48 protein-coding genes and 3 pseudogenes (1 of these 51 running past the window's edge) are annotated in these 57,671 nt (G+C 64.9%); 33 read left to right on the top strand and 18 right to left on the bottom strand.

Going from position 1 to position 57,671, the window contains the following annotated elements; translation table 11 throughout:
* From AC07ZH_RS06230 to AC07ZH_RS06195, 8 genes are all read left to right on the top strand, one after another.
* Positions 1–358 carry the 3' portion of an IclR family transcriptional regulator gene (locus tag AC07ZH_RS06230; protein WP_158606123.1) on the top strand. 404 nt of this gene lie to the left of the window's left edge, so the window shows 358 of its 762 coding nt (coding positions 405–762); the start codon falls outside the window, past its left edge; it ends in the stop codon at positions 356–358.
* An 87-nt stretch (positions 359–445) separates the two neighbouring features.
* Positions 446–1,525 (top strand): TRAP transporter substrate-binding protein, encoded by a 1,080-nt coding sequence (locus tag AC07ZH_RS06225; RefSeq protein ID WP_495198996.1) that lies wholly within the window; start codon positions 446–448, stop codon positions 1,523–1,525.
* The gene (locus tag AC07ZH_RS06220) at positions 1,522–2,082 is read left to right on the top strand and encodes a TRAP transporter small permease (RefSeq protein WP_495198995.1); all 561 of its coding nucleotides are present in this window, start codon (positions 1,522–1,524) and stop codon (positions 2,080–2,082) included. The genes AC07ZH_RS06225 and AC07ZH_RS06220 overlap by 4 nt, the downstream gene beginning before the upstream one ends.
* Before the next feature lies 1 nt (position 2,083).
* Positions 2,084–3,373 (top strand): TRAP transporter large permease, encoded by a 1,290-nt coding sequence (locus AC07ZH_RS06215; RefSeq protein WP_495198994.1) that lies wholly within the window; start codon positions 2,084–2,086, stop codon positions 3,371–3,373.
* On the top strand, positions 3,370–4,407 hold the full coding sequence (locus AC07ZH_RS06210; RefSeq protein WP_495198993.1) for an NADPH:quinone oxidoreductase family protein: 1,038 nt from the start codon (positions 3,370–3,372) through the stop codon (positions 4,405–4,407). Before AC07ZH_RS06215 ends, AC07ZH_RS06210 begins: the two co-directional genes overlap by 4 nt.
* The gene (locus AC07ZH_RS06205) at positions 4,404–5,198 is read left to right on the top strand and encodes an enoyl-CoA hydratase/isomerase family protein (protein WP_119107676.1); all 795 of its coding nucleotides are present in this window, start codon (positions 4,404–4,406) and stop codon (positions 5,196–5,198) included. Before AC07ZH_RS06210 ends, AC07ZH_RS06205 begins: the two co-directional genes overlap by 4 nt.
* On the top strand, positions 5,191–6,822 hold the full coding sequence (locus tag AC07ZH_RS06200) for a class I adenylate-forming enzyme family protein (RefSeq protein WP_495198992.1): 1,632 nt from the start codon (positions 5,191–5,193) through the stop codon (positions 6,820–6,822). Before AC07ZH_RS06205 ends, AC07ZH_RS06200 begins: the two co-directional genes overlap by 8 nt.
* Positions 6,823–6,833: 11 nt before the next feature.
* Positions 6,834–7,403 (top strand): DUF2889 domain-containing protein, encoded by a 570-nt coding sequence (locus tag AC07ZH_RS06195; RefSeq protein WP_495198991.1) that lies wholly within the window; start codon positions 6,834–6,836, stop codon positions 7,401–7,403.
* Between the two features lie 155 nt (positions 7,404–7,558).
* Here AC07ZH_RS06195 and AC07ZH_RS06190 read toward each other — a convergent pair whose 3' ends face one another.
* Positions 7,559–7,810, bottom strand: coding sequence for a GlsB/YeaQ/YmgE family stress response membrane protein (locus tag AC07ZH_RS06190; protein WP_495198990.1), 252 nt, complete (start codon positions 7,808–7,810; stop codon positions 7,559–7,561).
* A gap of 70 nt (positions 7,811–7,880) precedes the next feature.
* On the opposite strand from AC07ZH_RS06190, the gene AC07ZH_RS06185 reads away from it, so the two are divergent.
* Positions 7,881–8,840 carry a class I SAM-dependent methyltransferase gene (locus AC07ZH_RS06185; RefSeq protein WP_495198989.1) on the top strand — a complete coding sequence of 320 codons (960 nt, stop codon included), beginning with the start codon at positions 7,881–7,883 and terminating at the stop codon, positions 8,838–8,840.
* 296 nt (positions 8,841–9,136) lie between these two features.
* Here AC07ZH_RS06185 and AC07ZH_RS06180 read toward each other — a convergent pair whose 3' ends face one another.
* From AC07ZH_RS06180 to AC07ZH_RS06165, 4 genes are read right to left on the bottom strand one after another with little or no spacing between them, the layout of a single operon-like run.
* Positions 9,137–10,420: a hypothetical protein gene (locus AC07ZH_RS06180; RefSeq protein ID WP_495198988.1), complete on the bottom strand. Its 1,284-nt coding sequence runs from the start codon at positions 10,418–10,420 to the stop codon at positions 9,137–9,139.
* 6 nt (positions 10,421–10,426) lie between these two features.
* Entirely contained in the window at positions 10,427–11,200 is a 774-nt protein-coding gene (locus AC07ZH_RS06175; protein ID WP_119107670.1) for an outer membrane lipoprotein-sorting protein, read from the bottom strand.
* A 26-nt stretch (positions 11,201–11,226) separates the two neighbouring features.
* Entirely contained in the window at positions 11,227–12,615 is a 1,389-nt protein-coding gene (locus AC07ZH_RS06170; protein WP_119107669.1) for an ABC transporter permease, read from the bottom strand.
* The gene (locus AC07ZH_RS06165) at positions 12,612–13,319 is read right to left on the bottom strand and encodes an ABC transporter ATP-binding protein (RefSeq protein WP_495198987.1); all 708 of its coding nucleotides are present in this window, start codon (positions 13,317–13,319) and stop codon (positions 12,612–12,614) included. The genes AC07ZH_RS06170 and AC07ZH_RS06165 overlap by 4 nt, the downstream gene beginning before the upstream one ends.
* A gap of 410 nt (positions 13,320–13,729) precedes the next feature.
* On the opposite strand from AC07ZH_RS06165, the gene AC07ZH_RS06160 reads away from it, so the two are divergent.
* From AC07ZH_RS06160 to AC07ZH_RS06145, 4 genes are all read left to right on the top strand, one after another.
* On the top strand, positions 13,730–14,326 hold the full coding sequence (locus AC07ZH_RS06160) for a helix-turn-helix domain-containing protein (RefSeq protein WP_495198986.1): 597 nt from the start codon (positions 13,730–13,732) through the stop codon (positions 14,324–14,326).
* Positions 14,327–14,571: 245 nt separating this feature from the next.
* The gene (locus AC07ZH_RS06155) at positions 14,572–15,060 is read left to right on the top strand and encodes a hypothetical protein (protein ID WP_495198985.1); all 489 of its coding nucleotides are present in this window, start codon (positions 14,572–14,574) and stop codon (positions 15,058–15,060) included.
* Positions 15,061–15,070: 10 nt separating this feature from the next.
* Entirely contained in the window at positions 15,071–16,690 is a 1,620-nt protein-coding gene (locus AC07ZH_RS06150; RefSeq protein ID WP_495198984.1) for a GMC family oxidoreductase N-terminal domain-containing protein, read from the top strand.
* A 59-nt stretch (positions 16,691–16,749) separates the two neighbouring features.
* On the top strand, positions 16,750–18,210 hold the full coding sequence (locus AC07ZH_RS06145; RefSeq protein WP_495198983.1) for a phospholipase D-like domain-containing protein: 1,461 nt from the start codon (positions 16,750–16,752) through the stop codon (positions 18,208–18,210).
* Between the two features lie 99 nt (positions 18,211–18,309).
* On the opposite strand, the gene AC07ZH_RS06140 is transcribed toward AC07ZH_RS06145, so the two are convergent.
* The 5 genes from AC07ZH_RS06140 to AC07ZH_RS06120 all read right to left on the bottom strand — a co-directional run bounded on the left by AC07ZH_RS06140 (position 18,310) and on the right by AC07ZH_RS06120 (position 24,524).
* A complete protein-coding gene (locus AC07ZH_RS06140) occupies positions 18,310–19,647 on the bottom strand; it encodes a four-carbon acid sugar kinase family protein (RefSeq protein ID WP_495198982.1) in 1,338 nt (445 codons plus the stop codon).
* 23 nt (positions 19,648–19,670) lie between these two features.
* Complete coding sequence (locus AC07ZH_RS06135) at positions 19,671–20,936, bottom strand: ribulose-bisphosphate carboxylase large subunit family protein (protein WP_495198981.1); 1,266 nt, start codon at positions 20,934–20,936, stop codon at positions 19,671–19,673.
* Positions 20,937–20,949: 13 nt separating this feature from the next.
* Positions 20,950–21,489: a VOC family protein gene (locus AC07ZH_RS06130; RefSeq protein WP_495198980.1), complete on the bottom strand. Its 540-nt coding sequence runs from the start codon at positions 21,487–21,489 to the stop codon at positions 20,950–20,952.
* A gap of 42 nt (positions 21,490–21,531) precedes the next feature.
* Positions 21,532–23,409, bottom strand: a complete 1,878-nt coding sequence (locus tag AC07ZH_RS06125) for a TRAP transporter large permease (RefSeq protein ID WP_119107661.1) — start codon at positions 23,407–23,409, stop codon at positions 21,532–21,534.
* Positions 23,410–23,504: 95 nt separating this feature from the next.
* Positions 23,505–24,524: a TRAP transporter substrate-binding protein gene (locus AC07ZH_RS06120; RefSeq protein ID WP_495198979.1), complete on the bottom strand. Its 1,020-nt coding sequence runs from the start codon at positions 24,522–24,524 to the stop codon at positions 23,505–23,507.
* A 134-nt stretch (positions 24,525–24,658) separates the two neighbouring features.
* On the opposite strand from AC07ZH_RS06120, the gene AC07ZH_RS06115 reads away from it, so the two are divergent.
* The 9 genes and pseudogenes from AC07ZH_RS06115 to AC07ZH_RS06075 all read left to right on the top strand — a co-directional run bounded on the left by AC07ZH_RS06115 (position 24,659) and on the right by AC07ZH_RS06075 (position 35,595).
* Complete coding sequence (locus AC07ZH_RS06115) at positions 24,659–25,717, top strand: LacI family DNA-binding transcriptional regulator (protein ID WP_119107659.1); 1,059 nt, start codon at positions 24,659–24,661, stop codon at positions 25,715–25,717.
* Between the two features lie 129 nt (positions 25,718–25,846).
* Positions 25,847–27,217 (top strand): tryptophanase, encoded by a 1,371-nt coding sequence (locus tag AC07ZH_RS06110; protein WP_495198978.1) that lies wholly within the window; start codon positions 25,847–25,849, stop codon positions 27,215–27,217.
* 133 nt (positions 27,218–27,350) lie between these two features.
* Positions 27,351–28,604 (top strand): NRAMP family divalent metal transporter, encoded by a 1,254-nt coding sequence (locus AC07ZH_RS06105; RefSeq protein WP_495198977.1) that lies wholly within the window; start codon positions 27,351–27,353, stop codon positions 28,602–28,604.
* Between the two features lie 719 nt (positions 28,605–29,323).
* On the top strand, positions 29,324–30,730 hold the full coding sequence (locus AC07ZH_RS06100) for a TolC family protein (RefSeq protein ID WP_495198976.1): 1,407 nt from the start codon (positions 29,324–29,326) through the stop codon (positions 30,728–30,730).
* Complete coding sequence (locus AC07ZH_RS06095) at positions 30,727–31,797, top strand: efflux RND transporter periplasmic adaptor subunit (protein ID WP_495198975.1); 1,071 nt, start codon at positions 30,727–30,729, stop codon at positions 31,795–31,797. The genes AC07ZH_RS06100 and AC07ZH_RS06095 overlap by 4 nt, the downstream gene beginning before the upstream one ends.
* Before the next feature lie 28 nt (positions 31,798–31,825).
* Positions 31,826–34,981, top strand: coding sequence for an efflux RND transporter permease subunit (locus AC07ZH_RS06090; protein WP_495198974.1), 3,156 nt, complete (start codon positions 31,826–31,828; stop codon positions 34,979–34,981).
* Between the two features lie 46 nt (positions 34,982–35,027).
* Positions 35,028–35,162 carry a hypothetical protein gene (locus AC07ZH_RS06085; RefSeq protein ID WP_495198973.1) on the top strand — a complete coding sequence of 45 codons (135 nt, stop codon included), beginning with the start codon at positions 35,028–35,030 and terminating at the stop codon, positions 35,160–35,162.
* Positions 35,162–35,353: pseudogene (locus AC07ZH_RS06080) on the top strand (hypothetical protein); the annotation flags it as partial. The gene AC07ZH_RS06085 and the pseudogene AC07ZH_RS06080, both read left to right, overlap by 1 nt.
* 35 nt (positions 35,354–35,388) lie before the next feature.
* Positions 35,389–35,595 carry a hypothetical protein gene (locus tag AC07ZH_RS06075; protein WP_495198972.1) on the top strand — a complete coding sequence of 69 codons (207 nt, stop codon included), beginning with the start codon at positions 35,389–35,391 and terminating at the stop codon, positions 35,593–35,595.
* A gap of 7 nt (positions 35,596–35,602) precedes the next feature.
* On the opposite strand, the gene AC07ZH_RS06070 is transcribed toward AC07ZH_RS06075, so the two are convergent.
* The 3 genes from AC07ZH_RS06070 to AC07ZH_RS06060 form a co-directional block, all read right to left on the bottom strand.
* Positions 35,603–36,061: a hypothetical protein gene (locus tag AC07ZH_RS06070; protein ID WP_495199059.1), complete on the bottom strand. Its 459-nt coding sequence runs from the start codon at positions 36,059–36,061 to the stop codon at positions 35,603–35,605.
* Positions 36,062–36,150: 89 nt separating this feature from the next.
* The gene (locus AC07ZH_RS06065) at positions 36,151–36,792 is read right to left on the bottom strand and encodes an adenylate/guanylate cyclase domain-containing protein (RefSeq protein ID WP_495198971.1); all 642 of its coding nucleotides are present in this window, start codon (positions 36,790–36,792) and stop codon (positions 36,151–36,153) included.
* 51 nt (positions 36,793–36,843) lie between these two features.
* A complete protein-coding gene (locus AC07ZH_RS06060; protein ID WP_495198970.1) occupies positions 36,844–37,491 on the bottom strand; it encodes a C40 family peptidase in 648 nt (215 codons plus the stop codon).
* A 126-nt stretch (positions 37,492–37,617) separates the two neighbouring features.
* Here AC07ZH_RS06060 and AC07ZH_RS06055 point away from each other — a divergent pair, with 126 nt between their 5' ends.
* The 4 genes from AC07ZH_RS06055 to AC07ZH_RS06040 all read left to right on the top strand — a co-directional run bounded on the left by AC07ZH_RS06055 (position 37,618) and on the right by AC07ZH_RS06040 (position 42,811).
* Positions 37,618–39,210, top strand: coding sequence for a thymidine phosphorylase family protein (locus AC07ZH_RS06055; protein ID WP_495198969.1), 1,593 nt, complete (start codon positions 37,618–37,620; stop codon positions 39,208–39,210).
* 2 nt (positions 39,211–39,212) lie between these two features.
* Complete coding sequence (locus AC07ZH_RS06050; RefSeq protein WP_495198968.1) at positions 39,213–40,139, top strand: ribose-phosphate diphosphokinase; 927 nt, start codon at positions 39,213–39,215, stop codon at positions 40,137–40,139.
* Between the two features lie 61 nt (positions 40,140–40,200).
* A complete protein-coding gene (locus tag AC07ZH_RS06045) occupies positions 40,201–40,803 on the top strand; it encodes an isochorismatase family protein (RefSeq protein WP_495198967.1) in 603 nt (200 codons plus the stop codon).
* A gap of 55 nt (positions 40,804–40,858) precedes the next feature.
* On the top strand, positions 40,859–42,811 hold the full coding sequence (locus AC07ZH_RS06040) for a propionate--CoA ligase (RefSeq protein WP_495198966.1): 1,953 nt from the start codon (positions 40,859–40,861) through the stop codon (positions 42,809–42,811).
* Between the two features lie 81 nt (positions 42,812–42,892).
* Here AC07ZH_RS06040 and AC07ZH_RS06035 read toward each other — a convergent pair whose 3' ends face one another.
* The 4 genes from AC07ZH_RS06035 to AC07ZH_RS06020 form a co-directional block, all read right to left on the bottom strand.
* A complete protein-coding gene (locus tag AC07ZH_RS06035) occupies positions 42,893–45,805 on the bottom strand; it encodes an EAL domain-containing protein (RefSeq protein ID WP_495198965.1) in 2,913 nt (970 codons plus the stop codon).
* Between the two features lie 40 nt (positions 45,806–45,845).
* The gene (locus tag AC07ZH_RS06030; RefSeq protein ID WP_495198964.1) at positions 45,846–46,778 is read right to left on the bottom strand and encodes a DMT family transporter; all 933 of its coding nucleotides are present in this window, start codon (positions 46,776–46,778) and stop codon (positions 45,846–45,848) included.
* The gene (locus AC07ZH_RS06025; protein ID WP_495198963.1) at positions 46,775–47,323 is read right to left on the bottom strand and encodes a methylated-DNA--[protein]-cysteine S-methyltransferase; all 549 of its coding nucleotides are present in this window, start codon (positions 47,321–47,323) and stop codon (positions 46,775–46,777) included. The genes AC07ZH_RS06030 and AC07ZH_RS06025 overlap by 4 nt, the downstream gene beginning before the upstream one ends.
* Before the next feature lie 138 nt (positions 47,324–47,461).
* A complete protein-coding gene (locus tag AC07ZH_RS06020; protein ID WP_495198962.1) occupies positions 47,462–48,976 on the bottom strand; it encodes a DNA-3-methyladenine glycosylase 2 family protein in 1,515 nt (504 codons plus the stop codon).
* Between the two features lie 163 nt (positions 48,977–49,139).
* Between AC07ZH_RS06020 and AC07ZH_RS06015 the strand changes: the two genes are divergently transcribed.
* The 6 genes and pseudogenes from AC07ZH_RS06015 to AC07ZH_RS05990 form a co-directional block, all read left to right on the top strand.
* Positions 49,140–50,528: a phosphomannomutase/phosphoglucomutase gene (locus tag AC07ZH_RS06015; RefSeq protein WP_495198961.1), complete on the top strand. Its 1,389-nt coding sequence runs from the start codon at positions 49,140–49,142 to the stop codon at positions 50,526–50,528.
* 18 nt (positions 50,529–50,546) lie between these two features.
* Positions 50,547–51,914 (top strand): 3-deoxy-D-manno-octulosonic acid transferase, encoded by a 1,368-nt coding sequence (locus AC07ZH_RS06010; RefSeq protein WP_495198960.1) that lies wholly within the window; start codon positions 50,547–50,549, stop codon positions 51,912–51,914.
* 50 nt (positions 51,915–51,964) lie between these two features.
* Positions 51,965–52,270, top strand: a complete 306-nt coding sequence (locus AC07ZH_RS06005) for a hypothetical protein (protein ID WP_495198959.1) — start codon at positions 51,965–51,967, stop codon at positions 52,268–52,270.
* Between the two features lie 46 nt (positions 52,271–52,316).
* Positions 52,317–53,551 (top strand): annotated as a pseudogene (chrA, locus tag AC07ZH_RS06000) (chromate efflux transporter).
* Positions 53,552–53,641: 90 nt separating this feature from the next.
* Positions 53,642–54,808, top strand: coding sequence for a trans-sulfuration enzyme family protein (locus AC07ZH_RS05995; protein WP_495198958.1), 1,167 nt, complete (start codon positions 53,642–53,644; stop codon positions 54,806–54,808).
* A 53-nt stretch (positions 54,809–54,861) separates the two neighbouring features.
* Positions 54,862–55,020, top strand: a pseudogene (locus AC07ZH_RS05990) (phosphoenolpyruvate carboxylase); the annotation flags it as partial.
* Between the two features lie 648 nt (positions 55,021–55,668).
* Here AC07ZH_RS05990 and AC07ZH_RS05985 read toward each other — a convergent pair.
* The gene (locus tag AC07ZH_RS05985; RefSeq protein WP_495198957.1) at positions 55,669–55,959 is read right to left on the bottom strand and encodes a hypothetical protein; all 291 of its coding nucleotides are present in this window, start codon (positions 55,957–55,959) and stop codon (positions 55,669–55,671) included.
* A 657-nt stretch (positions 55,960–56,616) separates the two neighbouring features.
* Here AC07ZH_RS05985 and AC07ZH_RS05980 point away from each other — a divergent pair.
* Positions 56,617–57,671 (top strand): RHS repeat domain-containing protein (locus AC07ZH_RS05980; RefSeq protein ID WP_495198956.1); only part of this gene is annotated, 1,055 nt, incomplete at its 3' end.

Here is a 57,671-nt window from a genome sequence, read left to right as displayed (position 1 = left end):
CACCTGCTCATCGAGCAAGGCCATCCTCGCGTACGCCGACCAGCAATTGGTGGAGAACATGTACGAGGCCGGCAGCCTGCCCTTCGAAGGCAACCAGAGCCTGCGCAGCTTCATGACGACGCTGCGCAAGGTCAGCCATGACGGCTACGCGGTGTGCGACGGCGAAATCGACGAAGGCGCCTACAGCCTGGCCTGTCCAGTGCCCGTGGGCCCCATGCTGGGCTTGTTCAGCATCGGTGTGGTGGGTCCGTCCAGCCGCATGAAATCGGTGGGCGTGGAGCATTTGGCGCAGGTTGTGCAAACCGCCGCCGCCATGGCTTCGGCCCACCTGCTAGAGGATTCGGCCCCCGCCGCCTGACCGCGGCGCGAGGCAGTCTAGGTGCATGGGAGCGTTGGAAACGTCCAGCACACCATGCGAAAAGCTTCCATTTTTCAGGAGACCCACATGCAAACGCCTTACTCCTTGTGCCGCCGTACCGCTTTGAATGCCCCTTTGCACCACACCCTGAGAGCCGGCGCCGCCGCCGCCGTATTGCTGGCCCTGGCGCTGCAGGGCGCGCCGGTGCATGCCCAGGAGGCCGTCAAGCTCAAGTTCGCCGATTGGATGCCCGTGTCGCACTACACGGTGACCAATGCCGCATACCCCTTCATGAAGAAGGCGACCGAGCTGTCCAAAGGGAAGATCGAATTCCAGTACTTTCCCGCGGAGCAGCTGGGCAAGGGGAAGGACTTACTGACGCTGCTGCAGACCGGGGTGGCCGACATCGCGGACATCTCCCCTTCCTACATCAGCGACAAGTTCCCGATGTCCTCGGTCGCCGAACTGCCGGCCATGTTCAACAACGCCTGCCAGGGAACCTATGCCTATGCCTCGCTGGTCAAGGCCGGGGGCGTGCTTGCGGAAAAGGAATTCAAGCCCAATGGGGTGCGCGTCCTGGTGTCCGTGGCCTACGCACCCTACAAGGTGCTGACCACAAAGAACAAGATCGAAAGCATCCAGGACTTCTCCGGGCTCAAGCTGCGCACTGCGGGCGGTGCGATGGATATCACGGCCAACGTGGTCGACGCGGTGCCGGTGCGCATGCCTGGCCCGGACATCCTGCCTTCGCTCAGCCGCGGCACGCTTGATGGCACGCTGGCCCCGCTGCAGAGCGTGAAGGTCTTCGACATGCAGACGCAGCTCAGGCACATGACGACAGACGTCAGCCTGGGCAGCTTCATCACGGTGTACGCGATCAGCGACCGCGCCTGGAAGCGGCTACCGCAAGAGCTGCGTGCAACGCTTGTCGAAGCCGGCGATTTCGCCACCAAGAACCACTGCGAGTACGTCGATGCGCAGGAAGTCAAAGTGGTGCAAGAGCTCGAAAAAGACGGCGTGAAGGGCAACACCATGGCCCCTGGCCAACTGGCTGCGCTGAACACGAAGCTTCAAAACGTCGCCGCCGAATGGGCCACTTCCCTTGACAAGCGCAACAAGCCGGGCACCGCCGTGCTGAGCGACTTCCGCAAGGCTGTCGCCCAATGAAAGCCCTGCTGTTCAGGTCCGACCGCTGGCTCTGGAAGATGGACTTCGCGTTCATCGCCATTGCAGGTCTGGCGGTGCTGGCCATGATGGGCATAACAGCTGCGGACGTGGTGATGCGCTACGCCTTTCAGCACCCGATCCGCTGGGCTTTCGATCTGGTCACGCAGTACCTGCTGATCGGTTCGTTCTTCTTCGCGTTCTCGTACACGCTGCGCACCAACGAAAACGTGGCCGTGGACTACTTCGCGCGCCACATCCCGCTGAACGTCTACCACCCGGTGATGGGGGCGGGGTTTCTTGTGGCGGCGGTCATATTTGCCGGCATCTGCTGGCTCAGCGCGTGGGATGCCTACGAAGCCTGGCACAACAACGATGCGCTCATGGGCGCTCTGATCTGGCCGACCTGGAGTGCCAAGATCATCGTGCCCATCGGTGCCGCGTCGCTGTCGCTGCGCCTGCTGCACCGCGCCCTTGCGCACTGGTGCAGCGTTGCGGACGAGGAATTCCGGGAAGCCATCGGCCTGGAAAACTCCCGCCAAATCCTCGTGAAGGACTGACATGACGCTCGCTCTGGTTGTTGTGTTGCTGATGGCGCTGCTGGCGGTCGGCTTGCCCGTGGCCTTTGCACTGGGCATTGCCGGCTCGATCGGCCTGGTCTTCTTCGGCGGAACCGACTTGCTGACCGGCATCCTCGCGACGGCACCGGCCTCGGCCGTCGGTAGCTACGAGTTCATGACCATCCCGATGTTCCTGCTGATGGCCGAGTTCATGGTTGCCAGCCGGATCTCCGATTCGCTGTTCATGGCGATTGCCGCCTGGGTGGGCCGCCTGCCGGGCGGGCTCGGCGTGGCGACGGCCCTGACCGGCGCGGCCTTCGGTGCGATTTCGGGTTCCAGCACGGCGGCGGCCGCCACACTGTCCAAATCCAGCATTCCGTCGATGATCGCGCAGGGCTACGAGCCGCGTTTCGCCAAGGGCATCGTGGCGATTTCCGGCACGCTGGCCATGCTGATTCCCCCCAGTGTCGCCCTGATCTTCTACGGCCTTCTGAGCGGCACCAGCGTGGCCAAGCTGCTGGTCGCCGGCATCATTCCCGGGGCGCTCGTCACCCTGGTCATCGTCTTCACCATCTGGCTGCTGCTATGGCGCGAACCGTCGCGTGCGGGCGAAAGCCGGGCCTACAGCTGGAAGGAAAAGATCGACTCCATCAAGGTGGCGGGGCCGTTCTGCGGACTCTTCCTGCTGGTGACGGGCCTGATCTACCTGGGTATCGCCACGCCGGTCGAGTCCTCAGCGCTGGGTGCACTTGGCGCTCTGGTCTTCACCGTGACCTCGGGCCGCATGACGCGCAAGGTATTCCTGAGCGCAGTCTCGCGCGCCTGTGCCACCAGCGCCATGATCGGCCTGATCGTCATCTGCGCGCAGATGTTCGGCTACTTCATCACCATGACCGAAGCGACGCAGCGGCTGGTGGATTTCGTCGGCAGCTCGGGCGTGTCGCCCTACACCGTGCTGGCGTTCCTGGTCGTGCTGTACCTGGTGCTCGGCTGCTTCCTGGACCAGCTCTCCATCCTCATCCTCACCATTCCCATCGTTTTGCCGCTGGTCGTCAAGCTCGGCTTCGACCCGGTGTGGTTCGGCATCCTCGTGATTTTGTTGGCCGAAGTGGGCATGGTCACGCCGCCCGTGGGTCTTAACGTGTTCGTCGTCGCCAAGAGCACCGGTACGCCGGTGGGCGAGGTGTTCGCCGGGGTCTGGCCGCATGTGGTGGCCCACGTGCTGCTGATCATCGTGCTGATCCTGTTCCCGCAAATCATTCTTTGGCTGCCTTCTGGCATGAACCAATGACGACGACCAATCCCTCCGGCAACACGATGCGGGCCCTGCTGGTCCGCGAAACCGGCTGGCCCAACGGCATGCAGGTGACCGAAGTGCCGCGCCCGCAAGCGCAGGCGCTGGACGCGGACAGCGTGTTGGTGCAGGTGCGCGCAGCCGGTCTCAACTTCGCCGATACCTTGAGCATTGGCGGCAGCTACCAGGAAAAACAGGCGCTGCCGTTCGTGCCGGGGGCCGAGCTCTGCGGCGAAGTGGTGGCTGTGGGTGCGGGCGTGCAGGGCCTGACAGCCGGCGAGCGGGTCATGGGGCAGGTCGGCGCCGGCGCCTATGCCGAATGGGCCGTGATGCACCAGCACCGGCTCGCACGCGTGCCCACAGCCATGCCCGACGATGAGGCCGCCGGTTTCTACATTCCCTACGGCACCGCGCTCTGCGCCTTGCGCGAACGCGGCCGCCTGGTGCCCGGGGAAACGCTGCTGGTGCTCGGTGCCGCCGGGGCGGTGGGCCTGGCCGCCGTGCAAGTGGGCAAGGCGCTTGGCGCCCGGGTGATCGGGGTCTCGCGCAGCGAATCCAAGCGCGGCGCCGTCATGCAGGCTGGCGCCGACGCGTTCGTGGCGTGGTCGGCGGGCGACTTGAAGCGCGCGCTGCAGCAAGCGGGCGTGGGCGCTGGCGTGGATGTCGTGCTCGACATGGTCGGTGGAGACGCGACCGCCGCCGCCATGCGCTGCCTGCAGTTCGAGGGCCGGCTGGTCGTCGTGGGCTTCACCAGCGGGCAGGCGCCGACGCTGCGCGCCAACCACATCCTCGTCAAGAACATCGACATCGTCGGCTGCTACTGGGGGCCCTACCAGCAACTGCGCCCCGCGCAGACCCGCCAGTCCTTTCAAACGCTGTTCGATTGGTACCGCCAAGGCCGCCTGAATCCGCGGATCGCAGACACCGTACCGCTCGAAGGCGTTGCCCACGCGCTGGAACAACTGGCCTGCGGCGCGTATGCCGGCAAGGTCGTTGCCACCCTTCCCATTCCCTCTGGAGTCACCGAATGACGCACCCCCTTGTAAGTATCGAGAAGCCGGCCACCGGCATTGCCCTTGTCACGCTGCAGCGCCAGGACAAGCGCAATGCCTTGAACGACGCGCTGATCAGCGCCCTCATCGACGCCGCTGAGACGCTGCGTGAGGACGCTTCGGTCAAGGCCATCGTGCTGACCGGTGGGCCGCAGGCGTTTTCCGCAGGCGCCGATATCAGCACCTTCGACGCCATCGAGAAAGAGCCGGACGTCAACCAGGTGCGCCGCATGACGGACAAAGGCGCGCGCATGGCCGAGCTGTGGCAATCCATGCCGGCGGTGACGATTGCCGCGGTCGAAGGCGGCGCGGTGGGCGGCGGCTTCGGGTTGGCACTGGCGTGCGACTGGCGCGTGTTTGCGCGCAATGCCTTTGCCTATGTGCCGGAAGTCCGCCTCGGCCTGAATTACGGCTGGAGCACGTTGCCCCGCCTGGCCGCGCTGGCGGGCCCGGGCCGTGCGAAGTGGATCTCCATCCTCTGCCGGCGCCATGGCGCCGAAGAGCTGGCGGCATGGAACATTGCCGAACACGTGGCTGAGCCCGGCGGCGCGGTGGCCGCTGCCATGGAGCTAGCCCAGGAAGTGGCGGCGCTGCCCGCGCTGGCGGCGCAAATCATCAAGCGCTCGGTCAACGCCTACAGCCTCGCGCTGGCAAAAACCGCCAGCTACAGCGATATGGACGACATGCTGGTCTGCATGACCGACGACGAAGGCCGGCGCGCGCGCGAAAGCTTCACGCAGCAACTGACGGGAAAGGCCGGTCATGCTTGAAACCCCACTCCAATCTCGGCAGAGCGACCCGTCCGCCTACCGGGTACTGGCCGACTGGCTGGACGCGCACGCCGCGCAGCACCCCGAGCGCGATGCCATCCTGTTCGGTGCCATGCGCATCACCTATGCAGAGCTGCGCCGCAAGGTGGACCAGTGCGCGCGGGCCTACCTGGCCCATGGCCTCCAGGGCGGCGACTGCGTCGCCATGCTGTGCCCGCCGCGCCCCGAGGCCTTCATCAGCTTTCTTGCCGCCGCGAAAATCGGCGTGTTGTGGCTGGGTCTCAATCCCCGTTACCAATTGCCCGAACTGAGCTATGTGGTCGGCGATGCGCAGCCCAAGCTGCTGCTGTCCATCGATTCCCTGGAGGGCCGTTCGTACGCGCCCGACATCGAAATCCTGGCGCAGCAGAACCCCGGCATCCGCGCCACCGTCCTCATTGAGCGGCGCGGCCCCGACGGCTCCAGTTTCGACGATTGGGCGGTCTCGTTCGCCGATCCCGCGCTCGACGCACAGCTTGCCAGCGCCCGCGCGGCAGTGCAGGACACTGCGCCCGCGCTGCTGGTCTACACCTCGGGCTCCAGCGGCAAGCCCAAGGGGGTGCTGCTGCGCCACCGCGAGCTGATCCGCCGCAGCCGTACGCAGAACGAACGCTTTGCCACCCGCAGCTACCCCCGCGTCATCAACCCGCTTCCGGTGAACCACATCGGCGGCATGCATTTCCTGGGGCTGTTCACCTTCATTGGCGGCGGCACGCTGCGCTTTACCGAGCGCTTCTCAGCAGCGGAATTCGTTGCCGCCCTCCAGGCAGGGAGCATCAACGCCCTGATCCTGCTGCCCACGATGTTCAAGATGATGGTGGACGAGCCCGGCTTTTCCAAAGAGTTGCTGGCCAAGCTCGACTGGTTCGTATTTTCCGGCGCCGCCATGGCGCCGGAACTGCTGGAGCTGATCCGCAGCACCGGCTGCCCGCTGGGCCTCACGTACGGCATGACGGAAACCTGCGGCTCCGTCACCTATTCCGACCCGGACGCCGACGTGGAAACGCTGGCCAACACCATCGGCCGGGCCACGCCTGTGGGCGAGGTGCGCGTGGCAGACGACGATGGCCAGCCCTGTGCGCCCGGCGTGCCCGGGGAGCTGCAGGTGCGCGCCGAATACTGCATGGGTGGCTATCTGAACCGGCCCCAGGCCACCGCCGAAGCCTTCACCGAAGACGGCTGGCTGCACACCGGCGACACCGCCGTGCTACGCGAGGATGGCAACATCCGCTTCATCGGCCGGCGCAGCGAGATGTACAAGTCCGGCGGCTACAACGTCTACCCGCGCGAGGTCGAACTGGCCATGGAAACCCACGAGGCGGTGGTGCTGAGCGCCGTCGTCTCCGTGCCCGACCCGCTCTACGACGAAGTAGGCTGGGCCTATGTGGTGCCCGCGCCGGGCCGGCAGATCAGCGAGAAGGAAGCTGCCGACTGGTGCAAACGCCAATTGGCCAACTACAAGGTGCCCAAGCGCTTCATCGTCTGCGCCGAACTGCCGTTGCTCCCGGTGGGCAAGGTCGATAAGGTGAAGCTCAAGTCCCAGGCGCAGGCGCAGGCTCTGCAGCGCAGCGCGGCGACCGCCTGAGCCTGGTTGCCGTGCCCTTGTCCGACGCCAGCCCGCGCAAGCCGCTGCACCGGCGCGCCCTTGAGTTCCAGGGCTTCGCACGCGAAGACGGCCTGTGGGACATCGAGGGCCGCTTGACCGACCGCAAGCCCTTCGCCCATCTGAACTATCGCAACGAGCCAATCGGCGAGGGTGATCCGGTGCACGATATGTGGGTACGCCTCACGCTGGACGACGCTATGCAGGTGCTGGCCATTGAAGCCGCCACCGACGCCTCGCCGTTTGGCATCTGCCCCGATGCGATTCCAGCGCTGCAGTCGCTCAAGGGCCTGCGGCTGGGCCCGGGCTGGCGCCAGGCGCTGAAGGCCCGGCTTCCCCCTTCAGCCTCCTGCACGCATCTGAGCGAACTGCTGCAAGCCACCGCCACCGTGGCCTTCCAGACGGTGGGATTTGGACGCACGCCGGAAGGCGGCAACCCTTTGGCGAGCATGGGCCGTGGCGGGGTGGCGCCATTCTTCGTGGACAAATGCCATTCCTGGCGTGCCGATGGCGCGGCCGTTCTGGAGGTCTTTCCGCAGTTCGCGAAAAAACCAGGCCTCTGAGCACGGCATTGCCCGCCCGCCCGCGCCAGACCGGGCCGGAGGCAGCCGGAAATTCTCTCCTGTTTTTATAGCTATCAGCGCTTACCACATAAGCGCTGGAGGCCATTTTTACTACAAATTTTCGTCTCCTTTGCCACGAGGGCTGCCCTCGTGGCTCACGCCTTCTTCTTCACCAGGCCGTAGACCACCAGCAGCACGATCGCGCCGAGGATGGACGCCAGCCACCCTGCGGGTGCGCCCGGCGCATACCAGCCCATGGCTACGCCGACATAGCGCGCCAGGAACGAGCCGGCGATGCCGAGCACGATGGTCATGATCCAGCCCAGCTTGTCGTCGCCGGGTTTTACCGCGCGGGCAATCAGGCCGACGATGAGGCCGACGATGAGGGTTCCGAGAAGGGCAAACATTCGATTCCTTTGACAGACAGCCATTTGGCCTGGGAGCGGCCACTGTAGCCGCAGCACCGACAATCTGCCGATGCAAGCCTTGTTGAACGCCATCGCCACGATGGCCATGCCTACCGACGCCCAACGCATTTTCCATGGCCGGGGTGGGCTGTATGCTGGTTGCGAGCACTGGACGCTCGACGCCTATCCCCCCGTTTTTGTGCTCACCAGCTTCCTGCCTGCGGAGGAGGGCACAGACGCTCAGATTGCCCTCATCGGCGCCGCGTTGGCCAGGCGCTGGGAGGCGCTGGCACCCGGTCAGGCCCTTCACTGGGTATTTCAGTGCCGCAATGAGCCACTGCGCACGCACGGGCGCACCGAAGCCCGCATCTTGGCCGGCAGCGTGCCCGCCCCGCATGTCGTGACCGAGCAGGGCGCGCGGTTTCGTGTGCATATCGAAAAGGGTCAGAACCACGGCCTGTTCCTCGATATGGCCGAGGGCAGGCGCTGGGTGCGCGAATATGCCGAAGCACGCCGATCGGATCGCTACGGCCTGAAGGTGCTCAACCTGTTTGCCTACACCTGTGCCTTCTCGGTGGCGGCACTGCAGGCGGGCGCCCGCCAGGTGGTCAACGTGGACATGAGCCACGGTGCACTCGCCATCGGCCAGCAGAACCACCAGCTCAATGGCATCACCGCGGGGGCGAGCTTTCTGCCGCACGACATCTTCAGCAGCTGGGGCAAGATCACGCGCGGCGGGCCGTACGGGTTGGTGATCGTCGATCCGCCGAGCTACCAGAAGGGCAGCTTCGTCGCGACCAAGGACTACGCTCGGCTCATGCGGCGCCTGCCGGACCTGGTGGCGCCGGGCGGGCACGCGCTGCTGTGCCTGAATGCGCCCGAACTGGGGGTGGCTTTTTTGCAGGACCAGATGCAAGAAGTGGCGCCGGAATTGGTATTCGTCGAGCGGGTGGCCAATCCAGCCGTGTTTGCTGATCTGGACCCCGAACGGGCGCTGAAGGTACTGGTGTACCAGGCGCCCGAGCTGTAGGCCGGCAGGGTCCGGCCGGTGAAACCCGCCTCACCCGCAACGCGGATGGCATGGATACGAAGGAGCCTTGGCGTGCAAGCGGTGTGACTGCCTGCTTGGTGCACGATGCCGCCCCATGAACGAAGGCCAGCTCAAAAAGCTGGAGTTCAGGTGGCCAGAGACCAAGGCGTATGCAGTGAGCTATGGTTGAAATTCGCATTTGACCACCGGATCGCCTTGAATGCCGTGGTGGGACCAGCGCGGAAAACTGGGGGTGTACCGCCAGCGCAAAAACGGGCAGACCACTGTGCCTGAACTCAAAAATACTTGCGCACACTCAACTCCCATGCACGGGGCACCGCGCCGAATTCGCTGCGCGCACTGCCTTTGCTGCCTTGCCATTGCATGGCCAGATCGATTTGGCTCCAGTGGTAGCGCAGCTCCAGCCAGTGCAGTTGGCTGTGGTCAGCGGCATTGGCTCGGACCATGGCGTTCAGCTCCAAATGCGGCACAAGTACATCCGGCCAGTGGGCGTACACGGCATACATGTTGTGCGTCGCCATTTCCTGGGCGGTGATGGTCCAGTTGCGGTACATCGCATAGCCGATGGACGCGCTGTTTTGCAATGCTCGCCATGCCGGGGCGCTAAGGGCGGCGTTGTTGCGGGAGTATTCCAGGGTGAGCGAGAGCTTGCTGGCTGCGGTCCAGGTGGCACCGGCACTCAGCCGCTGGTGAAAGCTGCGGTCTTCGGGGAGGTCCAACGCCTGTGCCAGCTGGGAGCGGCTGCGCCCCCCTGACCATTCGGCGAACGCTACGGTGGAGTCGTTGACGAGTGTCGCCAGGTTGAACCCTGTTTGAGGGGCTTGCCGCTCTTCCCCGTAGAGCAACCACTGCGGATTGAACTGGTCGTTCAGCCGCTGGCTCCATGCCAGCAGCCAGCGGTTGCTGGCGTTGGTTGCGCCCTCGTTAAGCGCAAACGGGGCGCTGCTGGGTTGCGCAGCCAAGCGTGGGGAGAACAAGGCGGTGAGCGCCCCCTGGTCCCAGACCGCCTGGCTGCGCAGCATGAAAGCGCCCTGGCGGTTTTTCTTCAGGCTGCCTGGATCTACCGAAACCACGGAGCGGATGGAACCCGTGCGAAAGTAGTCCGTCGGGCTGTAGCCGGTGGCGACGCCAAACCGTGCATTGATACGGCCCAGATCCACCGCCTGGGTGTCACTTGCTTGCCAGCCCACCCATGCTTCCTTGAGTGTGCTGATGGGGTGTTCTTGTCCGACCTGCGGTGGCCAACTCACGTCCAGCCGATCGGCGAGCACCGCACGCCAACCGGGCGCCAGCGAGTGGTCTATTTGCAGATCCAGCGATACGCGTTGGTTGTCGCGATCACGACCCAAAAGTGTGTGGACCTGGCCTGCAGCAAGCTCGGAAAACAATTGCCAGTCGCGGGCGGCGACCGTGGGCGCGGCAGGGGCATCGGCCAGCAGCAAGGCATCAATATCGCCTGACTGGGCTGCGGCTGGGAACGCAAGGGCGACGGCCAGTGCGCCCAATGCACCCATCGATAGCCTGCGCTGGCGCCAGCGCGTGGGCAGGACAAGTCGCATGGGGCGTTACTCGGGTTTGAAGCGGGGCAGGTAGTCCCGCTGCAGCCAGGCGTCGGGCACCTCGCGCCGAGTCCAGTCGGTAAAGCGCATCACCGTGACCCAAGTCGGGTCGAGCCCGTCGATGATGACGGTCTCGGTAGGACGCTCCTGCCCCAGATGGCGCTGGTAGTGGCGAAAGTAGGCGGTTTTGAGCAACTGGCCACTGTCGGCGTAGTAACGCGCCTTGATGGGCTGGTGGTTGCCGGTGTCGATCCAGATGTCAATGCGGGGGTAGCTGACATCGGGCGTTTGGGCGCTCAAGGCGAGTTTGTAGCAGTGGCGCGTCTTGCGCTCGCCATCCTGTGTGTCTTCTTCTCCTGCCAGCTGTGCACCGTAGTCCTTGGCCAGGTTGACCGTGACCACATCGCCATTCGATGCCTGCCCCAACAGGCGCTGCTGCGGCGACAAACGGATGCTGGCCTTACTGCTTGGGTCAAAAAACCACAGGTCTTTGCCGCTGTAGAGCATGAGCTTGTTGGTATCGCGCGCCGGCGCCACGAAACGCACCAGGCTGCGAAACTGTCCACTGCTGGCGTCGGCCTTGGAATAGATGGCCAGCGTATTCGTATCGGTTTGCTGGCCCTTGCGGTATTCGATCAGGGTATTGGTCAGCCCAAACGAAAAGTCCGGGTTGCGCACGGCATCGCTTGCAGCCAGGATTTCTTGGGCACTGGGTGCGGCCCATGCGGTGCCCATGCAAAAGGCCAGCAACGCGAGCAGGGATTTGCATTGTTTTTTCATCGTCGCCTCTTTCTTCGAACAGACTCTTAGACATGGCGCAGGGCGTCGACGATCAGCAAACGCGCGGCCCGCCGTGCCGGCCACCAGGCCGACAGCCCGGCCACCAGAACCAGCGCTCCGGCACTGCCGGCCAGCGTGGCCCAAGCACCCCAGAGCCGTACCTTGAGCGGGTAGGCATAGACATAGCCGGGCGGCGTCCAGGTCAAGCCGCTGTGGTTGATCAATGCGGCCAGCGCCAGCGCTATCAGCGTGCCCAGTACGGCGCCCGCCACCCCCAGCACCAGGCCTTCGGTCACGAACAGGCGGCGAATACCGCCTTGGCGCAAACCGATGGCGCGCAAGGTGCCAATTTCGGTGGTGCGCTCCACCACGGCCATCCCCATGGTGTTGCCCACGGTGAACAGTACGATGACGCCGATGAGTATGGCGATAAAGCCAAACACCGATTGGAAGAACTCGATGGTCTGGCCGTAAATGGGCGCCAGGGTTTCATAGTCCAACACCTCCAATTCACCCTTTTGAAGCTCGGGCGCCAGCAACTGTGTGAGCCGTGCTCGGGCTTGCGCCATCTGCGCGGTGTGGTGCAGCTGGATTTGAATGGCGGTGACCTGTGGCGCGGCTCCGCCATAGACCAAGCGCTGGGCTTGGGCGAGGTGCATCATGGTGTAGCTGTCGTCAAACTCCTTGAGCCCGAAGTTCTCTGCTTTCACCACGTCGAGCCCCACCACGTTGGGCGCGCCTTGCACCGTGGCGGCCAGCATTTCAATATGGGTGGATTGCTTGGCGGAGGCGCTGGGCGCTTCCTGTGCAGAGAGGGCCGCAATGTCGTCCGGCGTCGGTGCAGCGGACGTGTTTTTCGCAATGCTGGGCGTCGGGCAGGGGTGCACGTTCAGCGCCTGGCACAACTGCAGCTTGCGTGCCACGCCGGTGCCAATGACTACCGCATTGCCCGGTGTGTTCAGCAGGGCGATGGGCGGGGCGTAGCTCATGTTGCCGTAGTCGTCCCATGCGCGCAGTTGTGCTTGTTCCGGGGCGACGATACCGGCCGAGAGCACATTGGTCGAGACCCCGGCTGCGAAATTTCCGGCAATGCCGCTCAATTGCAGTTTGGGCGTGACCACCGTCAGCATGGGTGCGAGCACCGGGTCGCGTCGTACCTGCTCCATGATGCGTTCGTAATCCGCGATGCCGTAGGCGGTCGGGTTGCTGCTGCCATCCAGAAAATAATTCTTGCGCTGGATTTGCAGGTGCCCATGCAACTGCACATAGCCCGTCTGCATGGAGTAGATGGTGCTGCTGCTGTAGCCGCCAAACACCAAAATGGCGCACAGGCCAATCACCATGGCCAGCAAGGTTGCCAGAGAGCGGCGGCGGTTGCGCAGCAAGTTGCGCAGTGCGAGCGACACGGTGTTCATGCCAGCACCCCTGAAGACTCGGGGAGCCGTTCGATGGAGGTGATGCGCCCGTCGCAAATCGTCACCGTGTCGTCGGCCGCCGCCTGCACCTGCGGGTCGTGCGAAGAAAACACAAACGACACATGGTGCTCGCGCTGCATCTGGCGCATCAGGGCAATGATGCCCGCGCCGGTGTGGCTGTCGAGGTTGGCGGTGGGTTCGTCGGCCAGCACCAGGGTCGGTGCGGGTGCCAGAGCACGGGCAATGGCCACGCGCTGGCGTTGCCCGCCAGAGAGCTGGCCTGGGCGGTTCCGGGCTTTGTCAGACAGGCCCACCGCATCGAGCAGCAAGCGCACGCGCTCGCGCCGCTGCGGGGCGGGCATGCCGCTTAGCAGCAAGGGGTACTCGACATTCTCATAGGCGGTGAGCACCTGCAACAGGTTGAAATTTTGAAAGATGAAACCGAGGTTTCGGGCGCGAAAGTCGGACAACGCGTCGTCCGACAGCGCCAGCACGTTCTGCCCGGCAACAAGGACCTCGCCGTGGTCTGGGCGGTCGATGCAGCCCACCACATTGAGCAGCGTGGTCTTGCCGCTGCCCGAAGGCCCGCAGATGACGGTGAAGCAATTGGCACGGATCTCAAGATGGATGTCGCTCAAGGCGGGGACATCCACACTGCCTAAGCGGTAGGTGCGAGAGACATTTCTCAGAATGACAGGGTGCATGGTGCAGGGCGGCGAGAGGTCGAAAAAGCAGGAATCCAAAGGCGGGACCATTGGTGCGGCCGCAGTTTCGCGCACCCCTGGGCGGGCTGTATTGAACGATTCCGACACGTATGCGCAGCCTAGAATTGCGTATGCACTTGCCTGTCGCCACTGTTCCGAAGTCGGGTGTCCGCTGCGCCCTCTTGGCGCCACGCTTGTCGCTTGCGTCTTGTGTGCGAGGGCATATTGTTCGAAGCACAGCGGGCCTGGCGCTTGGTCCTGAGCAGCGGTACAACCATTTCCCTGCATCCCCGCTGTGCGCAATCTGTTGGTTGTTTCAGGGAGGCGCCACGGTCGTTCAACGCGGCGACCAGGCCATCTGCGAAGTAACGCCGCGTATTTCGTTGATCGGCCCGCACAGCGTGCCGGTTGTGAGCCATAACCCAGGGCCGGTAGAGGCTTTGATGGTGGCGCTGACTCCGGCGGCGGTGGAAGCCCTTAGCGGTGTGCCCGTCAGTTCCCTGGTCAATCGTGTGGTCCCGCTGGAAGAAGTATTTGGCGCCGCATGGGGGACCATGGCGCAAGAGGTGCTCCGGGCAACCGATGACGCGCGCCGTATCGCCTTGTTTGAAGATTTTCTGGAGCCACGCTGGGCGCTGGTACGCGATGGTACCGTGCTTCGGGCGGATCGCTTTCACTATTGGGTCGAGAATTTGGCCTTGCGGGCGGCGCAGTCGGGGGTGGGCGTCGGCATGCGCCAGATGGAGCGGCGCATCAAGCAATGGGCAGGCCAGCCTCTGCGGGATTTGCGGCGCATGGAGCGTGCGGAAGAAACATTTTTTCGGGCGATGGCATCGCACCAACGAGGCTCCCTTGACTGGGCCGAAATGGCTGTGGACTGTGGGTATGCCGACCAGGCCCACCTGTGCCGCGACGTCCGGCGCAATACGGGCCACAGCCCTACGGACCTGCTTGCGGCCATCGAGCAAGAAGAGAGTTTTTGGATGTACCGGCTGCGCGACCAGTGAGCAGCGGGAGATGGTGGTTGCACGGTGGGTAACGGCTTTCCACCCCCCTCCCGAATGGCGGATGGGGTAGCGGCGAGGAAGTTTTGGCAAAGGCGGCGAGGTTCCGCGTACAGTGTTTGCTGCACTGGAGTTGACGCAGATCGGATCCGCGGCATGGAGGAAAACCCCCGTGCCCTCTAGGTGCCAGCCTCTAGAGCTGCTCATGCATCGCGTGCGATATTTGTCCGATGCAAAGACGATCTCTTTTGAAACTGGGCTTGGTGTCCGGCGCCGTACTGGCGTTGGCGGGTGGGGCCGCGGTGCTGCTGCGGCCGGGCCTGGAGCAGGGGCGCCTTTCTGCGTCGGCCCGTGGGCTGTTTGCCAGCCTGGGCCGTGCCATCCTGCAAGGCACCCTGCCTGTTGATGCGCAGGCATGCAGTCGCGCGCTTGCGGGCATGGTCGAACGCATCGACGCGCTGACGGCCAACCTGCCGCCTGCGGTGCAGGCCGAACTCTCGCAACTCTTGGGCTTGCTGTGCACCACGCCAGGGCGCCTGGGGCTGGCGGGCCTGGCGCCGGCCTGGGCCGATGCCAGCGAGGCACAGGTGCAGGCCGCCCTGGAAGGGATGCGTTTTTCCAGCCTGGCGCTGCGCCAGCAGGCCTACCAGGCGCTGCACGAGATCGTGGGCGGCGCCTACATGTCTGACGAAAGCACCTGGGCCGCTTTGGGCTACCCCGGGCCTTTGCCTCTTTGATCTTCCTCGTATGAGCCAATTTCCTGACCCTATCCGCGCGGGTTTACAGCGCGGCTGGAAGGTGCTGGGCGGCGTCCACGGCGCACTGCCTGCCAAAATCACCTGCGACGTCGCCATTGTCGGCTCGGGCGCCGGTGCCGGCATCACCGCCGAGCTGCTGACCCAGGCGGGTCTGGCCGTCGTCATCGTGGAAGAAGGGCCGCTCAAGAGCAGCAGCGATTTCCACCAGCATGAATCCGAGGCCTATCCCTCGCTGTACCAGGAAAGTGCGAGCCGCAAAACCGAGGACAAGGCCATCTCCATCCTCCAGGGGCGTTGCGTAGGCGGATCCACCACGGTGAACTGGACCAGCTCCTTCCGCACGCCCGAGTCCACATTGCGCTTCTGGCAGGAGCGTTTAGGGCTGAAGGATTACCACCGTGAAGCTTTGGCGCCGTATTTTGATCAGGCCGAGCGGCGCTTGCACATCGCGCCCTGGTTGACGGAGCCCAACGAGAACAACGCCTTGCTCCACCGCGGGGCGCAAAAGCTTGGTATTTCCGCGTCGGTGATTGCGCGCAACGTCAAAGGCTGTTGGAACCTCGGTTCCTGCGGCATGGGGTGCCCGACGAATGCCAAGCAGTCCATGCTGGTGACCACCATCCCCGCGGCGCTGGACCACGGCGCCACGCTGCTGGTGGAAACACGCGCTGAACAATTCGTACTGGATGGCGGCAAAGCGCAGGCGCTGCGCTGCGTGGCCGTGCGGCCCAATAGCGCACCGGTGGCGCCGGGCCAGATCGCCACCACCATCGTGGCCAAGCACTTTGTGCTGGCGGGCGGCGCCATCAATTCACCGGCGGTGCTGCTGCGCTCCAAGGCGCCCGACCCGCACGCGCTGCTGGGCGCGCGCACCTTTTTGCACCCGGTGGTGATGTCGGCGGCCGTGCTGGAGCAGCGGGTGGAGGGCTGGGCGGGCGCGCCGCAGTCCATCTACACCGACCATTTCATGGACACGCAGCCAATCGACGGCCCCATAGGTTTCAAGCTGGAGGCGCCGCCCCTGCACCCGGTCATCATGGCCACGACCATGCCGGGCTACGGCCAGCCGCACGCCGACATGCTGGCGAAATTTCCGCACACCCATGTGCTGCTGGCCTTGCTGCGCGACGGCTTTCACCCGCAGGCGCCGGGCGGCCAGGTCAAGCTGCGCAGCGATGGCTCGGCAGTGCTGGACTACCCGCTGACCGATTTCGTGATGGAAGGCGCCCGGCGCGCGCTGCTGGCCATGGCCGAAATCCAGTTTGCTTCGGGTGCGCGCGAGGTGCTGCCGGTGCACGAGCGATCGCACCCCTACACCTCGTGGGACACGGCGCGCAGCGCCATTGCGGCACTGCCCATGAAGCCGCTGCTCACCAAGGTGGTCAGCGCCCATGTCATGGGCGGCTGCGCCATGGCCGCAACGGAGGCGCAAGGCGTGGTGCGTGCAGACGGCGGGCATTGGCAGATCGAAAACCTGTCGGTGCACGACGGCTCGCTCTTTCCGACCAGCGTGGGCGCGAACCCGCAGCTGTCCATCTACGGCATTGCCAACCGGCTGGCACAGGGGCTGGCGCAGCGCTTGACAGGCAGGGCGGTGGTGCTGGGCTGAGGCGAGCGTTCGCCGCAGGCCCGTGGGGAGAATGCATCAACGCACACTAACATCACCGCATGGAACCGTCCTTGCCCACGCTGCTGCTGCAACTGCTGCATGGCTTTGCGCTGTGGCTGGTCTCCTCGGTGCACATCGCACTGGCGATCGCCGTCACGCTGCATGCGCTGATGAAGAAGGACGAAGTGCACGCTGCAGTCGGCTGGATTGGTCTGGCCTGGCTGGCACCGTTCGGTGGTGCGCTTGCGTATTGGTTGCTGGGCATCAACCGCATCGGGCGCACTGGGGTGGCGCTGGGCCTGCGCAAAGCCTGGCAGAGCGAAGGCGACTTGGCCGAAGCCTTTGCAGTCCCCGACGAGGCGGTGGATGCTCCGCTGGGCGGCGTGGCCCGGGTGGCCCGTCAGGTGACGGGAAAACCGCTGCTGGCGGGCAACAGCGTGCTGCCCCTGCCCGATGGCGACATCGCCTACCCGGCGATGCTGGCGGCGATCAACGCGGCCGGGCAGTCCGTCACGCTGCTGACCTACATCTTCCACAACGACGCCGTGGGCGAAGCCTTTGTGCAGGCGCTGACGCGCGCCCAGGCGCGGGGCGTGCAGGTGCGCGTGCTGATCGATGCCGTGGGATCGCGCTATCGGCCGACCGGCGTGCTGCGGCGCCTGCGGGCGCTGGGCATTCCCTGCGCCGCGTTCCTGCCGCCTGCATTCACGCGCGTGCTCTCGCATGTGAACCTGCGCAACCACCGCAAGATTTTGGTGGTGGACGGCGTGGTCGGTTTTACCGGCGGCATGAACATCAGCGCCAACCACTGGATCAGCAGGCAGCCGGCTACGCCCGTGCACTGCCTGCACTTCGAAGTGCGTGGGCCGGTGGCCACCGACATGCAGCGCGCTTTCGCCATCGACTGGGCGTTCACCACGGGCGAGCGCCTGCATGGCGCGCCCTGGTTTGCGCTGCCGCAGCCTAGTGGCTCGGTGCTGGCGCGGGGCGTGACCGATGGCCCGGACGCCGATATGGACCACATGCGCCAGGTCATTCTGGGCGCGTTGGCTGCGGCGCGGCAGCGGGTGCGCATCGTCACGCCGTACTTTCTGCCCGACGAAGTGGTGCTGAGCACGCTGCAGACGACGGCACTGCGCGGCGTGGTGGTGGACATCGTGCTGCCGGTGCGCAGCAACCTGCCGCTGCTCGACTGGGCCATGCGCCCGCAGTTCGACGCACTGCTGGCAGCCGGCTGCCGCATCTACCTCACGCCGGCGCCGTTCGACCACGCCAAGCTGTTGGTGGTGGACGGCGCCTGGGCGCTGATTGGTTCGACCAACTGGGACGCGCGCAGCCTGCGGCTCAACTTTGAATACAACCTGGAATGCCACGACGGCGAACTGGTGCGCAAGCTCAGCCCGCTGATCGACACCCGCATCGCCCGCGCCACGCCGCTCGATGCCGCCACGCTGGCCCGCCAGCATCTGCCCGCACGGCTGCGCAATCGGCTGGTATGGCTGCTGTCGCCGTACTTGTGAAACTCACAAATAGATAGCTACAAATGCTTTACATATAAGCGCTAGCAGCCATTTTCATTCATTTTTTCTGTTCCAGGCCATTGCACCGCCCAGGCGCTGTCAGGCTGCGCCGCGCACCAGACGTTCGAACAGATCCGGTGGCCCCATCTGCCCGCCCTTGAGCATGAGCTCCAGGCCGTCGAGCGCCGGGACGTTGCTGTGCAGCCGGCACAGCGCCTGGTCGGGCGAGAGCTGGCCCAGATGCGACAGGCCCCAGGCGTCGAGTGCCTGCACCGCAAGGCTGGAGGTGTCGCCCCCGGCAATCCCGACGCGGCGCACCGAGGTGTGGTTCAGCACGGTTGCCAGCCATTCGCCGCACGCGAGGGCAAGCTGTCGCGAACCGATGGACAAGCCTGCGGCGGGGCTGCCGCCCGCGCTCGACGTGCAGGCCAGCACATGGTGTCCGTCCTGCAGTGCCGCGGCCACTTCGAGGGCCAACCGCTGGCGGTAGGCGCCATCGGCGTTCACAAGTTGCGCAGGGTCCAGCGCGACGTGGGAGAACGAGGTGGCGTGCTGCACCTGGGTGGCGGTAATCGGCGAGAGGCTGCCGGCCAGCACCAGCACCGGCCCTTTGGATGGACCGATCGGCGGGTTCGCTTGCGCTGCAGGCATGGACGTTTCATCGGCGGCCCATGCGGCGGTCAGGGCCTGCACCACGCTGCTGGGGCCGACCGCGAGGAGGGGCTGCTGCAGCGCGGCGCGCCAGATCAGCCGACCGACGGGAACCAGGTCGGCCGGCCGGGCGACGTCGAGCAGCACGGCATCGGGGTGCGCCAGGTGCAAGGCTTGAAGCCGTGTCAACTGGCCTGCTTCTGGCGCTTCATAGGCGGTGTAGTCGAGCCCGCCTATTTGCACCAGCCCTTGCTGCGCGAGGTGGCGCCGCAAATCGGCCTCACCCATGGGGGTGACCGGGTGCTGGCGCATGGTGGGGTGTCTGTCGATGCGGTGCACCGTACCCCCGCTGCCTGCGGCGGCAAACAGGTTGCCGAAGACGCAGTAGCGCCCCAGGTTCGGCTGGCCGCCGACAACCGGCACCCACGGGTTGGGGGCATAGGGGCGCAGGCTGCGCACCGCCTGGCCGATGCTGCCCACATGGGGCGCGCTGTCAAAAGTAGAGCAGCATTTGTAATGCAGCACCCGTGCGCCCGAAGCGGCAAAGAAGGCTCCCACGGGCGCGAGTTCGGCGGCCATTTCAGCTGGCGCCATGGCGCGCGCGGCGCCAGCAATGCCCAGGCAATCGAGCGCACCTGCCCGTGCGCGCTGCGCTGGCGTGGGCAGGGTCAGGAACAACAGGGCGCGCAGGCCCGCACGGGCTGCGTTGGCCAGCGTGTCGGTGGCCCCGGTGAAGTCGTCCGCGTAATAGACGATGCGCGGTGGTGCGATCTTAGAGACGGCCATGGCAGGGGGTGCTCGTTCCCGGGCTATTGGCCAAAGAACGTCAGCGCGCGGCGGAGTTCTGGCGCCAGTCGGGCGAAATCAGCCAAAGGCGTTCCTGAACGAGCGGCCTGCCAAGCCTGGCGCAGGCTCATGACGCCGGCCGCTGGTCCGTCCGGGTGGGCCAGAATGCCGCCGCCCGACATGAACAGCAGATCGTCGCTGGCGATGGCGTCCCAGGTGGCGGGCACGGTGCCCGCCCACTGGCCGGAAGAAAACGCTGGCAGGACGCGGTCGTCAAGCCCTGAGATGAGCGGCGTAAAGCAGTCGCGCGCAGATTGGACGACTTCCTCATCGGCCTGCGCGAATTTTCCCTGCAGTCCATGCACGTGCATATGGTCCACGCCAGCCAGGCGCCACAGGGTCTGGTACGCCTGAAAGCCGATGCCGAGCCCCGGGTGGCGCGAGAGCGCGCCAAAGCCGTTGCGGTGGGCGTGCAGCGCCAGCGGGGTGTGGCGGCGCAAGGTCTGCATGGCCGAGTAGCCGCACCAGTTGATGCTGGCCATCACGCAGGATCCGCCTTCACGCGCCACGAGATCGGCATGGCGTTTCATGGCGTCGGTTTCGTCGCTGATGTTGAACGCCACCATTACGTGCTTGCCGGTGCGTTCCTGGTGCGCACGCACGACGGCCATGACGGCCGGCACACGCTCGGCCAGCGGTGCGTGGACCGGGTTGGCGCAGACTTCGTCGTCCTTGATGAAATCGACGCCGGCCTCGCACAGGGTGCGCACCAGTTCGGCCGTCTGCTGCGGCGACAGGCCCACGTTGGGTTTGATGATGGTGCCCACCAGTGCACCCTGGTCGACGCCGGTAATGCGCCGCGTCCCGGTGATGCCGACGGCAGGCAGCTCGAATTGCGTGCGGTAGTCGGCCGGTAGTTGCAAGGTTTCGAGCCGCATGCCGGTGACTTCGCCCAGGTCGTACAGGTTGCCGGCGACCGTGGCCACCAGCGTGGGCAGGTTCGCGCCGATGTTGGCCACCGGGTACGCAATGTCGATCTGCACCTGGTGCCAGGGCCCGCTCGGGGCGTGCCGCGTGAGCCACGCGTTGGGCAGGCTCGGAGCACTGGTGGTGGCCAGGGTGGTGATGCCTTGCACCGTGGCCCGGGCGCGCTTGCGCAATGCATCGGTTTCGCCTGCCACGCGCGTAAAGGTGCCGCAGGACTGCTCGCCCGCCATCACTTCGGCCACGCGCGCAGGATCGAGCGGTGTTTCCACGAGATAGCGGGCCAGGATGCGATCGGTATTCATGCTGCGCCAACCCTCAGAGACTGCTCAGATCAGGGAAGGGACGCACCGGGTCGCTGCCGTCCCAGCCTTGCGAGGAGGTGCGGATCAGGTCGAACAGGCGCCCCTTGGGCCCGGCGACCTCCGACAGCTCGATGACCGTACCGGGGTGGTATTCGGTATCGAAATAGATGAAACGCCCGCGTTCGCCAACTTCGCCGCTCATCTTGGGCTTGAAGCCCTGGGCGAGCAGGCGCTTGATGTCGGCGTCATAGTCTTGCGTCCAGTACGCCACATGCTGCAGACCGGTGCGGCCGGCTTGCAGGAAGTCGCGGTACATCGAGGGTACGTCGTTGCGCGTCTGGATGAGTTCCACCTGCACAAAGCCCGAGTTGGCGAGCGCCACCGAGTTGTGCGGCTGGTAGGCCTGGCCGTCGTAGCGGTAGTTGACGATCGGCACCTGGGGGTTGTAGTACCAGGGGCCGACGCCCAGTGTCTTGCTCCAATAGTCCATAGCGGCTTCGATGTCGTGCACGACATAGCCCAGTTGGCGAATTTCTCCGAAATGTCGGCTCATGGGGTTCTTTCAATCAGCGTGAGGAATCGGGTGGCTTGTGGCTCAGCCCTTGAGAAAGCCTGTGGAAATCCAGGGAATGGCGGCGACCAGTAACAGGCCGAGAACCAGCGCTGCCATGTAGCCGCCGATGTACTTCAGGCCCTCGCTCGGATCGACTTTGCTGACGGCGCAGGCACCGTAGTAGCCAACGCCAATGGGTGGTGCGAACAAACCAATACCCATCGACAGGATGACCACCATGGCGTAATGCACCTCGTGCACGCCGGCGGCACGGGCAATGGGGAAGAGCAGGGGGCCAAACAGCACGATCGCGGGAATGCCTTCCAGCACACAACCGAGCACGATGAAGGCGAGGATGGAGATCGCCAGAAAGCCAAACCGCCCGCCCGGAATATTCGCCATGAACCGAGCCAGATCGGTGGAGAAGCCCGACTGCGTCAAGCCCCAGGCCATGGCGGTGGCACAACCGACGATGAGCATGATGGCGCCGGCCAGCGAGGCGGTTTCCACGAGCATGGGGCGTAGGCGCCGCCAGTCGAATCGCCGGTAGAACACGAGGCCGGCGAGAGCCGAATAGATGATGCCGATCGTCGAAACCTCGGTGGCCGTGGCCACGCCTTCGACGACCGAGGCACGGATCACAAAGGGCAGCAAAATCGCCGGCAGGGCCACCAGAAAGAGCCGCCCAATCTCGCGCGCCGGAAAGCGCCGCACACCGCTCAGGTCTTCGTTGCGGTTGCGCCACCACACCACACTGCACAGGCAAACGCCCAGCACTACGGCGGGCAGCATCCCGCCGGTGAACAGTGCCGCGATCGACACGCCAGTGACCGAGCCGATCGTAATCAGCACGATGGACGGCGGAATGGTCTCCGTCTGTGCGCCGGTCGCCGACAGCAGCGCGACCAGGTCGCCCGGTTTGGCGCCGCGTTTTTTCATCTCAGGAAACAGCACCGGCGCAATGGCCGCCATATCGGCGATCTTGGAGCCCGAGATGCCCGAGATCAGGTACATCGCCCCGATCAGCACATACGACAGGCCGCCGCGCACATGGCCGAGCAGGCTGGCGAGAAACCCGATCATGGCGCGCGCCATACCCGTCATTTCGATCAGGGCGCCTAGAAAAATGAACAGTGGCACGGCCAGCAGCATCAGGTGCGACATGCCTTCGTCGAGGCGCCCGACCATCACCACCATGGGCGTCTGTGTGGTGAGCGCGAGGTAGCCGAAGGTGGCCAGCGCAAACGAGAAGGCAATGGGAACGCCGGCAAACACGCAGCCCGCCACCACTCCCACGAAAAACACGATGAGGTTCAGCTTTCCGAGCATCGCCCATACTGGCTGGGCCAGCCAGAAGGCCGCGACCAATACAGCGGTGATGGTGATGGCCAGACCGATCTGCCGCAGCGTGCTGAATTTGAAAAGGCGCAGCACGGCCGCGACGATCATCAACAGCGCACCGAACGGAATTGCGGATGCACGCCAGGCGTTGCTTACCTCCAGTGCTGGGGTGATGATGTAGCGCTCTTCATCGGCGTATTGGTAGGCAGGCCAGAGCACCAGGGCCAGAAATGCCAGGGCTGCAGCAATGGCTACCGTCTGGAGCATGGCGCGCGTGCCGGGTTTGGCCCGATTGAGGATCGCTGTCATGGCCATGTGGTCGCCTCGGCGCAAGGCCACCACGGCGCCGAGCATGGACAACCACAGGAAAAGGATGGACGCGAGCTCATCGGTCCACACCAGCGGTGCGTGCAGCGCGTATCGCGCCACCACGCCCGAGAACAGCACGGCGATCTCAATCAGCACGATGGCCGCACCCAACGTTTCCATCACCATGCCAAAGCCATGGTCGAGCCGCCACGCGAGCGCGCTGACAGGGTTGGTGGGCAACTCGGACGCAGGATCAGTGGCGTGAGACATGGACGTGGGGTGCTTTCAAAAATTGGTCGCCAAGGCGCCCAGCCGCGCAGCAGCCATGCTGCCGCGCAAGCGCCGCTCGGGGAACGTGGGTCGAATCAGGCCAGCTTGCCCACCGACTTTTCCAGCAAGCCCCAGGCCTCGTCGCCAAAGCGCCCTTTCCACTCGCCGTAGAAGCCGGCTTCGCGCAACTTGGCGCGGAAGGTCTCGGCGGCAGGGCGGTTGATGGCCAGGCCTTTGGACTGCAGGTCGCCCACGACCGACTCGTTGAGCTTCTTGATGTCGTCCCGCTGCCCCATGCCGGCGTCGTTGATGGCGGCAGACACGATGGCCTTGAGGTCGGCCGGCAGGCGCTCCCAGGTGCGGCCGTTGGCAATGAACCAGTAACCGTCCCAGATGTGGTTGGTGAGCGAGCAAAATTTCTGCACTTCGTACAGCTTGGCGACCTGGATGATCGGCAGCGGGTTTTCCTGCGCGTCCACGATCTTGGTTTGCAGCGACGAATACACCTCGCTGAACTGCAGGCTGGTGGGCGAGGCGCCCAGCCCCTTGAACATGGAGATCGACAGCGGGCTGACCGGCACGCGGATCTTCAGGCCGTCAAGGTCTTTGGCGGTGGTGATCGGCGCCTTGCTGCTGGTGGTCTGGCGAAAGCCGTTGTCCCACATCTTTTCAAACGTGTGCAGGCGCATCTTGGCGATGGCGGCGCGCACGTGGGCGCCCAGATCACCGTCCATGGCCGACCACACCTGGTTGTAGTCAGAGAAGGCAAATCCCACCGCGTTGATGGCCGCGACAGGCACCAGGGTAGCGATCACCAGCGCCGAGGGTGTGAAGAAATCTATGCCGCCCGAGCGCACCTGCGAAAGCATGTCGGTATCGCCGCCCAACTGGTTGTTGGGGAAGATCTTGATGTCCACGCGCCCCTTGCTCTCCTTGAGGATGCGATCGCAGGCCTCCTTTGCGCGGATGTTCAACGGGTGCGTAACGGGCAGGTTGTTGCCGTACTTGAGCGAGAACTCGGCGGTCTGCGCCATGGCCGGCAAGGCTGTTGTCATGCCGGCAACCGGCACAGCGGACAGGGTGCGCAACAGGCTGCGGCGGGTCATTTCTGTCATGGTGTCTCCTGGTTGATAGATGATGACTTTTGATGCATCATTTTTAGAAAGAGCCTTGACGATATGGGTTGGATGCCATAGCGTCAAATTACTTTGTTGATGTATTTTGATGTTTTTTCTAGGGTAAACCCGAGATGACCAAGGGCTCCAAAACGTTCGCCAAACCGGCACTTTTGCCCGATGTGGCACGGTTGGCAGGCGTTTCCACGGCCACCGTTGACCGTGTGCTCAACCGGCGCGCGGGCGTGCGCACGGCCACGGTACAGCGCGTGCTGCGCGCCGCTGCGCAATTGCGCTACCTTCCCGAGAGCGACCTCTACGCAGCACTTGCGCCGCAGCCTATGCGGCTTACGTTCCTGTTGCCCGGCGGCACCAACCGCTTCATTCGCATGATGGGTGACAGCGTCGGCTATTTGCAGGACCACTGGGCGCCTTACAACGTGTGCTGCCATGTGGAGTTCATTGAAAGCTTCAACCCCGATGAACTGGCACGCAGCCTTTTGCGCGCTGGCGAGCGGGCCAACGGTGTCGCGTTCATGGCGCTGGAGCACCCGGCGGTGCGCGAAGCGGTTGACAGCCTGGCTGAGCGCAATGTGCCCACAGTGACGCTGATCTCGGACATCTCGAGTACCCGGCGAGCGGCCTATGTGGGCCTGGACAACCGCGCCGCGGGCCGGACGGCGGCCTACCTCATCGGCCGCTTCATCGGCCCGCGTACGGGCAGGGTGACCAAGGTGGCGATGATTGCCGGCAGCCTGAGCTACCGCGCCCATGAAGACCGTGAAGCCGGGTTTCTTCAGCTGTTTCAGGAGCAGTTTCCCGAGGTCGAGGTCGTGGGCCTGCGTGAAGGGCATGACGACGCAGCGAAAAATTATGCGCAGACCCGGGTGCTGCTGGAACAGCACCCGGAGTTGGCCGGCATCTACAACATTGGCGGTGCCTCGGATGGCGTTGCCCGCGCCTTGGAAGAGGCCGGGCGCGCACAACAAGTCGCCTTTGTCGGTCACGGCCTCTCGCCCGACACGCGGGCGCTCTTGATTCGCGGCACCATGGACGCCGTGATTACGCAAAGCCCGCAAACCGCCATGAGCAGCTGCGTACGCATCTTCGCCAACGTGCGCGACGGGCTCGAGCCCATGGGCGGCGTGGAAGTGGCGCGAAGCCAAGTCATTTTTCGCGAAAACCTACCGTAACCGGCGGCAGCGATGCCTCAGCATCGCTGCGCGGGAGCCGCATGCCAGATTCGTTGCTATTAACCGACACCACGCCCCAAACCCCGGTGATAACTTTGCGCCACTTTTCCTACACGGCCAGAGACCACCATGCCCAAAACCCTCATCGAACCCTTCCGTATCAAGAGCATCGAGCCCATTCGCATGACGACGCGCGCCCAGCGCGAGCAGATGCTGGAGGCCGCGCACCTCAACGTCTTCAAGCTGCGCGCCGAAGACGTGCTGCTCGACTGGCTGACCGATTCCGGGACGGGAGCCATGTCGAGCAAGCAGTGGGGCGCCATCATGGAGGGCGACGAAAGCTATGCCGGTGCGCGCAGCTTTTACCGGCTGGAAAAAGTCATCCAGGACATCACCGGCATGCAGCACTTCGTTCCCACGCACCAGGGCCGCGCGGCCGAGAAAGTGCTGTTCACGGCGGTGTGCAAGAAGGGCGATCTGGTACCCAACAACTGCCATTTCGACACCACGCGCGCCAACCTCGAATATCTGGGGATCGAGGCGGTGGACCTCGTGATCCCCGAGGGCCTGCAACCGGCGTTGATCTACCCTTTCAAGGGCAACATTGATCTGGCGCGCGCCGAGGCTGTGCTGCAGAAGGAGGGCGCGCGCATCCCGTTTGGCATGATCACCGTGACCAACAACACCGGTGGCGGCCAGCCCGTGTCGATGGCCAACATCCGTGCCTATTCGGCATTGCTCAAGAAGTACGGCAAGCCCTTCATCATGGATGTGTGCCGCTTCTCGGAGAACGCCATGTTCATCAAGATGCGCGAGCCGGGCTACGAGAACACCCCCATCCGCGACATCGTCCAAGAAATGTTCTCGTACTGCGACGGTGCCACCATGAGCGCCAAGAAGGATGCCATGGTCAATATCGGCGGCTTCATCGTGCTGCGCAGTGACGAATGGATGGATGGCGTGCGCAACGGCCTGATCATGATGGAAGGCTTCCCCACCTACGGCGGTCTGGCTGGGCGTGATCTGGAAGCCATGGCCGTGGGCCTGGAAGAGGGCATGGACGAGGACTACCTGCGCTACCGCCTGCGCACCGCCGAATACCTGGGTGAGCGGCTGGACGCCGCTGGCGTCGGCTTCGTCAAGCCCACCGGCGGCCACGCGGTGTACATCGACGCCAAAACAGTGCTGCCCGACATGCCCGTGGCGCACTACCCCGCCTGGGCGCTGTGCAACGCGCTGTATCTGGAAGGCGGTATTCGCGGGGTGGAGATCGGCTCGGTCATGTTCGGCAAGCGCCTGGCGGATGGCACCGAGACCTACCACAGCATGGAACTGGTGCGCCTGGCGTTTCCGCGGCGGATGTACACGCAGTCGCACTTCGACTACGCCGCCGAGGTGATCGCCGAGGTCAAGCAGAAAGCAGCGAGCATCCGCGGCGTGCGCATCACCAAGCAGCCGCAGTTTCTGCGCCATTTCACCTGTGAGTGCGCCTGGGTGTGAGGAAATGGGGCAACGGAGCCGCGAAATGACTTAAGGCACCACCACCGGTGCCGGCCTGTGGCCTTGATGGTCACCCGTTGCGGCCGATCCCGGCTTGTATGATAATGAGAAGCATTATCATTGAAAGCACGAAATGACAAATGCAACCGCGCTGGCAATGCCGCTTCGCCGTCCGCGATGGGGTCGCTTTGCGGCCATTGTCGGGCCGGGCACCGTGGTCATGCTGGCGGACACCGACGCCGGCAGCATCATTACCGCGGCACAGAGCGGTGCCCAGTGGGGCTACCGCCTGCTGCTCTTGCAGGCGGTGCTGATCCCCATCCTCTACATTGTCCAGGAGCTCACCGTCCGGCTCGGCATCATCACCGGCGAAGGCCACGCACGGGGCATCCGCAAGCACTTTGGCCCGACCTGGGCCTGGATATCCGTCTCTACGCTGCTCCTGGCCTGCGTGGGGGCCCTTGTGACCGAACTAAGCGGTGTTGCCGGTGTCGGCATGCTGGCTGGGATACCGGCCTGGGAGAGCATGGCCATCGTGGTGGGCGGCTTGGTGCTCATGGCCTATACCGGCTCCTACCTGACCGTCGAGCGCATCGCCCTGGCGGTCGGCCTGTTTGAACTCGTCTTCCTCGTCGTCGCCAGGCAAGCCCATCCTGATTTTGGCGCGATGGCAGCTGGTGCCGTGTCCATCCCGTTCTCCGACCCGAAGTACCTGTACCTGGCAGCGGCCAATGTCGGCGCGGTGATCATGCCCTGGATGGTTTTTTATCAGCAGTCTTCCGTCGTGGAAAAAGGCCTGACCGCCGAGGACCTTCCGGCCGCGCGCTGGGACACCGCCATGGGTGCCGTTGTCACCCAGATCATCATGGCCGCTGTGTTGGTGGTCACTGCCGCCACCATCGGCAACGCCCACAAGGGGCAATCCCTGGACACAGTTGAGCAGATTGCCCAGGCGATCACGCCCTTCGTTGGCGAGCACACGGGCACCTTGATGTTTGCGCTCGGCATGATGGGGGCCGCGCTGATCGCTACGATTGTTGTCACGCTGACGGCCGCTCGAACCCTGGGCGAAATCCTTGGCTTCAAGCATTCGCTGGAGTACCACCCGCGTGAAGCACCCTGGTTCTATGGTGTCTACACAGTCACCCTCGTGCTTGGCGCCATACTTGTTGCCTCTGGCGTTGATCTGGTCAAGTTGAGCGTGGGTGTCCAGGTGATGAACGCGCTCTTGCTGCCTATCGTCCTGGGTTTTCTTTTCATGCTCGCGCGGCGGGCGCTTCCGGCTCCGTACCGCCTGTCAGGGCGCTATAGCTGGATCGTTGGGATCACGATCGCGGTGACCGCGGGCTTCGGCCTGTATGCCGGGCTATGGGGAACGTTCACCTGAATGGCTTGGGCTTGGGTTCGGGCGCCGGTTGCTGGTTCGGTACCTCCCAAACCCCTGCGATACCCATTTTCAATGGGAAAATTCATAGTCAAACGTGGCTCTATCGCTTATTCAAAAAGCGTATATAGCTATAAAAAGAAGAGCAATCAGCCCGCTGGTGGCGGCAACCGCAGTTGCGCCGCCTCGGCCGGGGCGATGCAGGCGCGGATGTGCTGCTCGCCCAAAAACTGCAGTGTGGCGTAGCCCAGCCATGGACCGCCTCCTGGGATGGGCCATCGGCCTGCAACGCCAGGCGCATGAACATCGACAGCGCAAGCGTGGGTGGGTACAGTCGCTCGCGGTGATCGGGCGACTGTGCCTCTGTCGTGTTCAGCAACTGCGCGCCGGCTAGCAGCGTTGAAGTACTCTACAGCGTGGTTCGCCCTGGCGCTGCGTCCAATGCTGGGCCGGCACCGATACAAGTCGCTTTGGGCATTGATCCATGGCGGCGGCCTTCGGAGTGACAGTTTGATTGCTTGGAAACAACCATCCTATTGATCCTTTGTCGGTCATACCAATTTGAAACCAATCACTTACGCCGCCCCCTAAGGGCGGGCAGCTAAAATAACTACCATCCAGATTAAGGCCAGCGAAGTCGGTTTCCGAATAGGGTTCACGCCTTGATCCCCATACCCGTCAGCAGGCACCATTTCGTGAGACAACTCGATCGCTCCCAGCCTATGGTGTCGCCCAATGCCATCTCGCTGCGGGTCGCCGCGCTCGCCGCATCCCTGTGGCTCTGCGGCTGCGCAAGTTTCGCGCCTGCCCCCATCGCGCCTGCTGCGACGCTGCGGTCTTTCGAGGCACGAACGCTCGACGGACCGGAGGTGCAGGACTACGTGGTCTCGCATCTCGCAGTCCGACCCGCCGATGGAAGAGTGAGCGCATGGGATCTCGAGTCGTTGACGCTGGCTGCGTTCTATTTCAGTCCGGAACTCGACTTGGCACGCGCCAGAAGCGCGACAACCGCCGCTGCGGTGCAAACGGCTTCACAGCGGACAAACCCTTCATTGCAATTGCCCTTTGGCTACACCCGAAACGCCAAGCCGGGAGAGTCGCCGTACACCTGGGGACTTGCCCTGGATATTCCGGTCGAGACCGCAGGCAAGCGCGGCTACCGCATCGCCGCGGCGCGGCAGCTTTCCGTCGCCGCGCAACTTGAAGTCGGTCAGGCGGCCTGGCAGGTGCGAAGTCAACTTCGCACCCAGATGCTCAACTGGTTTGCCGCGCAGCAGCGCAGCCGGCTTCTGGCGCAGCAAGTTCAGTCTCGACAGGTGCTTGTCCAGATGCTGGACAAGCGCCTGTCAGTGGGCGCCATGTCTGCACCAGAAGTCCTGCAAGCGCGCGCAGCGCTGCTGCAACAACGCGTCGAACTTGGTAGGTCAGCGCAGCAGGTAGTCGACGCGCGGACCGCAGTCGCAGCCATCATCGGCCTTCCCGCACGGGTGTTGGAGGCGGCGAATGTCCGCTTCGATGCCTTCGAGGCGACGTATCCCGATCTGCCGGACGAGGCCGTACAGGAAACTGCGCTGCTGAACCGGACTGACGTGCTGGCCGCCTTAGCCGCTTACGAGGCGAGTCAGGCGGCGCTGCAGTTGGAGGTCGCAAACCAGTATCCCGACATTCACCTCGGACCTGGCTACACCTATGACGCCGGCGCGCACAAGTTTGCGCTGCCTGTGTCGGGCATTGTGTTGCCGCTGTTCAACCGGAACGAAGGGCCCATCGCAGAAGCATCAGCACGGCGCAAAGAGGCTGCCACCCGCTTCAATGCCACGCAAGCGCGGGCCATCGGAGCAACCGAACGCGCAGCCCAGCACTACCGTTCGGCGCTGACGGCGCTGCATTTGTCCGAATCCCTGCAGGTCGCACAGCAACGGCAGTGGGCGGACGTGCACAAGGCGTTCGATGTCGGTGAATCTGACCGACTCAGCCTCGTAAGCGCCGACGTGGAGGTGCAGACGGTCGCGCTGAACCGGGCCGACGCCTTGGCGGCGGTCCAGCGCGCGATCGGTGAACTGGACGACGCCTTGCAGATCCCGATGTCGGCCCGCCTGCCCACATCGCAGCCAGAAAGACTCGAATGACGCTTGCGGATCACTTCAAACCTATCGCCATCAGTCTCTTGGGTCTCGGCTTGCTCGCCGTGGCGGCTGCTATCGGCCTGTCGGATGGGGGAGCAGCAAGTCCGGCGCACACGCCGCCGGTACCTGCGGCGTCGAGTTCGGTGTCGGTCGTTAACGGCGTGACGATGGTGCGGCTCGACCTGGCAACCCAACGCCGCAGCGGCGTGTCCACCGAAGCGCTTGCCGCGACAACGCGGCGTGTTGAGGTGACGGTGTTCGGCAACGTGCTCGACTTGCAGCCGCTGATCGACCTGCGCAGTCGGCACGATGCGGCACAGGCCGATGCCGTCGCAGCCCAGGCTGCAGCGGCCGTATCGCGGGCCGAGGTGGAACGCAATCGTGCGCTGTACGAGGACCAGCGCAACGTGTCGCTCAAGGCCTACCAAGCAGCGCAGGCCGCTGATCTTGCGAACCAGGCGAAGGCCGATGCCGCTGGGCGCAGCGTGCGCAACATCGAGGCGAGTGCGCAGCAGCAGTTCGGCAGCACCTTGGCGCGCTGGGCGTTCGATCCGGGCTCGGCGGCATTCAGCCGGCTCCTCAAGCGCATGGATGTCCTGGTACGCGTGACACTGCCACCGGCCTCTGGCACGCACGCACCACCAACCGAAATCGATGTTCAGGCCAGCGGTGGCAGCCGAATCCCGGGTTTTCGGGTGTCGGCTGCAGCCCAAGCCGACCCGGGTGTCGCGGGCACCAGCTGGGTTTACCAGGTAGCGTCACCGCTTGCCGTGGGCACATCGGTGGTCGGCTACCTGCCGACCACCATCCCAGCGGCGCAGGCAGTGTTCGTCCCGTCCAGTGCCGTGGTGTGGTACGCCGGACAGCCGTGGGCGTATGTCCAGGACAGCCCGACTCGGTTCGCACGCCAGGCGCTTGGCCAAGCGGCGCAATCCGAGGGCGGCTACATCGCTGTGGCCGACCTGCAGCCGGGTCAGCGCATCGTCACCAGCGGCGCGGGCCTCTTGTTGTCGGAAGAGCAGCGTCCGCCGCCAGGCGGCGCCGGCTGCAAGGATCCCGAATGCGACTGAACTTGAAAACCGCCCCTCGGGGTGCCAGGTGCTGGGCCACATCGTCGCCTTCTCGATCCGGTTCCGGGGCGTCGTGATCGCCCTGGCCTGTCTATTGGTTGGCTATGGCATGTACACGCTGTCGGTGGCCCGACTCGATGTGTTTCCGGAGTTTTCAGCGCCGACCGCCGTCGTGCAGACCGAGGCGCCTGGGCTGTCGGCTGAGCAGGTGGAAGTGCTTGTCACACAACCCATCGAGAACGCGCTTGGGGGAACCTTGGGCGTCGACTCGATGAAGTCGAAATCGCTGCAGGGACTGTCGATGATCAGCGTCACCTTCAGCGATGCTACCGACATACAGCGAGCGCGCCAGCTGGCAAACGAGCGTCTGACAGCGCTCGCCGCAGTCCTGCCCTCCAGCGTTAAACCGCCTGCCTTGCTTCCGTTGACCTCCTCGACCAGCGTGGTTCTGGTCATCGGACTTACGTCGCATGAGCGTTCGCTTGGCAAATTGCATGACCTTGCCCAATGGACGCTCAAGCCTAGTTTGACAGGACTGCCCGGCGTCGCCGACGTGGTGGTGTTTGGCGGCGACGCGCGCCAATTTCAGGTGCAGGTCGATCCGCAGCGGCTGGAACAGCACGGCTTGTCGCTGCAGGACGTCGTTGACGCCGCCAGGCGCTCCACCGGCGTTCGTGGCGCAGGCTTTCTGGAGGGGACCAACCAGCGCATTGTGATCAGCACTGAAGGCCAGGTCCATACCGCCGAACAACTGGCGCAGACCCCGATGCTGCTGCGCAACGGGACCCGAATCAGGCTCGGTGACGTGGCGACCGTGCGCTTCGCACCGGGGGCCGCAGTGGGCGCCGCGGCGATCGACGGCCAGCCAGGTGTCATGCTCGTGATCGAGAGCCAATACGGCGCCGACCCGATGGCGGTGACCACGGCAATCGACAGTGCTCTGGCAGGATTGAAGCCCCTTCTCGCCTCCGAAAAGGTGACCCTGGAGCCCTCCATATTTCGACCGGCGAACTTCATTGTGGTTGCCATAGACCACTTGCGCGATGCGCTGCTTCTGGGTGGCGTGCTGGTGATTGCCGTGTTGTTCCTGTTTCTGTTCAACCTGCGAACAGCGGCGATCTCGGCCATCGCCATCCCGCTGTCGCTGCTGACCGCGGTCATCGTGCTTCACCGCATGGGCATCAGCCTCAACACGATGACCCTGGGCGGATTGGCGATCGCGCTCGGCGAGGTGGTGGACGACGCGATCATCGATGTAGAGAACATCTTTCGGCGCTTGCGCGAGAACAATGCGCTGGAACACCCCTTGTCGGCAGCACGTGTGGTCCTTGCCGCCTCGCTGGAGGTGCGCACTGCGGTCGTGTACGCCACCTTCATCGTGACGCTGGTATTTCTGCCGGTGCTCACGTTGTCGGGCGTGGCCGGCAAGCTTTTTGCGCCCTTGGGGACCGCCTACATCGTGGCCGTGCTGGCTTCGTTGGCGGTCGCGCTGACACTCACCCCGGCTCTGGCCTACCTGCTGTTAGGCAATCGGCCCCTGCCGGTGCATGAAACGCGGTTCGCGGCAAAGCTGAAGTGCGGCTACGGGCGATGGTTGTCGGGCGTCGAAAAGCACACTGGCACGGTCGCCATCGTGGTGGCAGGCCTGTGCATTGCCGCGCTGGTGACGCTGCCGTTTCTCAGCGGCAATTTCATTCCCGAAATGAAAGAGGGTCACTACACCGTACACATGTCGCTCGCACCCGGTACCTCGCTGAACGAGTCGATGCGTGTAGGCAACCGGATCAGCGCAGCGCTGGGCACGGTACACGGTGTGCGGCTGGTCGCGCAGCGCGCAGGCCGGGCCAGCGAGGTGGTCGATCCGGTGGGCGTCAACGTCAGCGAGTTCGAGGTCGACCTGCAGCCCATGTCCGGTTCGCAACAAGCGTTGACGCTGGACAAAATCCGGCAGGTGCTGGAGGGCTTCGTCGGGATCACGGTCTCGGTGAACACCTTCTTGATCGAGCGCATTGACGAGACTATTTCGGGCGCCACGGCGCCAGTGGTCGTCAACATTTACGGCAACGACCTCGATGTACTGGACGGCAAGGCGCGCGAGGTGATGCAGGTGCTTAACGCGGTACCAGGCGCAATCGGCGTGAGCCTGCAGGCTCCACCGGGCACGCCGCAACTCAGTGTGCGCCTGCGACCCCAGCAGTTGGAACGCTACGGATTTTCGCCGGTGGAGGTGCTTGACGCGGTGCAGTCTGCGTTTGGCGGGACCGATGTCGCCCAGGTTTACGAGGGCAACCGGGTATACGGCGTCTCGGTGATCCTCGACCCGTCGCACCGGCAACATCCTGCCGATGTGGGTGCACTGCTGGTGCGCAACGCCCAGGGTATGGCGGTGCCGCTGCAGCAACTCGCCGATATCACCGAAGCCGCCGGGCGTTCGCAGATCGAGCACGGCGGCGGTCAGCGGGTGCAGACCGTTACGTCGGCGGTACACGGGCGTCAGGTCAGCGATTTCGTCCACGATGCGCAGGCCCGCATTACCCGCGACGTGCGTTTGCCACAGGGTACCTACATCGTGTTCGCCGGCGAGGCGCAGGCGCGTGCGCGCGCCCAGCATGACTTGCTGGTGAATTCCGCACTTGCTGGCGGGGGCATTGTGCTGTTGTTGTTTCTGGCGCTGCGTGCCGCACGGGCTACGGCGCTGGTTCTGGTCAACCTGCCGTTTGCGCTCGTCGGTGGCGTCGCGACCGTCCTGGCAACCGGAGGCAACCTGAGTCTGGGCTCCATGATCGGCTTCGTTACCTTGTTCGGTATCACGCTGCGCAATTCCATCATGTTGATCTCACATTATCAGCATCTGGTCGAAAAGGAGGGCATGCCCTGGGGCCCAGAAGCGGCGCTGCGCGGCGCCAGCGAGCGGCTGATGCCTATCCTGATGACGGCTACAGTCACTGCGCTCGGCCTGCTGCCGCTGGCACTGCGCACTGGTGAGCCGGGAAACGAAATCGAGGGGCCGATGGCCATCGTCATTCTCGGCGGGCTGGTCACCTCGACGTTGTTGAACCTGCTGGTGCTGCCGGCCCTGGCGCTGAGGTTCGGTCGTTTCCAGCCGACGCGCGAGGCAGACGGCCAGCCGAGAAGTGACCCTCTGCCGTCAAACCCGAGCCAGGGACTGGAGGGTATTCGTTGATGCATGCCTTTCTTGAGTTGATCGGTCTTTCGGACTGCAGAAGGGCGTGAGCGCCTATAAGCTGGTGGACAACGGCGTGCCGATCAACGCCCGCGTCATCGGCACCCATAAACACGAGCGTCACTACGTGTTCGATCTGCGGTACAGCAACAAGTCCGACATCATGACTAGATCGATGTGATGCAGGCCACCATCGCCCGGTTTCGCAACGCAGCCGCCGACGTCAATGGGGGCAAATTCCGGGTTCACACCGAAGCCGAGCGGCAGATCGGGAACGGGTGCTCGCGCCTGATCACTGGCGCGAGCATCTTCTACAACACGGCGTTGCGTTTGAAGGTGTACACACGGAGGGTGGCCGCTGGCGACCAGGAGGCTATCGCCATCGTCCGAGGAATCTCTCCGGTGGCTTGGCAGCACGTCAGCTTGTTCGGACCTTCGAATTCGACGAGATTGCCACCAACGTCAATATCGATGCGCTTGCGGCCAGATACGCCGACCAAGCCTGTTGGAGCAAGTCCATCAAGAAGGCGCCGAAGGACCGCTGGGCTGACTTTTTCGTTGCACTTGGACTTGAAACCGCCTTGGGCAAAATTGGCCATGCAGCTACAAAATAAGGAGTGCTCAGCCCGCTGGCGGCGGCAACCGCAGCTGCGCCGCCTCGGCTACGGCGATGCAGTCGCGGATGTGCTGCTCGCCCAAAAACTGCAGTGTGGCGTAGCCCAGTGCTGCCGAGACGGCCTGACCGGCCAGGGGGATGTACTTGCTCAGTTGCTGCGTGGTCAGGCGCAGGCCTGCGGTGCGCACCGCTTTGAGCACCAGGTCGCGGGTGATGAACTTACCGATCAGCACCGAGCCAACCATGGCCACGGCCTTTTGCACCTGCTCGCGCTTGTGCGGGTCAAGCGCATTGAGCTGGGCGGGCGTCAGGCCAAATTCAGCGCTGATTTGTGGCAGCAGGCGCGAAAGCAGGGCAGCATCCACTGCCCAGTCCAGGCCTGGTACTGGCACTGTGCTGGCGACGGCCGCGACCAGGGCGCGGCGCTTGAGCAGGCTGCGTGAGCGCTGTGCGGCTGCTTGCATGGCGGCCTGATGTGGGGTTTCTGGCAAGGCATCCAGTGTGGCACCTGAAGTTTTTCCCTTGAGCATGCGTTTCAAGCTGGCCATGGGCTCTACGAGAGTGGCCCGAGCGGGCGCTCGACTAGGCAGGCCTGCAGAGAAAACGCGGTTTGTTCGGCGCCGCCTATCTGGGGTGTGATTTCACGAAACAGATAGCGCTCAGGCGGCAATGCAGCCACGGCAGCAGGGGTGAGCAGAATCTCGCCCGTGCCGGCAATGTCCTCGCCCAGCTTGCAGGTGAAGTTCATCTCGGCGCCAAACATGTCGCTGTGGGCAATCACCAAGGTCTGGCCAAAGCCAATGCCCATGCTGGCGTACAGGGCGCTGTGCGGGGGCTGCACCGCATTCATGGCGTCGAGCGCGCGGCGGATATCGAGGGCGGCTTCAAGCGCTTGCACGGGCTCTGAAAACACCGCAAACAGGTTGTCGGCTTCCTGCTTGATCACTTCGCCACCATTGCCTTCGATGGCCGGGCGTGCGGCCTGCTCCATCTGGTGCACCATGGCCAGAAAGTGGATGATGCCGTGGCGTTTGGTGGTGCTGGTGAAGCCGCATATGTCGAGCGCCAGGATGGCCACCTGGCGCACGAACGCTGCCTCAATGGCGGCGTTGATCTGCGCGTGCAGGGTACTGTCCTGGTTGCGCCGCGCCAGCAGGCTGTGCAGGTAGGCCTTGTCGTGGGCTTGGTGCGGCATGGGCTCTGCGGCAAAACGGGTCGCTGCGCAGCGTGCCGGGGCTTTATTCGCTTATTCGCCTATGGTCGACGCTGCGCTCAGCCGGGCGCTGGCCTGTTCGTCCAAGGTGACGTGGCGTGCACCGTTAAAGCGCTTTCTCCAATAGCTGTCTTGCAGGTCGTCCACGCGCACGGTTTCGCCGGACCGGGGCGAATGGATGAACTTGCCGTCACCCAGGTAGACGCCCACATGGCTGAAGGCATGGCGCATCGTGTTGAAGAACACCAGATCGCCCGGCTGAAGATCGCGCTTGTCGATGACCTTGGTCGCAGCCGCCTGGTCCTTGGCGCGCCGGGGCAAGACCAAGCCGGCGGTTTTTTCGTACACCGCTCGGACGAAGCCGCTGCAGTCGAATCCGGTTCTTTCGCTGTTGCCGCCGCGCCGGTAGCGCAGACCCATGAAACCCATGGCCGTGGTGACCAGTGCCGATGTGTTGTCGGCCACCGTGTGCGCCTGGTCCACCACCGTATGGCCCACCTGCTCGAAGGAGCGCAGCACCAGGGACTCGTGCAAGGCAGGCGCTGCCGCCGGGCCCGTGTCGCTCGCTTGCAGCGGTATGGCCTGCGCTGTTGGCGCATCGGCAGGGGGTTCAGCAGGGGTTGCAAATGCCGTCTGGGCACAGAAGGTGGCAATAAGCAGGGGGTAAAACCAACGGGACATGGGCGCGGAGGGTAACACGACTTGGATTCGTGCCCTTTTCTGCGTTTTGTCAGCGCCGCAACGCGCTGGCGCAGTGGGTGTTGCGTTACGCTGGATGGGTTCTGAGTGAAACACTGCACAAGACTTATGAGTCCAGACCCTTGCGTTGCCAGCGAACTTGCGCCGACCGGAGCCGCCACCACTTCATGCCTGGCCCTGCGGCGCGTGGCGATTGACACCTGGCGGGAGAACGTCGCTTACTTGCACCGCGACTGCGCGGTGTACCGAGCGGAGGGTTTTCAGGCGCTCTCCAAAATCGAGGTGCGCGCCAATGGGCGGCGCATCCTGGCGACGCTCAACGTGGTGGACGACGAGGCGCTCGTCGCCCAGCATGAAATTGGTCTGTCCGAGGACGCATTTGCGCAGCTTGGCGTGCAAGAGGGGCACAGTATTGCCGTGGCGCAGGCCGAGCGGCCGGCCTCCATGGATGCCCTGTTTCGCAAGCTGGCGGGCGAGCGGCTGCAACGTGAGGACTTCCGCGCCATCATCCACGACATCGTCGACAAGCGCTATTCCAAGATTGAGCTTACCGCCTTTGTCGTCGGCTGCGCGCGCGACGAGCTCGATCGCGAGGAGGTGTATTTCCTCACCGACGCCATGGCTGCCAGCGGTCAGCGGCTCGACTGGCACGAACCCCTGGTGGTGGACAAGCACTGCATCGGCGGTATTCCCGGCAACCGCACCTCCATGCTGGTCGTGCCCATCGTCGCGGCGCATGGACTGCTCTGCCCCAAGACCTCGTCGCGCGCCATCACCTCGCCTTCCGGAACCGCCGATACCATGGAGGTGCTGGCCGAAGTAGAGCTGCCGCTTCCCCGCCTGCAGGACATCGTGCGCGAACACCGCGGCTGCCTGGTGTGGGGCGGCACGGCCCAGCTTTCGCCGGCGGACGATGTGCTGATCTCGGTCGAGCGCCCGCTGTCGATTGATTCGCCTGGGCAGATGGTGGCGTCCATCCTGTCCAAGAAGCTGGCTGCAGGCTCCACGCACCTGCTGCTCGATATTCCCTTGGGGCCTACCGCGAAAGTGCGTTCCATGCCCGAGGCACAGCGCCTGCGCCGGCTGTTTGAATACGTGGCCCGACGCCTGGGTTTGGTGCTGGACGTGGTGATTACCGATGGCAGTCAGCCGGTGGGGCAGGGCGTGGGGCCGGTGCTTGAAGCGCGCGACGTGATGCGCGTCCTGCACAACGATCCATTGGCGCCGCACGACCTGCGCGAAAAGGCGTTGCGCCTGGCGGGCCGCATGATTGAGTTCCACCCCGACGTGCGTGGCGGTGCCGGTTACGCGATTGCCCGGGACATTCTCGATTCCGGCCGCGCCCTGGCGCGCATGCAGGCCATCATGGAGGCCCAAGGTGCCCACAGCTTTGACGCCGCACACCCGCCGCTGGGGCCGCTCAGCTTCGAGGTCGGCGCGCCCGCGGCCGGCGTGGTAGTGGGCATTGACAACCTGCAAATCGCCCGTATCGCGCGCCTCGCTGGTGCCCCCACGGTGCAGGTCGCTGGTGTCGATTTGCTGTGCAAGCTAGGCGATGCCGTAGCCCCTGGCACGCCGCTGTACCGCGTGTATGCCAGCTTCCCGGCCGATCTGGAGTTTGCGCGCCAGGCCTGCACGCGCGCGAGCGGCTACCGGATTGATGGCGCGGTGCCCGCCGGCGCCTCCCTGGAAGAAGGCTGAGCATGCACAGCCCCGCCGAACCCACTGCCTGCCTGCTCCACTTTGCCGATGAGGCCGCAAGCGCAGCGCGCCTGGCGGTTGCCGCTGGCTTGCACCCTGTGGCGATCGAATGCCACCGCTTCCCGGATGGAGAGATCAAGCTGCGCCTGCCAGTGGACGCCGCAGGCCGCTTGCCCGGCCGTGCCGTGCTGCTGCGCAGCCTGCACCACCCCAACGAAAAGCTCGTCGAACTGCTGCTTGCCGCCCAAGCCGCGCGCACGCTGGGGGTTCAATGCCTCGCCCTGGTGGCACCCTACCTGGCCTATATGCGCCAGGACATCGCCTTTCAGCCCGGCGAGGCGGTGAGTCAGCGCATCGTCGGGCCGTTTCTGGCCGGGCTTTTCGACGCCGTGGTCACCGTGGACCCGCACCTGCACCGCGTGGCCCGGCTCGAAGACGCGGTGCCGGCGCGCGCCTGTGCCGTGGTCAGCGGCGCGCCGCTGTTGGGCGACTGGATTGCGGCGCAGCGCGCGGCACCCTTGCTGATGGGGCCCGATGGCGAATCCGCCCAGTGGGTGGCGCAGGCGGCGGCGCGCCATGGGTTCGACCATGCGGTGTGCCACAAGACGCGCGAAGGCGACCGCAGCGTTACGGTGACGCTGCCGCAAGTGCCCCTTGCGGGGCGCAGCGTGGTGCTGCTGGACGATGTGGCCAGCACTGGCCACACATTGGCTGAAGCGGCAAGGCTGCTGCTGGCGGCGGGCGCGGCATCGGTCGATGTGGCGGTGACGCACGCGCTCTTGTCGGATGCGGATCTCGCCGCCTTGCACGGCGCCGGAATCGGCGATTTCTGGAGCACCGATTGCATCCCCCATGCCAGCAACTGCGTGTTCATGGCCGACGCGCTGGCACAAGCCTTGGTCCAAGTGCTGGCTGCGGTGCCGGTGTGATTGTCGGCGTGACCTGCACGGCGACAATGGCGCTATCTGCAAAATAAGAGAAGGAAACCCAATGCTGCTTGAAGCCTCCGAATGCCAACTGGTGCTGGTGGACTACCAGGAGCGCCTGATGCCGGTCATCCACGACGCAGAGGCTACGCTGGCCAACGCCGTTCGCTTGGCGCAACTTGCCAAGCTGATGGACGTGCCGGTGTGGGGCACCGAGCAAAACCCCTCGCGCCTGGGACACAACGACGAGCGGCTGCGCGCCCTGTGCAAGGACACGCTGGCCAAGATGCATTTCAGCGCTGCCGAAGAAGGCCTGGGCGAGTGGCTGCGCCCACCCGCCAAGCCCCCGGCGGGCAACGCCCGCAGCCTGCCCAAACACCTGCAGAAGACGGCGCAGGCCGCGCCACCCCGCAACAGCATCGTCATCGCTGGCTGTGAGGCACATGTCTGTCTGCTGCAAACCGCTCTCGGCCTGCTGGAAGACGAATTCGAGGTCTGGGTGGTAACCGACGCATGCAGCTCGCGCACCGAGCGCAGCCGGGACGCCGCCTACGACCGCCTGGCAGGCGCAGGGGCCGAGCTGGTCACGACCGAGATGGTGGGCTTTGAGTGGCTGGGCAGCTGTGAGCATTCGGCTTTCCGCCAGGCGCTTGCACTCATCAAATAGGGTGCGCTTGGCCAGACGGGTGCGTCAGCTTCCCGCAAGCCCGTCATGAATAATTATGAATTCAGAATCGCCGTACCATGCGGCTATTGAGTCGTTCCAGGAGACCTGTTCCATGACCAGCTACGCCAAGTTTTACCGTCAATCCATTGATCAGCGCGACAACTTCTGGGCCACCCAGGCCCGGCTGATCGATTGGCAGACGCCGCCCGAGCAGGTCTGCGACTACAGCAATCCGCCGTTTGCGCGCTGGTTTGTCGGCGGCACCACCAATTTGTGCCACAACGCGGTGGACCGCCACCTGGCTGAGCGTGCGGACCAGGCCGCACTGGTCGCCATTTCCACCGAAACCGACACCGAGCGCAGCTACAGCTTCCGCGAACTGCACGCCGAGGTGCAGCGCATGGCCGCCAGCCTGCGGGCGCTGGGCGTCAAAAAGGGCGACCGGGTCTTGATCTACATGCCCATGGTGGCCGAAGCCGCGTTTGCCATGCTCGCCTGCGTGCGCATTGGCGCCTTGCACAGCGTGGTGTTTGGCGGTTTTGCCTCGGGGTCGCTGGCGTCCCGCATCGACGATGCAACGCCGGTGCTGATCGTCAGCGCCGACGCCGGTTCGCGCGGCGGCAAGGCCGTGGCGTACAAACCGCTGCTCGATGATGCCATTCGCCTGGCCAGCCACAAGCCGCAGGCCGTGCTGCTGGTGGACCGGGGCTTGGTACCGATGCAACTCGAAGCCGGGCGCGACCACCTGTGGGGCGAACTGCGCGCGCAGCACCTTGATGCCGAGGTGCCCTGCGAGTGGCTGCCTTCCACACACCCCAGCTATACGCTCTACACCAGCGGCACCACGGGCAAGCCCAAGGGCGTACAGCGCGATACCGGCGGCTACACGGTGGCACTGGCGGCCAGCATGAAGCACATTTTCGACGCGCGTCCTGGCGAGGTGTACTTCGCCACCAGCGACATCGGCTGGGTGGTGGGCCACAGCTACATCATTTATGGCCCGCTGATCGCCGGCCTGACCACCATCATGTACGAAGGCCTGCCGACGCGGCCTGACGCTGGCGTCTGGTGGAGCATCGTCGAAAAATACAAGGTCACGCACATGTTCTCGGCGCCAACGGCGGTGCGCGTGCTCAAGAAGCAAGACCCGTCCTGGCTGAAAAAATACGATGTCTCCAGCCTCAAGGCCCTGTGGCTGGCCGGCGAGCCGCTCGACGAGCCGACGGCGCAGTGGATCAGCGACGCGCTGGCCGTGCCCATCATCGACAACTACTGGCAGACCGAAACCGGCTGGCCCATCCTCACGCTGGCCAACGGCATCGAGCAGCAGACCACGCGCTTTGGCAGCCCCGGCAAGGCCATGTACGGCTACAACGTCAAGCTGATCGACGAGGCCACCGGCGAGGAGCTGACAGCGCCCAATCAGAAGGGCGTGGTCGCCATCGAAGGCCCGCTGCCCCCCGGCTGCCTGCAGACCATTTGGGGCGACGACGAGCGCTTCGTCAGCACCTACTGGAGCACCATCCCCGGCCGGCAGATCTACAGCACCTTCGATTGGGGCATTCGCGACGCCGATGGCTACTACTTCATCCTCGGCCGTACCGACGACGTGATCAACGTCGCCGGCCACCGCCTGGGGACGCGCGAGATCGAGGAATCGATCTCGTCGCACCCGAACATTGCCGAAGTCGCCGTGGTGGGCGTGGCCGACAGCCTCAAAGGCCAGGTGGCGATGGCGTTTGCCGTGCCGCGCGATGCGACGGGGCTTGACGACGCCGCAGCGCGCCTCAAGCTCGAAGGCGAAGTCATGAAGCAGGTGGACAAGCAACTGGGCGCCGTGGCCAGGCCATCGCGCGTGTTCTTCGTCACCGCACTGCCCAAGACGCGCAGCGGCAAGCTGCTGCGCCGCGTGCTGCAGGCCGTGGCCGAGCGGCGCGACCCCGGCGATTTGACGACCATGGAAGACCCGACAGCGCTGCAGCAAGTGCGCGCCATGGTGGGCGAATGAGCTATTGAATCAGTAGCTGCTAGCGCTTATGGGATAAGCGCTAGAGCCTGATTTTACTTAAAACTTCGCAGCGGGCGGGCGTCACGGCTGCCAGGCTGCTGGCGCTTGCCAGGACGCCGCCCAGCCCAGAAATTGCGCCACCGGCATGGGCCGGGCAATGAAGTAGCCCTGCGCCTGGGCGCAGCCCATTTGCAGCAGCATCAGGCCCTGGTCTTCGGTCTCCACGCCCTCGGCTATCACGCGGTAGCCAAACGAGCGCGCCAGGCCGATCACGCCTTGGACGATGGCCAGGTCGCCGGCCTCGGCCAGCATGCCGCCGACGAAGCTCTGGTCGATCTTGAGGGTATTGAGCGGCAGGCCCCGCAGGTAGGTGAGCGATGAGTACCCGGTGCCGAAATCATCGAGCGAGATGGTGATGCCCAGGGCGCGCAGCTTTTGCAAGGTCAGCGCCACGTTCTCGATGTCCAGCAGTTGCGCTGTTTCGGTGATCTCGATGTCGAGCAGGTGGGCCGGTACTTGCGGGTGTGCGGCGACCTCGCCTCCCATCCATTCGGCAAAGCCGCATTGCTGCAGGTGCGGCGCCGCGATGTTGATGCTGACGGGCAGCGGCAGGCCGCTGTCCGCCAAACGCTCGATCAGCGCCAGGCCCGATTGCACCACCCAGGTGCCAAACTGCGTATCGAGTTCCGTGCCCTCGATGAGCGGCAGAAAGGCCGCTGGCGAGAGCACGCCGCGTTCCGGGTGGTTCCAGCGCGCCAGTGCTTCGGCGCCCACGACCGTGCCCAGGCGCATATCCACCTTGGGCTGCAGGTACAGCTCGAACTGCCCTGTCGCCAGGGCTTCGCGCAATTGCACGACTTGGGCGCGCGTATGGCGAAGTGCGCGCTCCTGGGCCGCGTCGAACTCCTGGAACTGGTTGCGCCCTGCCTGCTTGGCGGCGTACATGGCCTGGTCGGCATGGCGCAGCAGGGTATCGGCGTCGGCGTCGTCGCGTGGGTACAGGGTGAAGCCGATGCTGGCCGTCACCGAGATGGCTTCGCCCTCAAGCGTGTAGGGCGCAGAGATGCTGCGCATCAGGCGCTTGAGCGCGTTTTGGGCGTCTTCGGTGGCGGCAAGCTCAGGCAGCAGAATGGCAAATTCATCCCCGCCCAGGCGCGCCACGCAGTCTTGTGGGCGCAGCGCCGCTTTCAGGCGCTCTGCCGCCGTGCGCAGCAACTGGTCGCCCGCCGCATGGCCGAAGCGGTCGTTCACGGGCTTGAAGCCATCGAGGTCCAGGTACGCCACCCCCAGCAGTTGGCCGCTGGCGCGGGCCTGCGCCATGGCGTCGGTCAGCTGCTGCGCCAGCAGCACACGGTTGGGCAGATCGGTCAGGGCGTCGTAGTGGGCGAGGTGCTGGAGCAGTATTTCCTGCTCGCGCTGGCCCGTCACGTCGATGGTGACGCCCAGTATCCGGCGTGGCTTGCCGTCAGGGTACCAGTCGACAATTTTCCCCAGGTTGCGCATCCAGCGATGGTTTTCCAATGCGCCCGGCACGGTGGTGACGAGGTCAAACGAAGTGTCGGGGTGGCGCGCATGGCGCCGGAGTTCCGCGTAAATGCGCGGCCCGTCTTTGGCGCCACCACACAGGTCAAAGTGCACGGCACGGCCCTCCGGCTGGTCCACGCCGCGCATCTGGTGCCAACGGGCATCGCCGGTCGTCATGCCGCTGACAATGTCGCAATCCCACCGGCCCACCGACGCCGCTTCCAGCGTCAGGCTGAGCACTGCCTCGCGCTCGCGCACGGCATCTTCGGCGCGTTTGCGATCGGTGATGTCGTGCAGGGCAAACAGCCAGCACTCGGTGGTGCCGAGGAGGATTTTCCGGGTGGCCTGCTGCACCGTACGCGGCTCGCCAACGTGGGGGCGCAGGGTGCACTCCACTGGCGCGATGCCGTTGTCGCTGCTGGCGTGGGCCAGGATGCGCCGGCGCTCTTCCTCGCTGTAGAGGCCCAGCTCCAGCACCGTGCGCCCAAAGGCTTCGGCGCGCTTGATGCCGGTCATGGCCTCCCACGCGGGGTTGACGTCCACGTACGCGCCAGTTTCGCAGCGCGTGATGCCCATGGGGTAGGGCAGCATTTCAAAGATAAGCCGAAAGCGCTGCTGCGATTCCCGCAGTGCCTGCTCGGCGTGGTGCGCGGCATTGATGTCCTGCATAACGCCACGCATGCGCAAGGTGCGATCGCCATCGCGCACGGCTTCGCCGTGGGCCCGCATCCACTGGACCCGCCCGGTGTCGGCGTGAATGATCTCCAGTTCCAAGGTCCAGGAGGTGCCGTCGCGCAGGCAGGCGCGGGCAGCGTTGCGCAGGGTATCGCGCCATCGCGGCGCAACGCACACATTGATGTAGTCGGCCGGAGGAGGTGCGCCAAGCGCCAGGCCATGCACCTCGCAGCAGACTTCCGACCAATGCTGCAGTGTTCCAGTAGCGTCGGTTTCCCAGGCCCCCAACCGCGCCATGTGGCCGGCCTGGGTCAGGAGGGCGTGCGCCGCGACCAGGTCGTCGTAGATGCGTCGCTCCTGCGTCATGTCGTGAAATATGAAGACCATGCAGGCTTCGTCTTCAATCTGTATCGCGCGCGCCGACATCAGCCCAAGCGCTTCGCGACCGCGCGCGCGCACCGTGAGCGGTAGACGGTCGGCTCGGCCCTCCACCGACAGGGCGGCCACAAGGCGTTCGCGCTCCTGCGGGCCCGCCCAAATGCCCAGCTCTGTCGCAGTCCGCCCAATGACCTGCTCACGCGCCAAGCCAAACATGGCGCAAAACGCCGGGTTGACCTCGATGTAGCGGCCATCAGCCACGCGCGTAATGCCGCAGGGGTCAGGCAAGAGCATGGAAATGGCGCTGAATTTGGCTTCAGACGCTTGCAGCGCCTGCAACTCCTCATCCCGCAAAGCCGCGGCGCCCCCTGACTCGGCGACTGGAACAGAGGCAATGCGGTGGGACTGGCGCAGCATGAACGCAGTTTAGGGCAAGCTCAGGCGTGTCGCAGCGATTTCAGGGAGCCCGTGTTCCGGTGCCCCAACGCAGCACGCCGGGGCCCAGCAGCCCCGTCGAAAGCAAGGTTCCCAGCACGATAACGAGCGCGCAGCCCGCCATCCACAAGGTCACGGTTTCGCTCAGAAACACCACCCCGTACAGCACGGCAAACACCGGCGCGAGAAAAGTGACGGCCAGCGCCCGGCTGGGCCCGGCATGCACGATGAGGCGAAAGTACAGGATGTAGGCAATCCCCGTGCACAGCACCGCAATCGCCACCACGGCAAGCCAGGCGCGCAGGCCCGGCATCTGCGCCGGCCAGGCCCAGGCGATGGGCAGTGCCAGGAACAGCGCCGCCCCCAACTGGCTGCCCGTGGCCGTCGCCAGCGGCGGAATGCCGCCCAGGTAGCGCCGGGCGTAGCTGGCGGCCAGCGCGTAGCACGTGGTCGCGCCCAGGCAGGCTGCCACGGCCCAGAGCGCCAGGTCGGACTTGCCGCCGGCACCGCCCGGCGCGCGCCAGGCCAGCAGCGCCACGCCGAGAAACCCCAGCGCCAGGCCCAGCGAGCGCAGACGCCCGATGCGCTCGCCCAGCCAGAGCCAGGCGACGATGGCGCCAAACAGCGGCACCGTGGCGTTCAGGATGGAGGCCAGCCCGGTGGTGATGTGCAGCACCGCCCAGGCGTACAGCGCAAACGGAATCGCCGAGTTGATGACGCCTGCCAGCAGCACCGGCCGCCAGTGCTTGCGCAGGGCCGGCCATTGGCCTTGCTGCACCAGGATGGGCCAGAGGAATACTGTCGCCAGCGCCACGCGCAGGCCCGCTGTCGGCAGCGGCCCGAATTCGGCCGCGCCCAGGCGCATGAACAGAAACGATGCGCCCCACAGGCTGGAGAGCAGAAAGAATTCGCGTACCCAGTGCACCGCCGGGCGCGTACCGTCGGCGCCGCTCATGCGGCCAGCCGCGCGGCGGTGCGCGCACCCGGCGCCAGGGGCGCGGCAGCCTCCATGGCCAGCAAGGCGTGCTTGCGCTCCAACCCACCGGCATAGCCAGTCAACGCCCCGTTGGCACCCAGCACGCGGTGGCAGGGCACCACCAGCGAAATCGGGTTGCGCCCCACGGCCGCGCCCACGGCGCGCACCGCGGCCGCGGCGCCAGCGATCCGTGCCACCTGGCCATAGCTGAGCGTCTGGCCCCAGGCAATGCCCAGCAGCGCGCGCCAGACCGCTTGCTGGAACGGCGTACCGCCCGAGAGGTCCAGCGGCAGATCGAAACCGTGGCGCTCGCCCCGCAGCCAGTCGCCGAGCTGCGCGGACGCCGCCGCCAGCACGGGGTGGGCGGGTGCCATCGGCCAGGCGCCAGCCCCGCCGAGCTGCGCGGGCAGGTGCTTCTGGCCTTCGAACCACAGGCCGCACAGGCCGGCAGGCGATGCCGCCAGGCGCACGGGCCCCAAGGGCGTGTCGACGCGGGATTGCACGGTGTCGGGATGGAAATGCATGGTAGATGTCCTGCGGGGTGGTGGGTGCGCCAGACTGCGGCCGAAAGGCAGGAAAGCGCTGAAATTATGAATGAAAATGGCCTCTAGCGCTTATTGGGTAAGCGCTAACAGCTATAAAGTTAATAGCTTCAGGCCTTGTCATGGCGCCGCTCCTCTGGCCCAGGCGCGCACCACGGCGTAGCTGCGCCAGGGCTTCCAGGCTGTGGAGGCCGCCTCGGCAGCGCGCGCCGGGCGCGGGTCGCGCCGCACGCCCAGGGCCGATTGCAGCGCCACGTCACCGGCGGGAAAGGCGTCGGGCCAGCGCAGCACCCGCATGGCGATGTACTGGGCCGTCCAGTCGCCAATGCCGGGCAGGGCGCGCAATTGCGACAGGGTGCGCTCCACGTCGGCGCCAGGCTCCAGGCGCAACTCGCCCGAATCCACCGCCCGCGCCAGCGCGGCAATCGCGCCCTGGCGCTGGCGAACAATGCCCAGTTGCCCGAGGGAATCGCCGGACGCAGCCGCCAGCACCGCCGCGCTGGGAAACAGGTGGCTGAGCGCGGGCCACGGCGTGGCGATGGGCTCGCCAAGGCTCGCCACCAGCCGGCCCGCCAGGGTGCGTGCGGCCGCTACGGTGATTTGCTGGCCCAGTACGGCGCGCACGGCGGTCTCGAAACCGTCCCAGGCACCGGGCACGCGCAGACCGTCGCCGTCCGGAAAATCCGCATGCAGCCGCGCGTTGATGGCCGCCGGGTCCGCGTCCAGGTCCAGCATGCCGCGCACGCGCCGCATGACCGCGCCCAGTTGCGGCGCGAGGCTGTCGCTTGCCTCCAGCAGCAGTTCGCAGCGCCCGGGGTGAAAGCGCAGGGCAATCCAGCCATTGCACGCCTGTGCACCGCTGCCTAGGCTCACGGTGCGCCGCAGTTCGGCGCTGCCGCCGCTGCCCTCGACCTGTTCCATGCCCGGGATCTGGCGCGTGGCGAAAAAACCCAGCAGCGCTGCGGTGTCCAGCGGCGGGCGGTAGGCCAGGCGCAGCGCCAGGGTCGGTTGCGGATTGCCCGATGGCGCGGTATCCGGTGCTGGCGCGGCGCTGCTGCGGCGCAATTGCGTCGGGTTCAGGCGGTACTGCCGGGCAAACGCGTCGTTGAAACGCCGCACGCTGCCAAAACCGCTGGCCAGCGCCACTTGCGTCGTGCTCAAACGGGTATCGGTCAGCAGGTGCTTGGCGGTGAGCAGGCGCTGCGTCTGCAGGTACTGCAGCGGCGTAATGCCCAGGCGCGCTTCAAAGATGCGCCGCAGGTGCCGGTCGCTCACGCCCAGGCGCTGCGCCAGCTGGGCCACCGGGGCTGCGCCCTCGGCACCGCTGGCAATCAGCCGCAGTGCGTGCTGCAGCAGCAGGGCGGTGGCGTCCTGCGTGGACCAGGCCAACTGGCCCGGCGCCACCTCGGGCCGGCAGCGCAGGCAGGGGCGAAACCCGGCCTGCTCGGCCTGCGCCGCCAGATCGAAAAAGCGGCAGTTTTCGCGCCGGGGCGTGCGCACGGCGCAGACCGGGCGGCAGTAGATGCCGGTGGACGTGACGCCCGTAAAGAACTGCCCGTCAAAGCGTGCATCGCGGGCGCACAGCGCCAGGTAGCGGCCGGCATCGGCGGGTGCGGCCTGAGCGGTGTTTTTCATACGGGATGGCGAGCGGGGCATGGACAAATGATAGGGCCGTGCCAAACGATTGCTAGCCATTTTCGGACCTGCGGATTTTGGCTGGAAGGCGGCTGGAAAGGTACGGCATGGCAGGCCCCTACAATCGTTTGCCGCTGCCCTATTGACGAAGAAAGACCACCCCGTGCACCTGTCTCCCGCCATTTTCAAAGCCTATGACATTCGCGGCGTGGTGCCCGAAACCGTGAACGAAACCGTGGCCCGTTGCCTGGGCCGGGCCTTTGGCACGGCGGCGATGGAGGCGGGCGAGCGCCGCGTGGCCGTGGGGCGCGACGGCCGCCTCTCGGGCAGCAAACTGTCCACCGCACTGATTCTGGGCCTGGCCGAAACCGGCCTCGACGTGATCGACATCGGCCAATGCACCACGCCCATGCTGTATTTCGCCGCCAGCACGCTGTGCACCAGCGGCATTCAGATCACTGGCAGCCACAACCCCAAGGACTACAACGGTTTCAAGATGGTCCTGGCCGGCCGCGCCATCTTTGGCGACGAGATTCAGGCGCTGCGCCGCACCATCGAAGCGCGCAGCTGGAAGCTCGCCGCCGGCGGCAGCATGGGCCACGCCGACGTGCTGCCAGCCTACCGCGCGCGCATTCTGGGCGACGTGAAGCTGGCGCGGCCGATGAAGATCGTCATCGACAGCGGCAACGGCATAGCCGGCGCCACGGCCCCGGCCATCTTTCGCGCGCTGGGCTGCGAAGTGACCGAGCTGTTTTCCGAGGTAGACGGCAATTTCCCCAACCACCACCCCGACCCGAGCAAACCCGAGAACCTGCGCGATTTGATCGCCGCGCTGCAGTCGGGCGACGCCGAGCTCGGCCTGGCGTTCGACGGCGATGGGGACCGTCTGGGCATCGTGACGCCGAGCGGCGCCAACATCTACCCGGATCGCCAGATGATGCTGTTTGCGGGCGACGTGCTCTCCCGCGTACCCGGCGCCAGCATTTTGTTCGACGTGAAATGCACCCAGCGCCTGGCGCCCGCCATTGAAGCGGCCGGCGGCGTGCCGGTGATGTACAAAACCGGCCACTCGCTCATCAAGGCGCGCATGAAAGAGCTGGATTCGCCGCTCGGCGGCGAAATGAGCGGCCACATCTTCTTCAAGGAGCGCTGGTACGGCTTTGACGACGGCACCTACGCCGGCTGCCGTTTGCTCGAAATCTTGAGCCGCAGCCCGGATGCCGGCGCCGTGCTCGAAGCCCTGCCCACCAGCTGCTCCACGCCCGAGCTCAACGTGGTCTGCGAGGAGGGCGAGCCGCACCGCGTCAGCGAGGCATTGCAAAAGCTGGCCGCCGATACCTTTCCTGCACCGGCCCGGCTCAACACCATTGACGGTCTGCGCGTGGACTGGCCCGATGGCTTTGGCCTGATCCGCGCCAGCAACACCACGCCGGTGCTGGTGCTGCGTTTCGAGGGGCAAACGCCGGAGGCGCTCGCGCGCATCGAAGCTGGCATGCTGGCCTTGCTGCGCCGCGCCAAGCCGGATGCCCAGTTGCAGTCGGCTGCGCACTGACACGGGATGCACCCGCCCATGGCAAGCACTGCACTCTGGCTGTATTCGGTGCTGGTCTGGCTGGCCCAGCCCCTGGTGCGGCGCAAGCTGCGCCGCCGCGCCCGCGCCGAGAAAGGCTACGCCACGGCAGTGGCCGAGCGCTTTGGCTACTACGCCCGTCCGCTCGACAGCCTGATGCCGTTGAGCAGCACCAGCGGCCAGGGCCGTTTCCTGTGGATTCACGCCGTCTCGCTCGGTGAGACCCGCGCCGCCGGCATTTTGTTGGCCGAGCTGCGTGCGCAATGGCCCGACATGCGTTTGCTGCTGACCCACGGCACCGCCACCGGCCGGGCGGAGGGCGAGCGCCTGCTGCTGCCAGGGGATATCCAGGTCTGGCAGCCCTGGGACACGCGTGGCGCGGTCGAGCGCTTTCTGCGGAAATTTCACCCTGCGGTGGGCATCCTGATGGAAACCGAAGTCTGGCCCAACCTCGTCGCCGGGTGCCAGGCACGCGGCGTGCCGCTGGTGCTGGCGAACGCGCGCCTGAGCGAAAAATCGCTGGCGGCGGCCTTGCGTTTCGCCAGCCTCTCTCGCCCGGCCTACAGCGGCCTGAGAGCCGTCTGGGCGCAGACCGACGCCGACGCCGAGCGCTTGCGCCAAGTGGGCGCTCCCGTCCAGGGCGTGCTGGGCAACCTCAAGTTCGACGCCGAGCCCGACGCCGCCCAGCTCGCCCAGGGCCGCGAATGGCGCGCGGCCTGCTCGCGGCCCGTGCTGCTGCTGGCCAGCAGCCGCGAGGGCGAAGAAGCGCTTTGGCTGCAAAATTTTATAAAAAATAGGGCTCCAGCGCAGGTGGGACAAGCGCTTCAAGCTATCAATATAGAAGCAAATCAAGTGCCCCAGGCCGTGCAATGGCTGATGGTTCCGCGCCACCCGCAGCGCTTTGACGAAGTGTTTGCCCTGCTCAGCAGTGCTGGCCTGCGCGTCGCACGCCGCAGCCAGTGGGGCCAGCCGCCGCAGGATGCCGATGTGTGGCTGGGCGATACCCTGGGCGAGATGGCGCTGTACTACGGCCTGGCCGATGTGGCGCTGCTGGGCGGCAGCTTTGCGCCGCTGGGTGGCCAGAACCTGATCGAGGCGGCGGCCTGCGGTTGCCCCGTGGTGATGGGCCCCCATACCTTCAACTTTGCCGAGGTGGCCGAGCAGGCCTGCAAGGCAGGCGCCGCCGTGCGCGTGGCCGGTATGGCCGCGGGCATGCTGGCCGCAGGCCAATGGGCGGGTGACCGCGCCCGGCTCGCCCTTGGGCGCGTGCAGGCCGAGGCGTTTTCCACCGCCCACCGGGGCGCGGCAGCGCGCACGGCAGCCGCCTTGAAGGCATTGCTTGCAACACGGCCATTGCGTGCGGGCTAGGGTTGCCGATGGCACTGTCCCCGCGAAATATTGAGAGAAAGGACCTCACCATGCAGACCTGGTTTTCCCAATCGCTGGGCGATGGGGTTCTGGCCTTTGAGCCCAAGGAACAATTGCGCGAGCAGTTCGAGCCCTTGTTCGCGGCCGCAGGCCGTCCGGCCGACATGGCCGTCTTCGCCCGGCACGAGCTGGAAGGCCGCTTGCAGTGCGAGGTGATTGCCTATTTTTCGCCCGCCGCCATTGCCCTGGCGCAAACGCTTGGCGCCAAGCCCTGCGACCAGCCGACGACCGCCGATCTCGACCTGCTGGCGGGTGATCCGGCCTGCTGGGCGGCGCTGTTTCCCGATACGCCCTAGTGCCGTGTTTCCTTCAGCGCGGCCGATCCCCGGACACGATGGCAGCATGACGGCCCCTGGCGGCGGCGGGCGTGTCTCGGCCTTTCTGGAGGTATTTCTCACCTTTTTGCGCCTTGGGCTGACCTCGTTCGGCGGGCCAGTGGCGCACCTGGCGTATTTCCGCGCCGAGCTGGTAGAGCGCCGCCGCTGGCTGGGCGACGCGCGCTACTCCGAGCTGCTGGCGCTGTGCCAGTTCCTGCCCGGCCCGGCCAGCAGCCAGCTGGGCATGGCGCTGGGCATGACCCGCGCCGGGCTCTGGGGGGCGCTGGCTGCCTGGGCGGGTTTTACCTTGCCCTCTGCCGCCGCGCTGCTGCTGTTTGCCCAGACCCTGTCGGCCCATCCGGCGCTTGCCGCGGCGGGTTGGGTGCATGGCCTCAAGGTAGTGGCCGTCGCCGTGGTGGCGCAGGCGGTGTGGGCCATGGCGCGCAGCCTCTGCCCAGACCGGCCGCGCGCCGCCTTGGCCATGCTTGCCGCCTTGTTCACCTTGCTCGCGCCCACGGCGGCTGCGCAACTGGTGGCTTTGCTGCTGTGCGGCCTGCTCGGCCTGTGGTGGCTGCGGGACACAAGGGCGGGCGCTGCCGTGTCCGATGCAAACGATGCGATAGCGGCGCCGGCGATTGCGGTGTCCCGGTCCCTGGCCGTCGTGGCCCTGGTGGTTTTTTCGCGCTGTTGGGGGTGCTGCCGCTGTGGGCCGCTGGCACCGGGTCACCGGCGCTCTCGGCGATGAGCGGCGTGTACCGCGCTGGCGCCCTGGTCTTTGGCGGTGGGCACGTGGTCTTGCCCTTGCTGGAGGCAAGCGTGGTGCCGGCGGGCCTTGTGTCCCAGGGCGATTTTCTGGCCGGCTACGGCGCGGCGCAGGCCGTGCCCGGGCCGCTGTTCAGTTTTGCCGCCTACCTCGGCGCGCTGCTGCCAGGCGCCTGGCACGGCGTGGCGGGCGCGCTGTTGCTGCTCTGCGCGATCTTTCTCCCTGGATTTCTGCTGCTGCTGGGCACGCTGCCTTTCTGGGAGGTGCTGCGCCAGCGCCAAGGCATGCGCAGGGCTATGGCCGGCGTCAATGCGGGCGTGGTGGGGCTGCTGCTCAGCGCTTTGTACGACCCGGTCTGGACGGGCGCCATCCACAGCCGCGCCGATGCCGCCCTGGCGCTGGCGGCTTGGGCCTTGCTCAGCCTCGCGCGGCTGCCGCCGGTCTGGGTGGTGGCCTTTGCCGCCGCCGCCGGCTGGGCTCTCGCAAGATGGAGTTAGGTATAAAACCAGGGCTAGCGCATACCTGTTCTATAGAGAGTGCTATCAAATTGTTTAAGAATGGCGCCCTTTGCGCCTGAAAGAGCTTGCATGACCCACCTTCGCACCCGCGCCGTCCACGCCGGCCAGCACCCCGATCCCGCCAGCGGCGCCATCGCCATGCCGATCACCCAAAGCACGGCCTTTGCCTATGGCAGCCTGGAACGCGGCGCGGCCATTTTTGCCGGTGAGGCCGAGGGCTACCGCTACGGCCGCTACGGCAATCCCACCGTGGCCGCGCTGGAGGCCAAGATGGCCGACCTGGAAGGCGCCGAGGCGGCGGTGGCCTTTGCCAGTGGCACAGCGGCCACGGCCGCCACGGTGTTGGCACTGTTGCAACCCGGAGACGAACTCGTGTTTCTGGGCCCGCTGTACGGCGGCACCGAAGGCCTGCTGCGCTCGCTGGGCGAACGCTGGGGCCTGCGCGTGACCGACGCCACAGCCACCGGCCTGGCGGCGGCGCTCAGCCCCGCCACGCGCATGGTCTGGGTGGAGCCGCTGACCAACCCCAGTCTGCAGATGCACGACCTGGCGGCCGTTGCCCCCACGGCCCGTGCCCACGGCGCCCTCACCGTGGCCGACAACACGTTCTGCACGCCGTGCCTGACACGCCCGCTGGCGCATGGCATCGACCTGGTGGTGCATTCCATGACCAAGTACCTGGGCGGCCACGGCGACGCCACGGGCGGGCTGGTGGCGGGCAGGGCGGGGCACATTGCGCAAATCCGCAAGACGGGCCTGGGCCACATCGGTGCCAGCCTCGCGGCGCAGGAGGCCTTTTTGTTCCTGCGCGGCATCAAGACGCTGCCGCTGCGCATGGCGGCGCATTGCGAAGGCGCGCAGGCGGTGGCTGGTTTTCTGGCCAGCCACCCCGCCGTGCGCACCGTGCACTACCCGGGTTTGCCCAGCCACCCGCAGCACGCCCTGGCGCAGCGCCAGATGGAAGGCGGCTTTGGCGGCATGGTGACCTTCGAACTGGCCCAGTGCGAGCGCTCCGCTGCTGCCAGCATGCTCAACGCGCTCAAGCTTTTTGCGCAGGCCGTATCGCTCGGCGATGTGGACAGCCTCGCCTGCCACCCGGCCAGCACCACGCACAGCTTTGTCTCGCCCGAGGCGCGCGCCGCAGGTGGCGTGACCGAAGGCATGATTCGACTGAGTGTGGGGATTGAGCACCCGGACGACCTGTTGATGGATCTCAAACAGGCGCTGGAACGCTGAGCGCCAAAATGCAAGAGTTTGCCGCTGCGTTTTCGCGGCCCCGCTGAAGACACAAGGCGGTTCGCCACCGCTTCCCCCTACATCGACCCGCAGCACCACCTGCAGGTCAAGCTGATTCGCCGCTGGCGCACAGGGCAGGGTGACGAGCGAGTGCAGACCGGGATTCACATTTTGATCGATGGAATTGCAGCGGGTTGAGGAATACGGGGTGATAGTTGTAGCAGTGCATTGAAACTAGTATTCGCTTAGAAAAATATGAGGGGATTATGACAATTATTAAAAAATTCGTTTCTGTTTTTTTGTTGCTGATTTTTGCTGTCCAGGATGTGGCATTGGCAGAGGTTCAGATTGTCAAAAAAGATCCTATGTATAAATTCACCTCTGCATCGGGGCGAAGCCCTCAGCTAATGTATTTTAATACTCTCGATGAGGCGTTTGCAGAAGTCAAGGCGCGATACGCCTCATGGAATACAAATATCGTTCACTACGAGATATCAAATCTTAGAGGCGAGAATGCCTCTTCAAATTATAATGGATTACCTTCATCGTACATGTGGGATGTATATAGAACAATTGATGGAAAGTTGAATGTTTATCCCGAGAGAGAGATAACACGCTATGGGTACTGTGACCAAGAGAGTATTTTGCTAGATGGGGAAAATGAGTGGATCCTTTATCTTGATGGAAATAGTTTGTGGTGTCAAAAACAAATTCCAATTCCACTTAATGTTGCGCCAATTACATCGACGCAGAACTCTTGCACGGCAGCGAAGTACACAGACTTTTGGGGGAAATACGCAGATGGAGGCATGGTCGGTGCGCCCATTGTTGTTCCGGCTGGTGAAAAAATACGGACTGAATTAGATTATGCCGATGGGGGCGTTGGCACGCTTGGAGTGGAGCGTTACTTCCGCAGCCGGTGGGCCACCGATAATTTTACCAAAGATTATGGGCAAGGCCGTGCCTGGAGGCACAACCATGCCGCGGGTTTCAATCAAATTGCTGCTTATGCGCTCAAAATCGACTTGCCCGGCGGCGAAGAGCGTTTGTTTGTACGAGATACCTATGGCAACGGAGGTATCCCGGGCGATTGGCGGCCTGCCAACGGTCTTGATGTCCTGACCAAAGGTGCGGATGGCTGGACACTTCAACTGGCAGGGAGTAATTCAGTATATATCTTTAATCCCAAGGGGCAGTTGATATTGGTAAAGGAGATTAATGGATGGCTTACTGCCTATGTTTATAATGGGGGTTTGCTCTCCGAGGTACATGATTCATTTGGAAGAACTCTCAAATATGAATACGGGGGGAATGGAGCCATTGCACGCGTAGTAGTGCCGGATGGGTTGGTTATTCAATATTTATATGATAATGAAAATCGGCTGCAGAACGTGATCTATGCAGATCAAACCTTCCGCACATATCATTATGAAAATTCTGCCTACCCTAATTTATTGACTGGAATTTCTATTCAAGGTCAACGGTACGCGTCTTTTGAATATGCTGCCAAAGCAGTTGCGACAACCACGTCTTTAGCAGGGGGAGTGGGTAGGTACATCGTCAATTATGGAGGAAGCCCAGTCCCGGCATCTGGGGCAACGGTGACGGATCCCCTAGGCACAGATAGATACTATGGCTTCAGTACCACCAGAGGTATTTGGGCTGTGACGTCTGCCAGCAAATTTTCGCCAACTGGAAAAGCAGATGCAGCCTGGCGTACCCAGAATGATCTAGGCTTGGTGACTTCAATGGCGGATTTCCAAGGAGTAGTTACCGATATACAGTGGGATGGGTCCCGAAGATTGCCTTTGGCTGTTACCGAAGCGTCCAATCGGGTCGCATCCCGCACCACCCAAACCACCTGGCACCCGCAATGGCGCCTGCCCACCCGGATCACCGAGCAAGGCCGGACAACCGATTACACCTATGACGAGCGCGGCAACCGCCTGTCGGAAACGATTACTGATACCACGGGCGCAGCGCGCACCACGTCCTGGACCTACAACGCCCAGAGCCTCGTAGCCACAGAAACCGCCCCTAACGGCGCCACCACCAGCTACCAGTACGACAGCCTGGGCAACCTCACGCAGTCCACCAACGCCCTGGGCCATATTGATCGCTACACCCACGACGCAGCGGGCCGCGTGCTCACCCACACAGCCCCCAACGGCCTGGTCAACACCTACACCTACGATCTGCGCGGGCGCATGCTCAGCGCCAATGCGGGCGGCTTGGTCAGCCTCTACACCTACACCCCCAGCGGCCAGCTCGCAAGCGTGCAATTGCCCCACGGCCACAGCATCAGCTACCAGTACGACGCAGCCCAGCGCTTGGTGGGCTGGAGCGACAACCGCGGCGCCAGCGCCAGCTATGCACTCGACCCCATTGGCAACCGCACCCGCGAGGAAATCCGCAACGCCCAGGGCCAACAAGTGTGGCTGCTGGTGCGCAACATCAACAGCCTCAACCGCGTGGAAAGCACCACCCAGGCCGGCCATACTACCCGCTACAACTATGACGACAACGGAGAAGCGTACGCTGCAACCAACGGCCTTGGCCAGTACTCTGGCCGAACCCTAGATGCTTTGCGACGTGTCGTCGGTCTTACCAATGCAGCGGGCTATGGCGCATCCCTAAGCTACAACGCCCTCGATGCAGTCGTCCAGGCCAGCGACTATAAGGGCGTCGCCACCCAGTACGCCCGCGACGCACTGGGCAACGCCACCCAGGAAACCAGCGCCGACACAGGCCAGCAGTCCACCCAGTACGACGCCCTGGGCCTGCCCAGCACCGTCACCGACGCCCTGGGCCGCACCACCACCTTTGAACGCGACCTGCTGGGCCGGCCCACCCACATCACCCA

It is taken from the genome of Simplicispira sp. GW247-4R2A, from assembly GCF_059424465.1.
The sequence above is the reverse complement of the archived record's forward strand: the minus strand, read 5'-3'. Positions and strand labels throughout refer to the sequence as shown.

Coding starts and splice junctions, on each gene's coding strand:
- AC07ZH_RS06225 (WP_495198996.1), top strand. CDS start 446: ATGCAAACGCCTTACTCCTTGTGCCGCCGTACCGCTTTGAATGCCCCT.
- AC07ZH_RS06220 (WP_495198995.1), top strand. CDS start 1,522: ATGAAAGCCCTGCTGTTCAGGTCCGACCGCTGGCTCTGGAAGATGGAC.
- AC07ZH_RS06215 (WP_495198994.1), top strand. CDS start 2,084: ATGACGCTCGCTCTGGTTGTTGTGTTGCTGATGGCGCTGCTGGCGGTC.
- AC07ZH_RS06210 (WP_495198993.1), top strand. CDS start 3,370: ATGACGACGACCAATCCCTCCGGCAACACGATGCGGGCCCTGCTGGTC.
- AC07ZH_RS06205 (WP_119107676.1), top strand. CDS start 4,404: ATGACGCACCCCCTTGTAAGTATCGAGAAGCCGGCCACCGGCATTGCC.
- AC07ZH_RS06200 (WP_495198992.1), top strand. CDS start 5,191: ATGCTTGAAACCCCACTCCAATCTCGGCAGAGCGACCCGTCCGCCTAC.
- AC07ZH_RS06190 (WP_495198990.1), bottom strand. CDS start 7,810: ATGTTTGCCCTTCTCGGAACCCTCATCGTCGGCCTCATCGTCGGCCTG.
- AC07ZH_RS06185 (WP_495198989.1), top strand. CDS start 7,881: ATGCAAGCCTTGTTGAACGCCATCGCCACGATGGCCATGCCTACCGAC.
- AC07ZH_RS06180 (WP_495198988.1), bottom strand. CDS start 10,420: ATGCGACTTGTCCTGCCCACGCGCTGGCGCCAGCGCAGGCTATCGATG.
- AC07ZH_RS06175 (WP_119107670.1), bottom strand. CDS start 11,200: ATGAAAAAACAATGCAAATCCCTGCTCGCGTTGCTGGCCTTTTGCATG.
- AC07ZH_RS06170 (WP_119107669.1), bottom strand. CDS start 12,615: ATGAACACCGTGTCGCTCGCACTGCGCAACTTGCTGCGCAACCGCCGC.
- AC07ZH_RS06165 (WP_495198987.1), bottom strand. CDS start 13,319: ATGCACCCTGTCATTCTGAGAAATGTCTCTCGCACCTACCGCTTAGGC.
- AC07ZH_RS06150 (WP_495198984.1), top strand. CDS start 15,071: ATGAGCCAATTTCCTGACCCTATCCGCGCGGGTTTACAGCGCGGCTGG.
- AC07ZH_RS06145 (WP_495198983.1), top strand. CDS start 16,750: ATGGAACCGTCCTTGCCCACGCTGCTGCTGCAACTGCTGCATGGCTTT.
- AC07ZH_RS06140 (WP_495198982.1), bottom strand. CDS start 19,647: ATGGCCGTCTCTAAGATCGCACCACCGCGCATCGTCTATTACGCGGAC.
- AC07ZH_RS06135 (WP_495198981.1), bottom strand. CDS start 20,936: ATGAATACCGATCGCATCCTGGCCCGCTATCTCGTGGAAACACCGCTC.
- AC07ZH_RS06130 (WP_495198980.1), bottom strand. CDS start 21,489: ATGAGCCGACATTTCGGAGAAATTCGCCAACTGGGCTATGTCGTGCAC.
- AC07ZH_RS06125 (WP_119107661.1), bottom strand. CDS start 23,409: ATGTCTCACGCCACTGATCCTGCGTCCGAGTTGCCCACCAACCCTGTC.
- AC07ZH_RS06120 (WP_495198979.1), bottom strand. CDS start 24,524: ATGACAGAAATGACCCGCCGCAGCCTGTTGCGCACCCTGTCCGCTGTG.
- AC07ZH_RS06115 (WP_119107659.1), top strand. CDS start 24,659: ATGACCAAGGGCTCCAAAACGTTCGCCAAACCGGCACTTTTGCCCGAT.
- AC07ZH_RS06110 (WP_495198978.1), top strand. CDS start 25,847: ATGCCCAAAACCCTCATCGAACCCTTCCGTATCAAGAGCATCGAGCCC.
- AC07ZH_RS06105 (WP_495198977.1), top strand. CDS start 27,351: ATGACAAATGCAACCGCGCTGGCAATGCCGCTTCGCCGTCCGCGATGG.
- AC07ZH_RS06100 (WP_495198976.1), top strand. CDS start 29,324: ATGGTGTCGCCCAATGCCATCTCGCTGCGGGTCGCCGCGCTCGCCGCA.
- AC07ZH_RS06095 (WP_495198975.1), top strand. CDS start 30,727: ATGACGCTTGCGGATCACTTCAAACCTATCGCCATCAGTCTCTTGGGT.
- AC07ZH_RS06070 (WP_495199059.1), bottom strand. CDS start 36,061: ATGCAAGCAGCCGCACAGCGCTCACGCAGCCTGCTCAAGCGCCGCGCC.
- AC07ZH_RS06065 (WP_495198971.1), bottom strand. CDS start 36,792: ATGCCGCACCAAGCCCACGACAAGGCCTACCTGCACAGCCTGCTGGCG.
- AC07ZH_RS06060 (WP_495198970.1), bottom strand. CDS start 37,491: ATGTCCCGTTGGTTTTACCCCCTGCTTATTGCCACCTTCTGTGCCCAG.
- AC07ZH_RS06055 (WP_495198969.1), top strand. CDS start 37,618: ATGAGTCCAGACCCTTGCGTTGCCAGCGAACTTGCGCCGACCGGAGCC.
- AC07ZH_RS06050 (WP_495198968.1), top strand. CDS start 39,213: ATGCACAGCCCCGCCGAACCCACTGCCTGCCTGCTCCACTTTGCCGAT.
- AC07ZH_RS06045 (WP_495198967.1), top strand. CDS start 40,201: ATGCTGCTTGAAGCCTCCGAATGCCAACTGGTGCTGGTGGACTACCAG.
- AC07ZH_RS06040 (WP_495198966.1), top strand. CDS start 40,859: ATGAATTCAGAATCGCCGTACCATGCGGCTATTGAGTCGTTCCAGGAG.
- AC07ZH_RS06035 (WP_495198965.1), bottom strand. CDS start 45,805: ATGCTGCGCCAGTCCCACCGCATTGCCTCTGTTCCAGTCGCCGAGTCA.
- AC07ZH_RS06030 (WP_495198964.1), bottom strand. CDS start 46,778: ATGAGCGGCGCCGACGGTACGCGCCCGGCGGTGCACTGGGTACGCGAA.
- AC07ZH_RS06025 (WP_495198963.1), bottom strand. CDS start 47,323: ATGCATTTCCATCCCGACACCGTGCAATCCCGCGTCGACACGCCCTTG.
- AC07ZH_RS06020 (WP_495198962.1), bottom strand. CDS start 48,976: ATGAAAAACACCGCTCAGGCCGCACCCGCCGATGCCGGCCGCTACCTG.
- AC07ZH_RS06010 (WP_495198960.1), top strand. CDS start 50,547: ATGGCAAGCACTGCACTCTGGCTGTATTCGGTGCTGGTCTGGCTGGCC.
- AC07ZH_RS06005 (WP_495198959.1), top strand. CDS start 51,965: ATGCAGACCTGGTTTTCCCAATCGCTGGGCGATGGGGTTCTGGCCTTT.
- AC07ZH_RS05995 (WP_495198958.1), top strand. CDS start 53,642: ATGACCCACCTTCGCACCCGCGCCGTCCACGCCGGCCAGCACCCCGAT.